This is a genomic window from Altericista sp. CCNU0014, from assembly GCF_044923475.1.
In the GTDB taxonomy this organism is placed as follows: domain Bacteria; phylum Cyanobacteriota; class Cyanobacteriia; order Thermosynechococcales; family Thermosynechococcaceae; genus JAAURS01.
On the sequence record NZ_CP137338.1, the window covers coordinates 281956 to 338503 of the forward strand.

At 51.3% G+C, this 56548-nt stretch carries 60 protein-coding genes (2 of these 60 running past the window's edge); 34 read left to right on the forward strand and 26 right to left on the reverse strand.

Features of this window, described 5'->3' with window-relative positions; translation table 11 throughout:
• Positions 1-168, forward strand: the end of a protein-coding gene (locus R6H26_RS01425) for a hypothetical protein (RefSeq protein WP_404787687.1). It extends 303 nt beyond the left edge of the window; the window shows 168 of its 471 coding nt (coding positions 304-471); the start codon falls outside the window, past its left edge; the stop codon is at positions 166-168.
• 66 nt (positions 169-234) lie between these two features.
• Here R6H26_RS01425 and R6H26_RS01430 read toward each other — a convergent pair whose 3' ends face one another.
• Entirely contained in the window at positions 235-792 is a 558-nt protein-coding gene (locus R6H26_RS01430; protein WP_404787689.1) for a tetratricopeptide repeat protein, read from the reverse strand.
• A 332-nt stretch (positions 793-1124) separates the two neighbouring features.
• Between R6H26_RS01430 and ahcY the strand changes: the two genes are divergently transcribed.
• Entirely contained in the window at positions 1125-2510 is a 1386-nt protein-coding gene (gene ahcY / locus R6H26_RS01435; RefSeq protein WP_404787690.1) for an adenosylhomocysteinase, read from the forward strand.
• Positions 2511-2811: 301 nt separating this feature from the next.
• Here ahcY and R6H26_RS01440 read toward each other — a convergent pair whose 3' ends face one another.
• A complete protein-coding gene (locus tag R6H26_RS01440; protein ID WP_404787692.1) occupies positions 2812-3234 on the reverse strand; it encodes a Fur family transcriptional regulator in 423 nt (140 codons plus the stop codon).
• A 220-nt stretch (positions 3235-3454) separates the two neighbouring features.
• Between R6H26_RS01440 and R6H26_RS01445 the strand changes: the two genes are divergently transcribed.
• From R6H26_RS01445 to R6H26_RS01475, 7 genes are all read left to right on the forward strand, one after another.
• Positions 3455-3985 carry a peroxiredoxin gene (locus R6H26_RS01445; RefSeq protein WP_404787694.1) on the forward strand — a complete coding sequence of 177 codons (531 nt, stop codon included), beginning with the start codon at positions 3455-3457 and terminating at the stop codon, positions 3983-3985.
• Positions 3986-4087: 102 nt separating this feature from the next.
• Positions 4088-5443 (forward strand): glutathione-disulfide reductase, encoded by a 1356-nt coding sequence (gene gor / locus R6H26_RS01450; RefSeq protein WP_404787696.1) that lies wholly within the window; start codon positions 4088-4090, stop codon positions 5441-5443.
• Between the two features lie 194 nt (positions 5444-5637).
• Entirely contained in the window at positions 5638-5970 is a 333-nt protein-coding gene (locus R6H26_RS01455) for a hypothetical protein (RefSeq protein ID WP_404787698.1), read from the forward strand.
• Positions 5907-6650 carry a serine protease gene (locus tag R6H26_RS01460; protein WP_404787700.1) on the forward strand — a complete coding sequence of 248 codons (744 nt, stop codon included), beginning with the start codon at positions 5907-5909 and terminating at the stop codon, positions 6648-6650. Before R6H26_RS01455 ends, R6H26_RS01460 begins: the two co-directional genes overlap by 64 nt.
• Before the next feature lie 111 nt (positions 6651-6761).
• Positions 6762-7013, forward strand: coding sequence for an AbrB/MazE/SpoVT family DNA-binding domain-containing protein (locus R6H26_RS01465; protein ID WP_404787702.1), 252 nt, complete (start codon positions 6762-6764; stop codon positions 7011-7013).
• Between the two features lie 19 nt (positions 7014-7032).
• On the forward strand, positions 7033-7371 hold the full coding sequence (locus R6H26_RS01470) for a type II toxin-antitoxin system PemK/MazF family toxin (protein ID WP_404787704.1): 339 nt from the start codon (positions 7033-7035) through the stop codon (positions 7369-7371).
• A gap of 239 nt (positions 7372-7610) precedes the next feature.
• Positions 7611-8333, forward strand: a complete 723-nt coding sequence (locus R6H26_RS01475) for a heme oxygenase (biliverdin-producing) (protein WP_404787706.1) — start codon at positions 7611-7613, stop codon at positions 8331-8333.
• Between the two features lie 284 nt (positions 8334-8617).
• On the opposite strand, the gene R6H26_RS01480 is transcribed toward R6H26_RS01475, so the two are convergent.
• Both R6H26_RS01480 and mscL read right to left on the reverse strand, forming a co-directional pair.
• Positions 8618-9616, reverse strand: a complete 999-nt coding sequence (locus tag R6H26_RS01480) for a class I SAM-dependent methyltransferase (RefSeq protein ID WP_404787707.1) — start codon at positions 9614-9616, stop codon at positions 8618-8620.
• Positions 9617-9966: 350 nt separating this feature from the next.
• A complete protein-coding gene (mscL, locus tag R6H26_RS01485) occupies positions 9967-10401 on the reverse strand; it encodes a large conductance mechanosensitive channel protein MscL (protein WP_404787709.1) in 435 nt (144 codons plus the stop codon).
• Between the two features lie 136 nt (positions 10402-10537).
• On the opposite strand from mscL, the gene rsmH reads away from it, so the two are divergent.
• The 5 genes from rsmH (at position 10538) to R6H26_RS01510 (ending at position 15340) form a co-directional block, all read left to right on the forward strand.
• Positions 10538-11410, forward strand: a complete 873-nt coding sequence (gene rsmH, locus R6H26_RS01490) for a 16S rRNA (cytosine(1402)-N(4))-methyltransferase RsmH (protein WP_404787711.1) — start codon at positions 10538-10540, stop codon at positions 11408-11410.
• Between the two features lie 281 nt (positions 11411-11691).
• Positions 11692-12183 (forward strand): hypothetical protein, encoded by a 492-nt coding sequence (locus tag R6H26_RS01495; RefSeq protein WP_404787713.1) that lies wholly within the window; start codon positions 11692-11694, stop codon positions 12181-12183.
• Between the two features lie 20 nt (positions 12184-12203).
• Entirely contained in the window at positions 12204-14012 is a 1809-nt protein-coding gene (locus R6H26_RS01500) for a peptidoglycan D,D-transpeptidase FtsI family protein (protein WP_404787715.1), read from the forward strand.
• A 448-nt stretch (positions 14013-14460) separates the two neighbouring features.
• Entirely contained in the window at positions 14461-14958 is a 498-nt protein-coding gene (locus R6H26_RS01505) for a DUF5673 domain-containing protein (RefSeq protein ID WP_404787717.1), read from the forward strand.
• Positions 14959-15130: 172 nt separating this feature from the next.
• A complete protein-coding gene (locus tag R6H26_RS01510; RefSeq protein WP_404787719.1) occupies positions 15131-15340 on the forward strand; it encodes a hypothetical protein in 210 nt (69 codons plus the stop codon).
• 43 nt (positions 15341-15383) lie between these two features.
• On the opposite strand, the gene R6H26_RS01515 is transcribed toward R6H26_RS01510, so the two are convergent.
• The 3 genes from R6H26_RS01515 to R6H26_RS01525 all read right to left on the reverse strand — a co-directional run bounded on the left by R6H26_RS01515 (position 15384) and on the right by R6H26_RS01525 (position 18264).
• Positions 15384-16835 (reverse strand): YdiU family protein, encoded by a 1452-nt coding sequence (locus R6H26_RS01515; protein ID WP_404787721.1) that lies wholly within the window; start codon positions 16833-16835, stop codon positions 15384-15386.
• An 89-nt stretch (positions 16836-16924) separates the two neighbouring features.
• Positions 16925-17146 carry a sulfur carrier protein ThiS gene (gene thiS / locus R6H26_RS01520; RefSeq protein WP_404787723.1) on the reverse strand — a complete coding sequence of 74 codons (222 nt, stop codon included), beginning with the start codon at positions 17144-17146 and terminating at the stop codon, positions 16925-16927.
• A gap of 65 nt (positions 17147-17211) precedes the next feature.
• On the reverse strand, positions 17212-18264 hold the full coding sequence (locus R6H26_RS01525) for a thiamine phosphate synthase (protein ID WP_404787725.1): 1053 nt from the start codon (positions 18262-18264) through the stop codon (positions 17212-17214).
• A 372-nt stretch (positions 18265-18636) separates the two neighbouring features.
• On the opposite strand from R6H26_RS01525, the gene R6H26_RS01530 reads away from it, so the two are divergent.
• From R6H26_RS01530 to ndhD1, 6 genes are all read left to right on the forward strand, one after another.
• Positions 18637-19839 (forward strand): DUF3747 domain-containing protein, encoded by a 1203-nt coding sequence (locus tag R6H26_RS01530; protein WP_404787727.1) that lies wholly within the window; start codon positions 18637-18639, stop codon positions 19837-19839.
• A gap of 214 nt (positions 19840-20053) precedes the next feature.
• Positions 20054-20857 (forward strand): YaaW family protein, encoded by an 804-nt coding sequence (locus R6H26_RS01535; RefSeq protein ID WP_404787729.1) that lies wholly within the window; start codon positions 20054-20056, stop codon positions 20855-20857.
• A gap of 36 nt (positions 20858-20893) precedes the next feature.
• The gene (locus R6H26_RS01540; protein WP_404787731.1) at positions 20894-21637 is read left to right on the forward strand and encodes an NnrU family protein; all 744 of its coding nucleotides are present in this window, start codon (positions 20894-20896) and stop codon (positions 21635-21637) included.
• Positions 21638-21684: 47 nt separating this feature from the next.
• On the forward strand, positions 21685-22065 hold the full coding sequence (locus tag R6H26_RS01545) for a thioredoxin family protein (RefSeq protein WP_404787733.1): 381 nt from the start codon (positions 21685-21687) through the stop codon (positions 22063-22065).
• A gap of 125 nt (positions 22066-22190) precedes the next feature.
• Positions 22191-24245: an NAD(P)H-quinone oxidoreductase subunit 5 gene (locus tag R6H26_RS01550; protein WP_404787735.1), complete on the forward strand. Its 2055-nt coding sequence runs from the start codon at positions 22191-22193 to the stop codon at positions 24243-24245.
• A gap of 104 nt (positions 24246-24349) precedes the next feature.
• The gene (ndhD1, locus tag R6H26_RS01555; protein WP_404787737.1) at positions 24350-25951 is read left to right on the forward strand and encodes a photosynthetic/respiratory NAD(P)H-quinone oxidoreductase subunit D1; all 1602 of its coding nucleotides are present in this window, start codon (positions 24350-24352) and stop codon (positions 25949-25951) included.
• Positions 25952-26002: 51 nt separating this feature from the next.
• On the opposite strand, the gene R6H26_RS01560 is transcribed toward ndhD1, so the two are convergent.
• Positions 26003-26647: a DUF1802 family protein gene (locus tag R6H26_RS01560; protein ID WP_404787738.1), complete on the reverse strand. Its 645-nt coding sequence runs from the start codon at positions 26645-26647 to the stop codon at positions 26003-26005.
• Positions 26619-28214, reverse strand: a complete 1596-nt coding sequence (locus R6H26_RS01565) for a pentapeptide repeat-containing protein (RefSeq protein ID WP_404787740.1) — start codon at positions 28212-28214, stop codon at positions 26619-26621. Before R6H26_RS01565 ends, R6H26_RS01560 begins: the two co-directional genes overlap by 29 nt.
• Positions 28215-28475: 261 nt before the next feature.
• On the opposite strand from R6H26_RS01565, the gene R6H26_RS01570 reads away from it, so the two are divergent.
• The gene (locus R6H26_RS01570) at positions 28476-28973 is read left to right on the forward strand and encodes a hypothetical protein (protein ID WP_404787742.1); all 498 of its coding nucleotides are present in this window, start codon (positions 28476-28478) and stop codon (positions 28971-28973) included.
• Positions 28974-29044: 71 nt separating this feature from the next.
• Here R6H26_RS01570 and R6H26_RS01575 read toward each other — a convergent pair whose 3' ends face one another.
• Complete coding sequence (locus tag R6H26_RS01575) at positions 29045-29164, reverse strand: photosystem II protein Y (RefSeq protein WP_404787743.1); 120 nt, start codon at positions 29162-29164, stop codon at positions 29045-29047.
• A gap of 155 nt (positions 29165-29319) precedes the next feature.
• On the reverse strand, positions 29320-29877 hold the full coding sequence (locus R6H26_RS01580) for a gamma carbonic anhydrase family protein (protein ID WP_404787745.1): 558 nt from the start codon (positions 29875-29877) through the stop codon (positions 29320-29322).
• Positions 29878-30053: 176 nt separating this feature from the next.
• Between R6H26_RS01580 and R6H26_RS01585 the strand changes: the two genes are divergently transcribed.
• Positions 30054-30566 (forward strand): TIGR02652 family protein, encoded by a 513-nt coding sequence (locus R6H26_RS01585; protein ID WP_404787747.1) that lies wholly within the window; start codon positions 30054-30056, stop codon positions 30564-30566.
• Positions 30567-30639: 73 nt separating this feature from the next.
• A complete protein-coding gene (locus R6H26_RS01590) occupies positions 30640-31110 on the forward strand; it encodes a VOC family protein (protein ID WP_404787749.1) in 471 nt (156 codons plus the stop codon).
• Here R6H26_RS01590 and R6H26_RS01595 read toward each other — a convergent pair.
• Positions 31107-31985 carry a M28 family peptidase gene (locus R6H26_RS01595; RefSeq protein WP_404787751.1) on the reverse strand — a complete coding sequence of 293 codons (879 nt, stop codon included), beginning with the start codon at positions 31983-31985 and terminating at the stop codon, positions 31107-31109. The genes R6H26_RS01590 and R6H26_RS01595 overlap by 4 nt on opposite strands.
• On the reverse strand, positions 31982-32536 hold the full coding sequence (locus R6H26_RS01600; RefSeq protein WP_404787752.1) for a hypothetical protein: 555 nt from the start codon (positions 32534-32536) through the stop codon (positions 31982-31984). Before R6H26_RS01600 ends, R6H26_RS01595 begins: the two co-directional genes overlap by 4 nt.
• 218 nt (positions 32537-32754) lie before the next feature.
• Here R6H26_RS01600 and R6H26_RS01605 point away from each other — a divergent pair, with 218 nt between their 5' ends.
• The 3 genes from R6H26_RS01605 (at position 32755) to R6H26_RS01615 (ending at position 35527) form a co-directional block, all read left to right on the forward strand.
• Positions 32755-33747, forward strand: coding sequence for a phosphotransferase (locus R6H26_RS01605; RefSeq protein ID WP_404787754.1), 993 nt, complete (start codon positions 32755-32757; stop codon positions 33745-33747).
• 185 nt (positions 33748-33932) lie between these two features.
• Positions 33933-34805 (forward strand): transglutaminase family protein, encoded by an 873-nt coding sequence (locus R6H26_RS01610; RefSeq protein ID WP_404787756.1) that lies wholly within the window; start codon positions 33933-33935, stop codon positions 34803-34805.
• Positions 34802-35527, forward strand: a complete 726-nt coding sequence (locus R6H26_RS01615; RefSeq protein ID WP_404787758.1) for a peptidase — start codon at positions 34802-34804, stop codon at positions 35525-35527. The genes R6H26_RS01610 and R6H26_RS01615 overlap by 4 nt, the downstream gene beginning before the upstream one ends.
• A 16-nt stretch (positions 35528-35543) precedes the next feature.
• On the opposite strand, the gene R6H26_RS01620 is transcribed toward R6H26_RS01615, so the two are convergent.
• Entirely contained in the window at positions 35544-36665 is a 1122-nt protein-coding gene (locus tag R6H26_RS01620) for a succinylglutamate desuccinylase/aspartoacylase family protein (protein WP_404787760.1), read from the reverse strand.
• Positions 36666-36819: 154 nt separating this feature from the next.
• On the opposite strand from R6H26_RS01620, the gene R6H26_RS01625 reads away from it, so the two are divergent.
• Entirely contained in the window at positions 36820-37896 is a 1077-nt protein-coding gene (locus R6H26_RS01625) for a Rieske 2Fe-2S domain-containing protein (RefSeq protein WP_404791175.1), read from the forward strand.
• Here the strand turns inward: R6H26_RS01625 and R6H26_RS01630 are convergent.
• A complete protein-coding gene (locus tag R6H26_RS01630; RefSeq protein WP_404787762.1) occupies positions 37886-38752 on the reverse strand; it encodes a fructosamine kinase family protein in 867 nt (288 codons plus the stop codon). The two genes, R6H26_RS01625 and R6H26_RS01630, sit on opposite strands and share 11 nt — an antisense overlap.
• Positions 38753-38892: 140 nt before the next feature.
• Positions 38893-39123 (reverse strand): Calvin cycle protein CP12, encoded by a 231-nt coding sequence (locus R6H26_RS01635; protein ID WP_404787764.1) that lies wholly within the window; start codon positions 39121-39123, stop codon positions 38893-38895.
• 819 nt (positions 39124-39942) lie between these two features.
• Between R6H26_RS01635 and R6H26_RS01640 the strand changes: the two genes are divergently transcribed.
• Together R6H26_RS01640 and R6H26_RS01645 are read left to right on the forward strand one after the other, a co-directional pair.
• The gene (locus tag R6H26_RS01640) at positions 39943-41046 is read left to right on the forward strand and encodes a glycosyltransferase family 4 protein (RefSeq protein ID WP_404787765.1); all 1104 of its coding nucleotides are present in this window, start codon (positions 39943-39945) and stop codon (positions 41044-41046) included.
• Positions 41043-42983, forward strand: coding sequence for an ABC-F family ATP-binding cassette domain-containing protein (locus R6H26_RS01645; protein ID WP_404787767.1), 1941 nt, complete (start codon positions 41043-41045; stop codon positions 42981-42983). Before R6H26_RS01640 ends, R6H26_RS01645 begins: the two co-directional genes overlap by 4 nt.
• Positions 42984-42993: 10 nt before the next feature.
• Here the strand turns inward: R6H26_RS01645 and creD are convergent, their stop codons facing one another.
• Positions 42994-44337, reverse strand: coding sequence for a cell envelope integrity protein CreD (gene creD, locus R6H26_RS01650; protein ID WP_404787769.1), 1344 nt, complete (start codon positions 44335-44337; stop codon positions 42994-42996).
• Between the two features lie 107 nt (positions 44338-44444).
• Here creD and R6H26_RS01655 point away from each other — a divergent pair, with 107 nt between their 5' ends.
• Complete coding sequence (locus R6H26_RS01655) at positions 44445-45203, forward strand: alpha/beta hydrolase (protein WP_404787771.1); 759 nt, start codon at positions 44445-44447, stop codon at positions 45201-45203.
• A 16-nt stretch (positions 45204-45219) separates the two neighbouring features.
• Positions 45220-45570 carry a GIY-YIG nuclease family protein gene (locus R6H26_RS01660; RefSeq protein WP_404787772.1) on the forward strand — a complete coding sequence of 117 codons (351 nt, stop codon included), beginning with the start codon at positions 45220-45222 and terminating at the stop codon, positions 45568-45570.
• A gap of 221 nt (positions 45571-45791) precedes the next feature.
• On the opposite strand, the gene R6H26_RS01665 is transcribed toward R6H26_RS01660, so the two are convergent.
• The gene (locus tag R6H26_RS01665) at positions 45792-47039 is read right to left on the reverse strand and encodes a cation:proton antiporter (protein ID WP_404787773.1); all 1248 of its coding nucleotides are present in this window, start codon (positions 47037-47039) and stop codon (positions 45792-45794) included.
• Positions 47040-47211: 172 nt separating this feature from the next.
• On the reverse strand, positions 47212-47382 hold the full coding sequence (locus R6H26_RS01670) for an NblA/ycf18 family protein (RefSeq protein ID WP_404787775.1): 171 nt from the start codon (positions 47380-47382) through the stop codon (positions 47212-47214).
• 259 nt (positions 47383-47641) lie between these two features.
• Between R6H26_RS01670 and R6H26_RS01675 the strand changes: the two genes are divergently transcribed.
• On the forward strand, positions 47642-48523 hold the full coding sequence (locus R6H26_RS01675; RefSeq protein ID WP_404787776.1) for a TIGR02587 family membrane protein: 882 nt from the start codon (positions 47642-47644) through the stop codon (positions 48521-48523).
• Between the two features lie 11 nt (positions 48524-48534).
• Entirely contained in the window at positions 48535-48951 is a 417-nt protein-coding gene (locus tag R6H26_RS01680; protein WP_404787778.1) for a TIGR02588 family protein, read from the forward strand.
• Positions 48952-49049: 98 nt separating this feature from the next.
• Here the strand turns inward: R6H26_RS01680 and R6H26_RS01685 are convergent, their stop codons facing one another.
• Positions 49050-49232, reverse strand: a complete 183-nt coding sequence (locus tag R6H26_RS01685; protein WP_404787779.1) for a CsbD family protein — start codon at positions 49230-49232, stop codon at positions 49050-49052.
• Between the two features lie 317 nt (positions 49233-49549).
• Between R6H26_RS01685 and R6H26_RS01690 the strand changes: the two genes are divergently transcribed.
• Positions 49550-50560: a YegS/Rv2252/BmrU family lipid kinase gene (locus R6H26_RS01690; protein WP_404787781.1), complete on the forward strand. Its 1011-nt coding sequence runs from the start codon at positions 49550-49552 to the stop codon at positions 50558-50560.
• 339 nt (positions 50561-50899) lie between these two features.
• Here R6H26_RS01690 and R6H26_RS01695 read toward each other — a convergent pair whose 3' ends face one another.
• The 6 genes from R6H26_RS01695 to R6H26_RS01720 form a co-directional block, all read right to left on the reverse strand.
• Positions 50900-54016: an MFS transporter gene (locus tag R6H26_RS01695; RefSeq protein WP_404787783.1), complete on the reverse strand. Its 3117-nt coding sequence runs from the start codon at positions 54014-54016 to the stop codon at positions 50900-50902.
• Between the two features lie 24 nt (positions 54017-54040).
• Positions 54041-54280: an acetyltransferase gene (locus tag R6H26_RS01700; protein WP_404787785.1), complete on the reverse strand. Its 240-nt coding sequence runs from the start codon at positions 54278-54280 to the stop codon at positions 54041-54043.
• Between the two features lie 63 nt (positions 54281-54343).
• Complete coding sequence (locus R6H26_RS01705) at positions 54344-54667, reverse strand: hypothetical protein (protein WP_404787786.1); 324 nt, start codon at positions 54665-54667, stop codon at positions 54344-54346.
• Positions 54668-54927: 260 nt separating this feature from the next.
• Positions 54928-55374: a hypothetical protein gene (locus R6H26_RS01710; RefSeq protein ID WP_404787788.1), complete on the reverse strand. Its 447-nt coding sequence runs from the start codon at positions 55372-55374 to the stop codon at positions 54928-54930.
• Between the two features lie 140 nt (positions 55375-55514).
• Positions 55515-56117, reverse strand: coding sequence for a YsnF/AvaK domain-containing protein (locus R6H26_RS01715; RefSeq protein WP_404787789.1), 603 nt, complete (start codon positions 56115-56117; stop codon positions 55515-55517).
• A 176-nt stretch (positions 56118-56293) separates the two neighbouring features.
• Positions 56294-56548: the 3' portion of a PRC and DUF2382 domain-containing protein gene (locus tag R6H26_RS01720; RefSeq protein WP_404787791.1), read on the reverse strand. The gene runs 663 nt beyond the window's last position; 255 of the gene's 918 nt are visible here — the last part of the coding sequence; the start codon falls outside the window, past its right edge; it ends in the stop codon at positions 56294-56296.

Consider the following 56548-nt stretch of genomic DNA (forward strand, 5'->3'; position numbering starts at 1 on the left):
TTGACCCTTTACACCGATCGCCTGCTGCCGCAAACCCTAGACTGGTGGTACGCTCGCCCTCGCCCCTCTATTCCGACTGTTCCGCCTGTCGATGCGCCCAAAGCTTTGTTATTGACCCCGCCATCGATGCAAATTGCCCTAGATCTAGGCATATCGATCGCGCCCTAGCTCGTCGGCGACCCAGACGAACTAGCGTTCTTTCCGTACGAACGACTTGCGTCCTGGCTGCCCTTTTTATTTGAGCAAGCGCAATTGAGTCTCGACCCTCTCCGCCCGTACCCGATCGCCCTGTCTTTTGTAAAGACTAGAAGCTTCCCTAAAATCTGCAGTAGCCAGATCTCGCTGCTTTTGGCTGGCGTAGGCTTCAGCACGTCTTAGAAAAGCCAAGGGCTGCTGAGGATCGATCTTAATCAGGGCCGTATAGTCTGCGATCGCCTTCTCCACTTGATTGTCTGCCTGATACGCCATGCCCCGGTAGAGATAGGAAAAAGTATTTTGAGGATCGAGCTGAATCGCTTTGGTGAGATCTGCAATCGCCTTTGGATAGTCTTTGAGTTTGCGGTATGCATTGCCTCGGTTGTAGTAGGCATACTCGTTGGTGTCGAAGAGCTCTAAAGCCTTCGTATAAGCTGCGATGGCCTCAGAATACTTGCCTTCGGCAAACGCACGATCCCCTTGGCGAACGTAGGCCGAAACTGCTGCCTTAGCATCAGGCGCTGGGGTAGCAGGCTGCACCTGACTGGAGGGCGCTGGCGCACTTAGAGACTGCCCGTAGGCGTTTTTTGCTGCCATTGTGCCTATAGCTAGGACGGCTAAAATCGTCAATAACCGAATCGTTTTCAAGCTCTCTCACCATAAAACTAGAATAAAATTGAGTTTCTTCAACCCTTGTTCGTACTTTGACCTCTCAGATTGCACTGAGTTCCGCAGCATAAATCTACGAATAGTGAAAGGTTTCTCTGGTTTTCGTATCAATTCTACATATTTTGCTAATATGAAGGGCGAACGATCGATCTTCAAGCAGTACTTACGACTACCTTTGAAACACTGTCCGCCTTTAACATGGTGTTATAAAGGATTTCATTAAACCTCGAACTCCATACTTAAACTAACTTAAGGAATCTATGCCGACACAAGTTTTAACCCAAGACTATAAAGTTGCCGATATCAGCTTGGCAGAGTGGGGTCGCAAAGAAATTGCGATCGCCGAAAGCGAAATGCCTGCGCTCATGAAAATCCGTGCGAAATATCGCGCCGAGAAGCCGTTGCTGGGGGCCAAAATCATCGGCTGCATCCACATGACCATTCAGACCGCCGTCCTGATCGAAACCCTCCAAGAACTCGGTGCAGACGTGCGCTGGTCCTCCTGCAACATTTTCTCCACCCAAGATCACGCCGCTGCTGCCATTGCCGCAGCAGGTACCCCCGTCTACGCCTGGAAAGGCGAGACCGAAGAAGAATACATGTGGTGTATCGAGCAAACCTGCCGCACCCCCGAAGGCAAACTGTGGGATGCCAACATGATTCTGGATGACGGCGGCGACCTGACCGGGTACATCCACGAAACCTACCCCCAAATGCTTTCCACGATCCATGGCGTCACCGAAGAAACCACCACCGGGGTTCATCGTCTCCTCGAAATGCTGGAAAAAGGCGAACTCAAAATCCCCGCCGTCAACGTCAACGATGCCGTCACCAAAGCCAAAAACGACAACAAATATGGTTGCCGTCACAGCCTCAACGACGCCATCAAGCGCGGTACCGACCACCTCATGGCCGGAAAGAAAGCCCTCGTGATCGGCTACGGCGATGTGGGCAAAGGCTCGGCTGCCTCCCTGCGTCAAGAAGGGATGATCGTGAAAGTCTCAGAAATCGACCCCATTTGCGCCATGCAAGCCTGCATGGACGGTTTCGAGCTCGTGTCGCCCTATATCAACGGCATCAACGATGGCACCCCCAACTCCATCAACACAGATTTACTGTCTAAGACCGATCTCTTAGTCACCACCACCGGGAATAAAAACGTTTGTGACGCCAACATGCTCAAGGCCATCAAAGCCGGAGCGGTCGTGTGCAACATCGGTCACTTCGACAACGAAATCGACACGGCCTTCATGCGTCGGGAATGGCGCTGGGATGAAGTGAAGCCCCAAGTGCACCAAGTCTATCGCAGCAACGATCCGCAAGACTTCCTGATTCTGCTATCAGAAGGGCGTCTGGTGAACCTCGGCAATGCAACGGGTCACCCCTCGCGGATTATGGATGGTTCTTTTGCGAATCAGGTTTTGGCTCAGATGTTCTTGTTCGATCGCAAATTTGCTGACTTGCCTGAATCGGAAAAAGCGGCAGCCGTGACGGTTGAGGTGCTTCCGAAGAAGCTGGATGAAGAGGTGGCGCGCTATATGGTTGAGGGATTTGGGGGTGTCATCACTCAACTCTCTGCAACTCAGGCAGAATACATCAACGTGCCTGTGGAAGGCCCCTACAAGGCTGAAAGCTACAAGTATTAATTTGCGTTAACGGACTTCTGTTCCATTGATGCAATTGTGTAGGAGCGCGAGGCATCACGCTCTTGCAACGGCAAGATGCGCGGTTGTCAAATTCCAGTCAGGTTGATTTTCCTGACCCTTAAGGCAATTTCTAGAAAAGAGAATACCAGTCGTAGGGGTGTAAGGCTTTGTGCCTCTACAGAATGGTTGGTAGTTTCTATTTCGGAAATAGCCAAAAAAGAGGATGCTGTATCAAACAGCATCCTCTTTTTTGCTCTGTTGTTTGTAGCTCTGTTGAGATTTCAATCGACACACATTTGCCCTAAGATTGACACCGCTCGCAGATTCCGCGCACGGTCACTTCATAACCTTCAGCTTTTAAGCCAGGTCGCAATCCTTCCAAGCTCAGGGGTGACAGAGCCGACCAATCGATATCTTCAATCGAACCACAGGATCCGCAGCGGAAATGGTGGTGGGGCATCACGTTGGCATCGTAACGGGATACTCCCTCATCTAGCAAAACTTCTCGCACCAAACCTGCGTCCTGCAGTGCCTGCAACGAGCTATAAACCGTAGCTTGAGAGGAAATGGGAAAAGATTGATTTAAGTCTCGCAAGAGCTGTTCCACCGTCGGGTGATCGGTGCGGCTGAGTAAGTTGGCATAGACCGCACATCGCTGAGGCGTTACGCGCAAGCCCTTGACCTTAAGCCTTTCAACAACGGTATTAATTGAAGCGTCAGACATGATGTGTCAGGGGCGATTGCACCCGTAGAACCAACGGTATGGCCCAGAGAAGGGCGCTAAATAGAAAACGCCACAGTGGGATTAACCTAATTATAATCAATCTTTGTTCGGAGCTGCTATGTCTTCAAGTAAGTTATTATAAATGAGTAGTTCTAACTGTTGATTTATTCTTAAATCAGAATTATTCTGGTTTATAGCCGTAAGCAAAGGACAAAACATTATGGTTGTTATCGAAAGAGTGCCTCAGGTCGTTTTTAAGACCCGCGTTCGCGATGAGTCTGTGGGTGGGCCAAATCCCTTCCGTTGGCAAGATGTAACGAGCCAAGAAATCTTTGACGGCAAGCGAATTATCGTGTTTTCTTTGCCCGGTGCGTTCACTCCAACTTGTTCTTCGACGCACTTGCCTCGCTATGAAGAGCTGTATGATGAGTTTAAGGCGCTCGGCATTGATGAAATTTACTGCATTTCTGTCAACGACGCTTTTGTGATGTTCCAATGGGGCAAGAATTTAGGCGCGCAAAAGGTGAAACTCCTGCCCGATGGTAATGGCGAGTTTACTCGAAAGATGGGGATGTTGGTGGATAAGTCCAACTTAGGTTTCGGTCAGCGATCGTGGCGTTACTCGATGGTGGTTAACGACGGCAAAATCGAGAAGGTGTTTTCCGAGCCCGGTTATGCAGATAACTGCGAAACTGACCCGTTTGAGGTGTCCGATGCGGATACGATGCTAGCTTACTTAAAGGGCTCGTAATAATTTAGAGCTGGTAATTTAGAGCTTCAGTACGAAATCCTAGAGCCTCGCGATGCTGGGCGATCGCCCAGCATCGCGAGGTCATCGAGCAGAAGGTAGGACATGAGCTACGACTTTGACTTATTTGTGATCGGAGCTGGTTCTGGTGGCATTGCTTCAGCGCGACGAGCTGCTGAGTATGGCGCAAAGGTCGGCATTGTAGAATCGGGTCGGCTGGGCGGCACCTGCGTGAATCGCGGCTGCGTCCCAAAGAAGCTGATGGTGTACGCCTCTCACTTTCCCGCTCTGTTTGAGGAAGCTCGAGGGTACGGCTGGAGCCCGGTCGAAAGCACGCTTGATTGGCCCCATATGATTGCGGCAGTCAATGCTGAAGTAACGCGACTCAATGGCATCTACCAGCGCATGTTGGATGGCTCCAAGGTGGAGGTTTTTCGGGGACACGGGCGTTTGATCGATCCTCACACGATTGCCATTGGCGAGCAAACGGTGACGGCAGACAAGGTCTTGATTGCAGTGGGCGGAAAGCCCGTGAAGCCAGACTTCCCAGGGGCCGAGCACACAATTTCCTCTGACGACATTTTTCACTTGCCCGAGCAGCCTAAGCATTTGGTGGTGCTAGGTGGTGGATACATTGGCGTTGAATTTGCTTGCATCCTGAAGGGTATGGGCAGTCAGGTGACGCAAATTTTGCGATACACTCACATCCTGCGCGGTTTTGATGAAGATATCCGCACCGAAATTCAGGATGCAATGGAGCGCCACGGGATTCGGGTCGTGCCAAACATGCGACACATCGCGATCGCCAAAACCGACGCGGGTCTAGAGATTGCGGTCAAAACCGCAGACGGAGAAGAAGATCTCATCCTGGCCGACGCCGTGAGTTTAGCTGCCATTGGCCGGAAGCCCTTGCTGGACGATCTGGGGCTTGATAATACTAAGGTTGAGATTGCGAACGGAGCGATCGCCGTAGACCATCACAGCCAGACCGCCGAGGCAAATATCTATGCCATCGGTGACTGTACGGATCGGATCAACCTCACCCCTGTTGCCATCAACGAAGGTCGCGCTTTTTCCGATACTCACTTTGGCAACAAGCCTCGCCAAATGAATTACGAAAACATTGCTACTGCTGTGTTTTCCAATCCTGAGGCTGCTACCGTCGGCCTCACCGAAGAAGAAGCGCGCGCTCAGTATGGAGATGACGCCATCAAGATCTACCGCAGCAAGTTCCGGCCCATGTACTACGTCTTGCCGGGGAAGGAAGAAAAAACGCTGATGAAGCTTGTCGTGCATCAGGAGACCGATCGCGTTTTGGGTGCCCACATGGTGGGGGATCACGCTGCTGAGATCATTCAAGGCGTGGCGATCGCCGTCAAGATGGGAGCTACGAAGGCCCAGTTTGACGCCACCGTCGGCATTCACCCTAGCTCCGCCGAAGAATTTGTCACCATGCGCTGAAGATGAGGTTAAATCTGTCCTTCTAGCCTGATTTCTGAGTCCTTAAATTTGAGGTGTCGCTCGAAGCGCTATCATCCCATTATGGGATGTCTTTTTTGACGCCTTGTCAACGCAAGCCTGACCTAAAGCAATGGCTCAAACGCCTCAAGTGTTTGAGTCTTGGGTGATTCGTGCGCTGGGAGAGACTCATATCTATGCGTCAAAATCGAGTGTTTCAAGTTTCTCTACTGCTCTGCTGCGTGCTTCAGCAAGCTTATGGCATTGGCGCAGCGGCGGCACCGCTTCCCCCTGTGGCCGAAGCCGATGAAAAGATGGTTGCAAACTGTCAGTTTCTGGGGACGGTTAGCGGTGCCTCAGGCTGGGCGGCTTGGGCCGGAGGGAGAAGCAAGGCAATGAAGAGCGCGCTGAAAAAAGCGCAACTCACATCGTTTGGGGAACCGTTGGGGCAGATTACTTATCTCAGGTGGCCACTGGAAAAGCCTATCAATGCGGTCAAGTTGGTGCGGCGAATGCTCAACCTAACGTAGATTTCGCCGCATCTCAATCAGCCAATCCTTCTGCGAATTCAAGCGCTACGCCGCAGAAACAGAATGTTTATAAGACCGCAAGAGAAATTACGGTCTTGATTGAGGGGGACGGCAATGCTTCTGGTGTCACGATCGCAAAGGTCGATCGCACCTACTATGTCCTTACTTCGAAGCATGCGGTCAAAAAGAACGAGACTTACACCGTCATTGCTGGGGATGGGAAAAAGTATTCGGTTGCGTATCCTCAGATTAAGCAACTGGCCGATCTGGATTTGGCCATCCTTCCGTTTAGCAGCGATCGATCCTATGCGATCGCCAACTTAGGCAACTCCGATCGGGTCGGTCAAGGAGACAATGTTTATGTCTCCGGCTGGCCGGGGACAGAACAGGCCATTACCCAACGTACGCACCTCGTCACAGACGGGCGAATTGTGGGGTTGCAAAAGGGCGATGGCGATGGCTACGAGCTAATGTACGGCAACGCTACTGCGCCAGGCATGAGCGGAGGCCCAGTTTTAGACGGGAGCGGTCGAGTGGTGGGTATCCACGGTCGGGCAGCGGGGAACCAAGTCAGCGGGAAGGTGGGCATTAATCTCGGTATTCCCATCAACCTCTTTTTGCAAAAAGCGCCCCAAGCGGGCTTAAGCTTACAAAAGCTTGGACTGAAAAGCGGGATCTAGGACAATGCCTCTTGAAATTCTCTCCGAGGCGGGGAATCTTAGGGCAGTCCCATTCAATAGGACTGTCTCCATAGGCTATTATACATAGTATAATTTCGGCTTGCACGATCTATGGACATCCAACTCAAAAAATGGGGCAATAGCTTAGGGCTGCGGATTCCCCACCAACTTGCCGTCAGCCTAGACATAGATGAAACATCAACCCTAGAACTCCTCGAAGTCGATAACACCCTGATCCTCCGTAAAAAGCAAGCGCCAATTACTCTAGACGCACTGCTAGCGAGTATTCCCAAAGACTTTCAATATCCCAGCGATGTTCAAGACTTCGTTGACAGCCCAGCAATGGGTCAAGAATTGCTCTAGCGAACAGAACGGGAAAATCATGAATATCCAGCGCGGGGAAATTATCCGCATCAACTTAAACCCTACCACTGGCAGAGAGCAAACCGGAGAAGCCCGCCCTTGCTTAGTTTTAAGCCATACTCGGTTTAACCAATCCAGAAACGGCCTCGTCATTGTTTCCCCCATCACCAGCACCGTAAAGCCCGAAATCAAAACACTGATTCCCATTCCAGAAGGCTTTCAAGTACATGGCTCCGTCATTGCAGAACAGATTCGCACCTTAGATCTCAGTCAACGCTGGTGGAAAAGTACGGGAGCGCATCTACCCAAAGAATTCATAGATGCTGTAGTTGCCACATTGAATCTTCTGATTGCTTAGTCTCAAGGGCTTTTGTCTTAATTGGGGATCGGACAGTTTTTAAGGCGATCGCAGGGCGACGACCCCATTTCATTCGCGTCCCCATTGGGGAAGTATTTTAAGAGGGAGCGATCGCGGCGGGCTTCAGAATTTGTAATAAAACCGGGGGTCCAAAAGCTCTAACCTAATAAGTTAGGTGACTTTTTATCATTTAAGCATCTTTGACAAAAACCGCTTAGTCCTAGGATTGGAAGTTTAGAATGAGTAGCAATTTAGCCGTCAAGCTGCGTGAGGGAACCAAAAAATCCCACACGATGGCCGAAAACGTTGGGTTTATTAAATGCTTTCTCAAAGGAACCGTTGAGAAAAACTCTTATCGAAAGCTGGTCGCCAACCTCTACTTTGTCTACTCGGCGATTGAAGAAGAAATGGAGCGCAATAAAACGCATCCTATTGTCTCCCAATTTTACTTTTCCGAACTCAATCGCAAGCAAAGCCTGGAATCTGATTTAGCGTACTATTATGGTTCTGACTGGCGAGATCGGGTCGCACCTTCAGCCGCCGCCCAAACCTATGTCAAGCGCATCCATGAAATTGGAGAAACTGCTCCAGAACTCTTGGCCGCCCATTCCTATACCCGCTACCTAGGGGATCTCTCCGGCGGTCAAATCTTAAAGGGAATTGCCGTGCGAGGGATGAACCTCAATGAAGGAGAAGGAACGGCGTTCTACACCTTCGATCGCATTCCTGATGAGAAGGCATTCAAGGCAAAATATCGTCAGACCATGAACGAACTCAACCTCGACGAAGCGACGCAAGATCGGATTGTCGAGGAGGCCAACGATGCGTTTGGTCTCAACATGAAAATGTTTATGGAACTAGAAGGCAGTCTCATCAAAGCGATCGGTCAGATGGTTTTCAACGCACTGACCCGTCGTCGCGTGCGTGGCAGTACCGACGAACTTGCAACTGCCAAGTCGTAACCCCTCCATTCGGTAGGGACGTGAGACCGCGCCCCTAAGGCTTTCCTGGAAATCACCTAAAGTGATTTCCAGGAAAGGTCATACCCTCCGATACCCTCAGAGAACAGTCTCTAGCTGGCTGAGCGGAGTCTCTAGCTGGCTGAGCGGAGTCTCTAGCTGGCTGAGCGGAGTCGAAGCCAGCGATAAGCTTTTTCCTGGAAATGGCTTTAAATCTCGAGCGAGAAACCCCAGGTTCGTTACGCAGTAATGGTCTGGGGTTTCTTGGTTTTTGTGAGGAGGGTGTGCTAATTGACTTTGGCAGGTCTTTTGAAAAAAAGATACATTTCGCTTCCCGCTCGGTCTGTTTTTCTTCGATCCCATTCCTCCAGAGCTTTGCGTTTCAGGTAAGTATCGGCTGGTTTGCTGAATAGGTATAAAGGCAAGCCCAGCACTAAAAGAAGGTAGTTGCGCGGCGTTTTTTTGCGTTTGCTCAGGCTCTGATCGACGACTACAGCTGGAATTCTGAGCGTCCACAGCAGAAATAACTTATAGCGCCACTGCCTCAGACTTTTTTGGGCCTCTGGACTGACCGCATAAGCGGGATCGGTTAACTGCAGAATAAAACTAGGCCAAGATCTTGTAAACCAGTCGATACAGGCGTGGTACTGGTGGCTGTAATATTCCTTCGCTAAGCTGAAGCCCTTGGCAGCGCAAAGCCCTGAGAGCTGAGCCGTATCCAGTCTTCTGATATGTCCTTCTTCTTCAAAGAAAAAGCGATTTTCGATGCTTCGATCTACGCCATCTTGGCGCAGCAGGCAAATGTCATGCTCTAGGCTACCTTCATTTCCGCAAGGCAAAATATGCAGTATGGACGACTCCTCCTTGAGGCACGCGTCTATTTCATCTAGAATCTGCGGTAGGTCGTACACGTGCTCTAGAACGTGATGGCTGAACAAAAAATCGAATTTTTTGTAGGTAAAGTTTCGATCGCCTGCAACCAGAAACGTGCATTCTGGATAGCGTTCCGAGGCATTGGCGATCGCATTGGCGCTGATGTCGCTGCCGTAAACGTTCCAGCCGCTCGGTAGGGCCTGTCGTAGGACGTCCGTCAGCACGCCATTTCCGCAGCCAAAATCCAGCGCTTCTCCCGTGCTCGGTAATTCAAGGCTGCGGATTACTTCAAAAATTCTCTGTTTTCGCTCCGCGGGCCACTCATCGATATAGCCGTTGGCATAACGCTCTTGATAAAACTCAACTGCATTACCTTTATCGTGTAAATCTATTTTTTCTTTTTGGAGTGGCATGACCGTGTATTAAAAAATGAGGCAGATAGACAAACAAAAATTCCATGAGCGCTAGTCTCCTGGATCCTCTCGAAAAACGCTAAGGTTTTTCCCTAGCCAGCAGCGAGCTTGGTAGAAACCTTTTGTCTTGCCTCAACCCTCTGAGGAAGCCCTTACACTGCGCTGCCCCGCTTTTCTACTCCTTCATAGCAGTTCAATTCAACATCCGCAAGACAGATTAATTCAACGTTAGATTGGAAATTTATTATTTTCTAAAAAGCTGTGCAGGAGGCTCTCTTGAGTCAGATGGGATGACACCCCCCGCAGGTCATCCAATGCATCTCCATTGCGTTGTAGCAACCGACGCGGCTTTAGCGGGTCTGAGATTCTACGGCACGAGTCAAACGATCTAGGGAAGCAATTAGGTTCTCTTGAGCGACTACTGCAGGATCGGGCGCGGTTTCAGCCAAGGCTTCTTGGCGCTGCGTTTTACGCTTTGCAGCTTCAACCGATTTGATTAAAACAAAAATAACAAATGCAATAATTACAAAGTTCAACACCGCTGCCAGGAAAGAACCATACTTAATTCCGTTGTAAGAAAGACTTGCTAAGTCCTTGGCTCCAGCAGCTTCCATTGCGGGATTGAGCAAGGCAGGCGCGATCACGTCTTCGAGAAGCGAGGTTACAATTTTGCCAAATGCCGCGCCAATCACGACTGCAACCGCCAGATCGAGCACGTTACCCTTCATAATGAAATCTTTGAAGTCGCTCAGAAATCCTCGAGCTTGACCAAATCCGTTTGCCATAACACACCTCTCATTGAATTGGGGAAAGCAGAATTTTAACATTGTGCCGTGCGTTGTACAGCTAGAGGGCGATAATGGGCGTTAAGAACGTAAATTTAGTTATTTATTCATTAAGAAGATAATCAGGTCCCGATTCATGGGTGAGCGTTACCATCACGTTTCTGTTTTGTCCCGCGAGCTCGTGGAGGGGTTGGCGCTTCAGGAGGGCGGACTTTATCTGGATGCTACGGTGGGCGGGGGCGGTCATAGCGAGTTAGTGTTGGCGTTTCCTCAGACTCGGGCGATCGCGATCGATCGCGATGGGCAGGCGTTGATCGCAGCTCAAGCTCGGTTGCAGGAACGTTACGGCGATCGCATCCAGTTTTGGCAGGGCAATTTTGCCGACTACGAGCCTGGCGAGCTAAAATTCCACGGTATTTTTGCAGATTTAGGGGTAAGTTCCGCCCAGCTCGACCAGCCCGAACGCGGGTTTAGCTTTCGCCACGAAGCAGCTTTGGATATGCGAATGGATCGAACCTACCCTCGAACCGCCGCCGATCTGGTGAATCGATCGAAAGAAAAAGAACTGGCCGATATTTTTTACTACTACGGCGAAGAAAGACATTCGCGGCGCATCGCCAAACATATTGTGAATTGCCGCCCCTTCGAGACCACCACCCAGCTTGCCAATGCGATCGCCGCCGTTCTCCCGCGCCATCAAACCGGTCGGACGCGAGGCACCCCCATTCATCCGGCCACGCGCGTATTCCAAGCGCTGCGCATTGCCGTCAATGAGGAACTCACTTCCATCGAGACTTTTTTGGCAAAAGCACCTCTCTGGCTGCATCCAGGCGGGCGACTGGCCATTATCAGCTTCCACAGCCTAGAAGATCGCATTGTCAAACATACCCTTCGCGCTACGGAATCTCTGAAAGTTCTGACCCGCAAACCCATTCAGGCTCAACCTGACGAACTGCGAGAAAACCCGAGATCGCGCTCTGCTAAACTCCGCATTGCCGAGCATTTGTAAGGATTTGCAAGATCTAGGTCTGACGCTAGCCGTATGACTTGCTGAAGAACGCCAGTACAACCCGTGAAGATCCCCAAAAAACTTTACAGAAAATCTTAAAAAGCCCTTGCATAAAGGCAAAAGTCGGGTCAGGATATGAACCAACGATCTGAAAAAAAGACAAACCTTTTCAATCCCTGTCTAAATTCATGCATTGATGGTGCAGTGTAGCTTGGCTACACGGCCCAGTTGTAGCTGGTCTTGACATCGTGCGACCTGTACCAGATTTGAGGAGTGAAGTTATGCCTACTGCCGTCCAACCCGAGCGTCGAGCCAAGTCTGCTAGCCGCCCTAGAACAGCAACGCGGGAAAATCGCGGCGATCGTTCTACGGCCTACCTTCCCGCCCCACTCCAGCTCGTCCCGCAAATGCAGCCATCGCGAAAGTTAGCGCTGCTGATATACCTCCGCCGCATTTCTACACCTGTTGCCCTAGTGATGATCCTGGGGATTTTGCCGATCTATGGCTGGAGCGTCTCTACCCAGTTATCTTGGGGGAAACGCTACCAGCATCTAGACAAGCTCCGGCGGGACGAGCGCGAGTACAAAACGGTGACAGAGACGCTCAAGTACGACCTGACCCAAAAGGCGATGCAAAATCCCGTGGGCTTAGTTCCTCAAGGTCCTAGCAACAGCATGTTTATCCCGGCAATGCCACCTCGATCTCGGGTTCCCGCTGCAACAAGCGTTCCCGTCCAGGTCGATCCCGCTGTTAGCGCTCCGCTGGCTTACTGATTTATCGAGTTTCTAAACGAATGAGTGTTTCTGCTGCTAAAAACGTCAAATCTCGCCGAGCCGAAATTGAAGATAGGCTTCGCAAGACTAAACCCATCAACCTTCCCGGCTACCATCAGCGGCTGGTCTGGGTCTGGCTGCTCTTATTTCTCGGTCAGTTTGGGTTGATCGGTCGGCTGATCTGGTTGCAGGCTAACCAAGGTTCGCAACTCCAACAAAAGGCACGGGCGCAGCGGACGCTCAAATTAGCGCCTAAAATGGCGCGACACCCCATTGTAGACCGCAATGGCAACCTTTTAGCGAAGGACGAGCCGACCTTCCGCCTTTTCGTCCATCCCGTGATGTTCAAAAAAACGAATCGGGAGATGGCAGCGGCACTGGCACCCATTGTCAAACTGTCTGAGGACGCTCTCATGAAGCTTTTCGAGAGCGGCAAGAGCGGTATTCCAGTTGCAAGCAACATTTCTGAAGCGCAAGCAGGCGAACTGCGAAAGTTGAATTTGGATGGTTTCGACTTAGACCAAGAATGGCACCGCGCCTATCCCCAAAAAGATTTGATGTCTTCAATTGTGGGCTATGTCGATGCCGAGCACAAAGGACAGGCCGGTCTTGAGTACAGCCTCCAGTCGTGGTTACAGGCTCAACCTTCTCTGGCTCCGGTTTCTGAAGATGGCAACGGCTATCTGTTGCCCGATCGGTTTCCGCTGCGCCCCCTTAATGCAGAGGAACTCAGTCTAAAGCTCACGCTAGATACGCGATTGCAGTGGTCCGCTACGACGGCGCTTCATAAAAAACTGAAGCAGTACAATGCGTTGCGCGGCGCTGTGATGGTGATGGATGTTAAGGATGGATCGCTGTTAGCGCTGGTATCCGAACCGTCCTTCGACCCTGCAACTTTTTACAAGGCGGATCCGGCATTGTTCAGGAATTGGGCGATCGCCGATCTTTACGAACCCGGCTCTACGTTTAAGCCCATTAACGTGGCGATCGCTCTAGAGGCAGGTGCGATCCAGCCCGATACAGTTGTGTACGACGAAGGCCACATTTCTGTAGGCGGTTGGCCGATTCAAAATAACGACGGCTCTGCCCACGGTGCCATTAGCATTACCAAGGTGCTGGAAGTTTCCAGCAATATTGGGATGGTTCACATTATGGAACGCGTGAAGCGGTCCACCTACTTCGATTTCCTCAAAAAGATCGGAATCGGCGAGCTGACGGGGACCGATATGCCCTTTGAAACGGCGGGCAGTATGAAGGACCGGGCGCAGTTTATCGATTATCCCATCGAGGCTGCCACCAATTCCTTCGGGCAAGGATTCTCGGTCACGCCCATTCAGATGGTGCAACTTCACGCGGCGATCGCCAATGGCGGCAAAATGGTGACGCCTCACGTCACCCAAGGGTTATTCGATCCGAACGGGAAACTAACATCCAAAACCGAACTGACCGCACCTCGCCGCGTCTTTTCAGAAGCGACCACGGCCAGCGTGCGGAAGATGATGGCCAGCGTTGTGGAGCATGGAACGGGACAGCCCGCCAAAATTCCGGGCTATCGCCTAGGAGGTAAAACCGGAACTGCGCAAAAGGCGGGCGGCGGTACCTATCGCAACGCTCGCATTACTAGCTTTGTAGCAACGTTCCCTGCGGAGTCGCCGCAGTACGTCGTGTTTGCTGTCGTGGACGAACCGAAGGGAGATGACGCTTTTGGTTCTACGGTGGCAGCGCCCATTGTCAAGTCTGTTATTGAGACCCTCATCAGCATTGAGGGAATTCCCCCCAGCCATCCCAACGAGCTTGGCAGACCTGCGGCAAGTTCAAAGCCTCAATAGGAAGGCCAAACAACTGTTTGTGCGGCTAAAGAGTAGTGTTGATGAATCGTTAAGAAACTACCCGTTTCAGCCCAATATTAAACAGACTTAATCCTAATCTTCTGTAATGAAGTGCGATTCTAAAATCCTCTCAGAATTGCACTTCAATATGAATATTTAGGAAATAAGATATCTCTTTTTAGTTAAGTAGATTTATGACGCAGAATGCCGTGGAGAAAATGCGATGATTGAGGTTTTGGTCCTCCTAATCTTCTCTTTAGTCATAATTCTGGGGATAAGTTATGTGATGACAGCAGATCGGATGGGTCATGAAGTTGCTAAAAGAGCAATGCGAGATGCCCTTATTTTGTTTTTATTATTGGTTCCTGTTTCTATTTTAACCCATTTACTAGGGAGATATGGTTGAATTGGTCCTCAAACTCTTTGTACTGCAATCATTCTTGTTTGGTTGCTGAGTTGGATTTTTCAGAAACAAGAGGCTGGTCTTTTACTTCTTGATATTGGTAGACTTGAAGAAGAAGGGATGTCCTATGTGGGCTTGGGTTTATTTTTTGCAGCGTTTGCCGGTTACAGTACTTGGCTATCCTTCTGGAAAACTTCAAGGGGATTTCTCCAATATGCCAGTTTGGGTACAGAAATATATGAACTGACTTTTTTATGGTCTATGGCTATTATTTGGATATCGCTGGGATTGAGTAGAATTGAATTTAGGGATAATGGTATCTGTATCTTATTCAGATTCATTTCATGGCAAAGGATCAAATCCTATAATTGGGAGCCATCCAAGCCTAATATTTTAACTATTCTCTATAAGCCGAATTTTCTTTTGCCGCCAATTTTCCCTTTATTTCCAACGTGGACGAGTTTGATTATTCCTCCACGCTATCGAGAGGCGGTCAATTGCATTCTCGACGAACGATTGCAAGATAAGCGCCTACTGCTTTGAGCGTGTAAGCGCTGCAAATACTTCGATACAACGGAACGCACTCAAGCAATAACCACTTATTCGTGCGAAATGATGCGCGGTAATGATGATTATCCGTCAATCTGCCGCTCAAAACCTGCCACACGGTAGAGAACGGATAAAACGCTGCCCACTACTGTGTAGGAGCAGTGTATTGGACCTTGAAGTGATTCCTTTTCTTCCCAACAAACAAGCGATCTACACGCCTCCAGAGCCAACGCCCTTGCCAAGTCCACCGATGCCAGAACCGCCGTTCCCGGAACCCAACCCGATGCCAGAGCCGCCGATGCCAGAGCCGCCGATGCCAGAACCACCGATGCCAGACCCTACTCCAATGCCGCAACCGCCAGTCACGATCGCCTGATGCCAGGAACGGTGGCTGTCCGACCCCGTAGATCTTGATGCCTTCAGGTTGGGAATTGCGCGAGCAAGTCGTAGAAAGGTTGCCAGTTGTCAGCAGTGGCGATCGCCTCCCATACCCGCTCGATTTCAGGTCGCACGGGGACCGTCAGCGGATTGTGCTGGCAGAGCCGTTCCGCGATTTCTGGCGTTTCTGATTCGGGATATTGCAAGAGCGCGCGATGGTAAAGCTGCCGCCAAGCGTCCAGCCGTTCGGCCCACTCCGGCTTCGCCAAATACTCCACCTCGCTGAGAATATGTCCCGCATCGGCATACCACAACCCTGAAAAGTTCTGGCGTAGGGCTGCAAAAAAATCGTGGTAGCCTACTTGAGACGCCTGTAAAAATTCCAGAGTATTGACCAATAGCGCCTCTGCTTCGGGCGTGTCGGCTTGCCCAAACCCTAGCTTTTGCATCATTCGCTGGCGGTAGGTGCTGTAGTAAGCCGCCTCAAACTGTTGCAGCCCCGCCTCCAGATCGGCGGCATCCATGACCATTCCCAAAGGTTTTTGGAGCATTTCTAAATTCCAGCGGCAGATGCTGGGCTGATTGCCGTAGCTGTAGCGACCGTAATAGTCAAAATAAGCCGCTGCAAACTTGAGGTCGTAGGTTTGGATGAAGGCAAACGGCCCGTAGTCAAAACTTTCTCCGGTAATCGACATATTGTCCGTATTGAGCACCGCATGGCAGAATCCCACAGACATCCACTGCGCCACCAACTCTGCCGTGCGCCGCACGAGTTCGGCATAGAACTGAGCGTAGCGATCGGGGTTGCTGGATAGATGGCTGTAGTAAGTGTCAATGACGTGATCTAATAGCTTGCGAATGAGATCGGGTCGCTGGACTGCATGAAGCCGCTCGAACGTGCCAAATCGGATGTGGGAGCGACTGAAGCGTACCATCGTCGAAGATCGAGTAGGCGAAGGTTCGTCTCCCCGCCAGAGCTGTTCTCCCGTTTCAATGAGGCTCAAACATCGAGAAGTTCGCACGCCGTAATGATGTAGCGCCTCAGACGCAATGACCTCGCGTACCCCGCCCTTGAGGGTAAGCCGCCCATCGCCGCCGCGAGAGTAGGGAGTAGTGCCGGAACCTTTGGTCCCAAAGTCGTATAACTCGCCGTCCAGACCCCGCACTTGACCGTACAAGAATCCGCGTCCATCTCCCAATCTGGGGTTGTACTCCCCAAACTGGTAGCCGTGATACCGCATTGCCAAAAGCGGGCTGCGGCCCCGAAACTGCCCGAAAGCTTCGATAAAGTCCTGGTCGGCAACCTGTGCGGGGTCTACGCCAATCTTTTGCAAAACATCTTCATTGCGAAACCGAAGAATATGCTGCGGAAATTCGGCTCCGACCACCGGATCTGCGTAGTCGTCCCCCAAGGATTCGAAGGCGGGCTCGTATTGCAGCGACCAGAGCGAGCTGGGTTGCTGTTGCACATCGACGTCGTTTGCAGCAGACATGGGCGGGGAGGTTTCGATAAACTACGATCGCTACTCTACAAGATCTGCGAGCCGGAGGTACTCCCACTAGAGGCGACTTCGGTCTCTCCCTAGCCGCCCCCGACGATCGTGACGATTTCGAGGCGATCGCCTTCTCGGACGGGGGTCTCGTCCCAAAACTGACGATGCAGAATTTCGCCGTTGTACTCGATCGCGATGAGTTTGGGGTTCAGGTCGAGCTGTAGGAGTAAGCTCGGTAAGTATTGGGCCTTAGGGCAGGTATGTGGATTCCCATTGACTTGAATCGCGACTGTATCCGATTGCGCCATCATGATCGATTTGGCCTAAGTTAACGTTTGGATTGCGGATAAAGCCATCCTGAAAATAGTTTAGTTCCTCAGGCAACGTCCGGTGTGGGATGCATTAGCGGCGCGCCTTCGAGTTGAGCGATTATCTGTCGAGCCGCCTGGGCCGGATCTGCCGCTTTCATGATGGCGCGGACGACTGCAACTCGTTCCGCCCCTGCGGCCATAACCTCAGACAAATTCTGCCCGTCAATGCCGCCAATTGCAAACCAGGGCAGCGTGGAATGGGCGGCGGCATATCGCACGTAGTCCAGCCCTGCCACGGCTTTATCCGGTTTGGTGGGTGTGGCGCAGACGGGTCCCACGCCAACGTAATCCACCCCTTCCTGCATCGCGCGCGCCAGTTCCTCTGGATTGGTGGTCGAGCGCCCAATGATGCGATCGCTTCCCAGTAAGCGGCGTGCCGCCGCAACGGGTAAATCCTGTTGGCCCAGATGCACGCCATCTGCTTCTACAGCTAAAGCCAGATCCACGCGGTCGTTCACGATGAATAGGGCTTGGTATTGATGGCACAGCGATCGCAGCATTTTCGCCCGTTCGAACCGGATGGGGTCATCCGAATCCTTGTCGCGGTATTGCACCAACCTCACGCCGCCTTCTAATGCCGCTGCGACGGTTTCGTTTAGCGCGTCGATCTCCATCGTCACCAGGCAAAGTTTCGCCTGCTGAAGTTTGTGTCGTCGATTGGAAAGTAGGAGCTTGCTTTCTAAAGTGTAGGTTTGATAGCGCATGCGTTTGCAGGCTGTTCCCATCGCCGGGTCGCAAACCTTGCCGTACTCTTCCAGCACCCGCAGCGCCTCTTGAACGCGACAGAGATTGGCTTGCAGCACTGCTGGAATATCTGCCCGCACTTGCTCGCGGGCGTGGGTTAAATCTGTCCCCACATCTCCGGGCGTATCCCGTGCCGCTCGAAACTCGCTGCGATGCCAGCGGCCCAACTCCTGGCGCAACTGTTTGCACAGCGCGGCCAAGGCCGGGTCGTCCAAGCCAAACCGACACCACTCCTCAACCACCCTCAGGCCCTCGCGCGCCCGATCCAAATTGGCATCTAAAATTCGAAAGAGCGGGACATTTGGCATCGTCATGCCATCCAATTACCCCAAATTACGCAGATCTAAAGCCTGTTTCATATCCTAACAGCGAGTGTATTGATAGCTCAGGCAGGACCGCTGGGCATCCTAACTGCAAGAGACCTGCCGCCACCCTCGGCACCGACTCGAGACAGTGCGTCAAACGTACTTCAACCTATTGACAAAAAGCTTGAGTAAGTTAATCATTTCATGACGTAGAATCACATCATTTACGGTAATATCTTCGGTGCCTTTGGTATATTGCTTCGCAACCGTATTGTTCCAGATCGGCTTAGGGCTGCGTATCGATTCCTGAAATCCATTTGTCGCACCGCCCTCAGCGCAAATATCTCGTTTTCTACCTTACCCCCAGGAGTGCGATCGCCCATGAAGCCCTCATCCGTCGTCTATACTACAGCCCTGCTCTGGAGCGTTGGCTTTGCCATGTCTCATGCGGTGTCGCCTGCCGCTGCCGCTGCTACGTTCGATCAAAAAGACATGGAGCAAGAGCGCGTCATTGCAGTTGCGGTTCCCCTGGCTCAAGGCGCTCGCTACAACCTGTTAATCCTAGAACAGCTTTCTAATGCAAAACAGTGCTGGCAGGCAAATCCCGGCAATCCTGGCACCATCGATCCCCTCCTGTTAAAGTTCGACTTCACGAATATTTGCGGGCGCAGCACCGATAGCAATGGCTATTCCGTTCGCATTGCCGGACAGGACAAGGGGATGGACTATCGCCTTTCTATTGCAAAAGAAAACGACCGCCTGGTTCTATTAGCAGTTCCCTCTCGCAATTCCCAAGAACCTACCCTAGAGATTGCTCGCTCGGAAAACCTCGCAGCAGGTTTTTTAAAACTTCAGCTCAACCCAGAGTGGCGATTTACCAAGCGCGCCTACAGCGGTAAGACCCTCGGTCACATTTATTTAACCCGCGATTCTTCCACCGGTGGAAACTACATAGCAGCCAGACCAGGAACATCTGCAAGCCGCTCTGCCAGCAATTCGCAATCGCTTGGGGTGTCTCCCTCCAGATCCAGCCTGCAAACTCAACCGCAGCGCAAAACCATCTTCAGCGGGGGCTTAGCGCCTATTACAGCTCCCATCCAAATTCCCGTCCCCGCGCCCACTGGCTCTCAACGCCTACGTCAGCCTCCCATTTTTACCGCTAGGGCGGTGAGTACTGCTCCTTTAGAGAACGATCGGAACGGCCTTCCCAACCTGTCGGCAGGGGTATTGCCCGTGCCCACCTCAAATATCCCCATGGGTAATGCTGGCCACGAATCCGACATCATTACTGCAAGTACCCCCAGCCTCAACCTCAATGCAATGGCACCCGGAATGGCAGGCGGCGGTGCTGCAGGCGCTCCCTTTCAAATGGCGATGGTCAATCCAAAATATCGCGTCTTCGTCAACGCGACCGATCGAAACCAACAGAAAATGGTCAAAACATTGGTCCCTGATTCGTTTCGATCGTCCTATCAGGGTCGACCCATGCTCCAAGTCGGTGCGTTTCAAGATCGCGCCCAAGCCAATGAAGTCATCGATCTGCTGAACCGCAACGGCATTAACAGCATCCTTGCGGGTGAATAGTCAAATTGAAGGGCCATAGCCGCCAAGCTAAAGTTAGCGATAGAATGCTGACTAGCTTGGCTGTTGTAGGCTGGGTAAAATATACTTCTCTCATCTCGCGCGAACCGAATTAACGGTTCAGCCGCCAGACTTTTATTTCAAAACCTTTGCATCATAAGCTTTTTAACTCAATTTTTCAAAATAAAGTTGATTATCTACGATTCGGTAAAAATGAATGGACGAACTACGGGTTGTGCTTGAGCTGGCGACGGAAGACGAGCTGCAAGACCTGACCGAAATCCTGTTTCGGCGTAAATTTAATCCTTTAGACTACCTACAAGGTCTCGATCCGATTCACGTTGCCAGGCGAAACCGAGCTCAGTGGCTAGATGCAATTGAAGATCGCTTTCGGTTTTTGGCAGCCGATGGATTTACGGTATTGAAAGGGGGTTCCCATGCGGTGACCTATCGACAGGTTTTAGTCAGGGTTTGCCGTCACCTCAAGCTGAAGTTTTCTCCATTGCTCTCTACGACAGATATAGAAGCTGAAATTTTTCTGCACTTGATGGAGCGCGCTTGGAAAAATATTCCTGCCAAGGATCGACGCGATCTGGTGCAGCGGATTGGCGAAGCGCTTCAGCAGTCGACGTCAGAACCCCTGCCGCTGACCTGTAACTCGGAGCCGCTCCGCTTGATGGTCGAAGGTGGTAGCGCTCTAGCCTTCAGCTCTGTCATGCGCCCGATCGTATTGCGTCAGATCGCCCGACAGTTTGCCCTTTATTTTTCGACCTATCAGTCTGCGGCTCATTTATCCGGTTCTTTACTGGTTCAAGCGGCTCGTCAAGGAGCTGCTTCTACTGCTTTGCGCTATGCCACCACGCGCAGCTTATTTGCAGCCCTCAGCAGCGCCTTGTGGATTGGTTTTGCTGTCGATTTGGGCTGGCGGGCGATCGCCACCAATTATGGCCGCATCATCCCTATTATTTTTACTCTGGCTCAGATCCGCCTGACGCGCTCAGAGTGGGCTTATGCCACCTAAGGCGATTGGCTTCAAGTTCCCTCAACGCGCGCGACAATGCCTTTAGCTTTCACCGATCCCCTTCTCGATCCCCACAGTTGGTTGGCTGTTTCCCATTTCGTCATGCTTGGACTCATTGGCGGATTTGCCTTGGCCCATAGCGGGCTGGCGTCGCTTCGCCTAGAGGCCGAAAAGCGAATAGGGCCGCGTCCCTACCGCGTTATATTTGCCCTGGTCAGTATTGGTCTTGCTGTAACGCTGCTTGTTTATTTTTTGAACCATCGCTACGATGGCGTCCAACTCTGGCAGGTCCAGGGTCAACCCTGGGTGAAGCCATTTGTATGGGGGCTATCTGCTATCTCTTTTATCTTTTTGTACCCTTCTACCTTTAACTTGCTCGAGATTGCCGCAATTCAGCAGCCAAAAGTGCATCTTTACGATACCGGGATCGTTCGCATCGCGCGGCACCCTCAGATGGTGGGGCAGGTCATCTGGTGTATTGCTCATACGCTGTGGATTGGGACCACCTTTACCCTGGCAACCTCCTTAGGGCTGATCGGCTATCACCTCTTTGCCGTTTGGCACGGGGATCGGCGGCTCTCGATTCGCTATGGAGAGGCCTTTGAAAAAATTAAAGCGCAGACTTCGATCGTTCCCTTTAGAGCCGTCTTGCAAGGGCAGCAAACCCTCAAGTTTCAGGAGTTTGTCCGGCCTGCCTATTTGGGGATCGCTGCCTTTATTGGATTATTTTGGTGGGCTCATCCTTGGGCGATCCGTGCAGCGGGGAGCATTCACTGGTAGCATGATCCCTAAAGGTTTAATAACATCTTTTGGACTAAAAGGGTCCTATGATTGCATCCATCGGTGAAAAAGCGTTTAAAGAAGCAGTTTTAAGCTCTCCAGTCCCGGTTTTTGTGAATTTTTGGGCACCCTGGTGCGGGCCTTGCAAGATGGTCGAACCCCTCGTGCTCCAGCTTCAGGATACAGCGGAAAAGCCTGTAAAGGTCTTTCGGGTCAATGCGGACGAAAATTTTTGGCTGGCTAAAAACTTTAAATTGACCAATATTCCGACAGTGCTCTTGTTTTATAAAGGAAAAGTGGTCCATCGTTTAGAGCACGTGAAAGGCCGCGAAGAGGTCTTGCAGACGCTAGGGGCGGCTCTGGAGTCGATCGACCTTCAAGAGGATTCGGCACAGGCGAGCCAGTCGCTTCAGTCGCTGCCGGCTTGACCGATTGACTGAATTTTGCTCGGGATTCTCCATCTTAAATTACAGTTGCCTTGTGAAAGAGTGTGTCACAATGGGACTGTTTTCTGCTTGGAAACCTACGAATTGATGTTTCAGCAGCGTAAGTGATGGAAGCTTTATATGAATATGCCTGGCTCATCCCAGTCTTCCCGCTCCTGGGCGCGATGCTGGTGGGTTTGGGCTTAATCTCGTTTAACCGCGCGACGAACGCACTGCGGCAAATCAATGCAGTGTTGATTATCTCGTTCCTCGGCGCGGCGATGTCAATGTCCTATGCGTTGTTGTGGAGTCAGATCCACGGTCACGAAGTTTTTCTGAGTACGTTTGAGTGGGCGGCGGCAGGAACGTTTCGCCTCACGATGGGGTATACCATCGATCACCTGACAGCCATGATGCTAGTGGTAGTGACGACCGTTGCGTTTCTGGTCATGATCTACACCGATGGCTATATGGCTCACGATTCGGGTTACGTCCGATTTTATGCCTATTTGAGCCTGTTCAGCTCTTCCATGTTGGGCTTGGTCATCAGCCCCAATCTGGTCCAGATCTACATTTTCTGGGAACTGGTGGGGATGTGCTCTTACCTCCTCGTTGGGTTTTGGTACGATCGCAAGGCGGCGGCAGATGCGGCCCAAAAGGCGTTTGTAACCAACCGCGTGGGCGACTTCGGCCTTCTGTTAGGGATTTTAGGGCTGTTCTGGACTACGGGCAGCTTTGACTTTCAGACGATTGGCGATCGCCTCCAGGATCTCGTCGCCAGCGGTCAGCTCAGCATCGTCGTCGCCAGCATCTTTGCCATCCTGGTGTTTTTAGGACCCGTGGCCAAGTCGGCCCAGTTTCCTCTCCACGTCTGGCTTCCAGACGCCATGGAAGGTCCGACGCCCATCTCGGCCTTAATTCACGCCGCAACGATGGTGGCGGCTGGCGTGTTCTTGATCGCGCGGATGTATCCCGTGTTTGAGGGATTGCCGGGTGTCATGAGCTTGATTGCCTGGACCGGGGCCGTCACCGCCTTTATGGGCGCGACCATCGCTATTACCCAAAACGACATTAAAAAGGGGTTGGCCTACTCCACTATTTCCCAATTGGGCTATATGGTGATGGCCATGGGCATCGGGGCCTACTCTGCTGGCCTCTTCCACCTCATGACCCATGCTTTCTTCAAGGCCATGCTGTTCTTGGGGTCTGGGTCGGTGATTCACGGTATGGAGAGCGCGGTGGGTCACAACCCGGCTTTGGCTCAAGACATGCGGATGATGGGGGGGCTGCGCAAGTACATGCCCCTGACGGCTTCCACCTTTTTAGTGGGCTGTCTTGCCATTTCTGGAATCCCGCCTTTTGCCGGATTTTGGTCAAAAGATGAGATTTTAGGGCAAGCCTTTGCCGCAAATCCAGCCCTCTGGTTGGTGGGATGGTTGACGGCTGGAATTACGGCTTTCTACATGTTTCGCATGTATTTCACTACCTTTGAAGGCTCTTTTAGAGGTGGAAATACCAAAATTCAGGAGGCGCTCTTGGAAGGCAGCCCGTCCGTTCCCGCTCTGGCCTTTGGCCCTGGTGCTATGGATCCGAAGGAGTTGGAGGGCGGCCACGATGACGGCCACGGTCACTCCGGTTTGCCCCACGAGTCGCCCCTCACCATGACGCTGCCGCTGCTGGTTTTGGCAGTCCCTTCTCTTCTGATCGGGTTGCTGGGAACGCCGTTTAATAACTACTTTGAAGCCTTTGTTTACGCCCCTTCCGAGACTGCTGCCGAGGCGCTCAAAGCCGCAACGGAAGCTGACTTGCCGGAATTCTTAGTCATGGCGGGCAATTCGGTCGGGATCTCTCTGATCGGCATTACCTTAGCTTCGCTCATGTATTTGCGACACAAGGTCGATCCGGCGGCGATCGCCGCTAAGTTCCCGTCCCTGTACGAGTTCTCCCTCAATAAATGGTACTTCGACGACGTCTACGAGTCGGTCTTTGTGCGCGGCACCCGTCGCTTAGCCAGACAGGTGTTGGAGGTAGACTATAACGTCGTCGATGGTGCGGTTAACTTCACGGGCTTTCTGGCCGTCATTACGGGTGAAGGGCTGAAGTACTTTGAAAACGGTCGGGCGCAGTTTTACGCCCTTATTGTTTTCCTTGCGGTTTTGGGCATCGTCATTGTGGCGGCTTAGGGCCGCATACGCTGGGTGCGGAACGACGCGCTTCTCACCCAGCGCTAGATTTGATTTGAAGATTAATATCCCTACTGTTTTGTGAGTGTAACGGGCTTTTTCCTATGACGCTTACCCAGTTTCCTTGGCTGACGACCGTTATTTTTCTGCCCATTGTGGCCTGTATTGCCATTCCTTTTATCCCGGATGAAGCGGGTAAGGGTAGACCGATCCGGTGGTACGCCCTTGTTGTGGGGTTGGTCGATTTTGCGCTGATCGTGACGGCCTTTTACACCCAGTACGACTTTTCAAATCCGGGGATGCAGTTGGTCGAGAGCTACGACTGGATCCCGCAGATTGGCCTGAAGTGGTCCGTCGGGGCCGATGGCGTGTCCATGCCGCTAATTTTGCTGACGGGGTTCATCACGACTTTGGCGATTTTGGCAGCGTGGCCCGTCACCATGAAGCCCCGCCTGTTTTACTTCTTGGTGCTGGCCATGTACGGCGGGCAGATCGCGGTCTTTGCCGTGCAGGACATGCTGGTGTTCTTCCTGGTTTGGGAACTGGAGCTGATTCCCGTTTACCTGTTGCTGTCCATCTGGGGCGGCTACAAGCGGCTCTACGCTGCGACCAAGTTTATTCTGTACACCGCAGGCAGCTCCCTTTTTATCTTGGTGGCAGCCCTGGCGATGGCCTTCTACGGCGATACCGTCACCTTCGACATGCACGCCCTGGGACTCAAGGAATACGGTCTCACCTTCCAGCTTTTGGTCTACGGCGGTCTGCTCGTGGCCTACGCTGTCAAGTTGCCGATCGTGCCGCTCCACACCTGGCTGCCGGATGCCCATGGAGAGGCAACCGCTCCCGTTCACATGCTGCTGGCCGGAATTTTGCTGAAGATGGGCGGTTACGCGCTGATTCGCATGAATGTGGAGATGCTGCCCGCTGCCCACGCCTACTTCGCGCCCGCTCTAGTGGTGCTGGGCGTGGTCAATATTATCTATGCGGCGCTGACCTCCTTCGCCCAGCGCAACCTGAAGCGCAAGATTGCCTATTCCTCGATTTCTCACATGGGCTTCGTCTTGATCGGGATTGCCTCCTACACTGACTTAGGGCTGAGCGGGGCGGTCTTGCAGATGGTCTCCCATGGGTTGATTGGAGCCAGCCTGTTTTTCTTGGTGGGGGCCACCTATGACCGCACCCACACGCTGATTCTAGAAGAGATGGGCGGCGTCGGCAAAAAGATGCCCAAAATCTTTGCCATGTTTACGGCTTGCTCCATGGCCTCCCTGGCCTTGCCTGGGATGAGCGGATTTGTGGCAGAGCTAATGGTTTTCGTAGGCTTTTTTACCAGCGATGCCTACAGCGTCACGTTCCGCCTCATCGTGGTCTTCTTGGCCGCAGTTGGGGTCATTTTGACGCCCATTTACCTGCTCTCTATGCTGCGGGAAATCTTCTTTGGCGCTGAGAACAAAGAGTTGGTCGAGCACGAGGTTTTGACCGATGCGGAACCGCGCGAGGTATTTATCATTGCCTGTCTGCTGGTTCCGATTATTGGGATTGGACTGTACCCGAAAATTATTACCCAAATCTACGACTCTAAAACCCTAGCGCTGACAGACCGCATGCGAGCTTCCGTACCTTCCTTGGTGAAGGTTGCAGCTGCTAATGGGGCGATCGCCCCAAAAGTAAGCGTACTTCCCGCGCAGGCTCCCATTCTCAAGTAGATACTTTCCCGGTCCCCAAAAAGCGCCATCGTTCAACAGCGATGGCGCTTTTTATGGCAGTTTGCAGGATTCGAGCTTAAAATCGCCTTTGACCGCTTGCATGGCCCGCTCGATCGCCTCAAGACGGACTCGATACTCTGGATCGGATAGCGCGGCAATGGAGTGCTGCGTAGAAATGGCTGGTTTTAGGTCGATCCACGATCGGCATCCGGCTTGCAGGGGCGATCGCTCTAAATCAATGGCTGCGGGCAGTCGATAGGTGCGCAGGAGAAGGGCTTGGATGGGCTGCGACGATCGCCACTTGAGCCGCTCTATGACAAAATCTACCGTCCAAATGTGAAACGGCATCAGCGCTGCAATTTCGACCTCAGCGCCCAACTCAAATCCGTGAGTGATGCGCGCCCAAGTATCGATCTGAAGGGTTGGCTGAAGGGTTGGGGCGGCATCCGGCGGCACCAGCCGATCGGGCTGCTTGAGATGGCGAGCCACCTGATGTTCGTAGGTCGGAAACAATGCAGCCCTTTGAGGGAGCGTGGCAAACGGACGAATGGGATCTCGGATTCCGCCCTTGCGCAGCAGCAGCACCATTTCCCCAGAGCGAAGGGCTGAAATGGCGATCGCCCATTCCTTCAGCGCTCGGTCCAGGAAGTTGTCCTGTCCGCGAGACCTACCAAAGCCCTCTGCCGCGTTTGCCATTGGGTAAAATTGTCATCCAATTGATATGCGCCAAACTGAGTTGCGAAAGATTCAACGTCGCGCCCGTCAAATTTGCGCCGCACAAATTTGCGCCCCTCAAGTTCGCGTTGCTGAGGTAGGCGCTGCTCAAATCGGCGCCGCGCAAATCGGCCCCCTCTAAATCGGCATAGCTGAGATAGGCATCTTGTAAATTGGTATGGCGTAGATTGGCATTGACCAAACTTGCCTTGCCTAAATTTGCGCCGTTGAGATCGGCTCCGCGCAGGTCGGAATTTTGAAGCTGCGCCTCATGAAAGATAGCGCTTGGAAGCTGAAATCGAGACAGGGACAAATTGCTGAGGTCGTGGCCGCTAAAGTCTCGCTTCCCTTGACCGTAGGCTTGCTGTAGCCCTTGAGGGCTGAGCTTGATAACGCTTTTGCGGCCACCGGATCCGGTTTGATCCGTCGCGCCCGCACTGGGCGCGCGCGAAACGGACTTGCGCGGCGCAATTTTAGAGAACGAGCCAGCCATCGGATCCTGCGCGCCCGCACGAGCTGCAGAGGGTTGGGAGGTACGCCCGCCCAAGCCGCTGCCTGCCGTAGTGGAGCGCTGGGTCGGACGTTGAGGTGCGTAAGTGGAGGTGCCGCTAGGTGAAGGGGGAGGCGGTGCTGCTGGCGCATTGGCAGCAGCTTGTAGTTCGTCTAGCGCTTGGGAGACCTCTCTAGCATTTTGGTAGCGATCGCGCAGAGAGACCTCTAGCATCTTCTCTAGAAGCCTCTGGAACCGAGGGCTGATCTGCACTCGGTTTTGCCATTCCAGTTCTCCAGTGGCTTGATTGTAGTTCAAATCCTTAGGAGACTTGCCCGTTAGAAGATAAATGCAGGTGATACCCAAACTGTAAACATCGCTGGCGTAGACCGGTCGCATGGCCATCTGTTCCGGCGGTGCAAAGCCAGGAGTGCCTACCGCAAAGGCGGTGAGGGTGGTGTGGTCGGGATTGTTGGCTGCGGCCTGACTGACTTGATCCTTGACCGCGCCAAAGTCGATCAGCACGAGCTTGCGATCGATGCTGCGGCGGATGATGTTGGCGGGTTTGATGTCTCGATGGATCACCTGTTGCTGGTGGAGATAGTCCAAAATAGGCAGTACTTCTCGCAGCACTTCCTTCGTCATTGGCTCGTCAAAGGGTCCAGAGCGGCGCACTTCTTGTTGGAGGGTGGCCCCGCTGACGTATTCTTGAATCAGGTAAAAATCTTGACCCAACTCGAAATAGTCGAGCAGTCGCGGGAGCTGCGGGTGGTTGCCAATCTTGCCCAGGGTTGCCGCTTCTCGCTGGAACAGCTCCCGCGACATTTCTAGGATGTGAGCGGCATTGAGCACGGGGCGGAGTTGCTTGATTACGCAGGTGGGTAAACCGGGCAAGCCTTCATCTACTGCTAAAAAAGTGGTTGCAAAGCCCCCGCGCCCCAAAATGCGGCTAGATCGATAGCGATCGCGCAGTAGCAGCGTTGCTCCACAGGTCTGACAGGCAGTAGCTGTGGGGGCATTGTTGGGGTTGTTACAGTCGGGATTCAGACAGTAGCTCATTCAGCATTGCTCGAGTAAGTGAGGCAAAAGTAGCGATTCTGTCGGCTGTAAACAAGGCGACATGGATCCCAGTCAAGTTGGCTTTTTGAGGGTCCCGATTAACTCAGCAGAACGAAACAGCACGGACTAACAAGCTGCCGTAATAAATTATTCCCTATTTACTACTGTAAATGAACCATTTCCCTTTACGAGGTTCATACTAAATTCATTCAGCATCGTTCGTCTGACATTCTGCTGCATCTGCGAGTGAAATCGTTTGCCATGAAGGTACTCCAACATACTGCCATTCATTTGACCATCCAGGAACGCTTGCTCGGTTTAGAGCTACTGAGCGTTGCGACAGGTTTCACGGGCATTTTTATGTTTTTCCTGTTCGAACCTCCCGTCGATTGGATTGGGGCTTTTTGCATTGCCCTCAGCAGTATCTTTATGGCGCTCGTGCCTGCAGAGACCCTCACCTTCGATAAGGTTCAAAAAACGCTAACTATTCGCAAGCGCCATTTATTGCGTCAAAAAATGACGCGATACCCGATCTTGGACGTAGCGGCAGTAGAGATCGATACGCTAGACGTCCTCGGAACGCGCTTCTATCGCATTCAACTTAAAACGATTTCCGGGCAGCAACTTGCAGTCTCGCGTACCGCCAGTACTGACTGGCAGCAGCAGCAGAAAATTGCCCGGCACATTCGGAGATTTCTAAACCCACCTGCCAATCGCGGCCCGATGGACGCGCTTCCGTCCACCAAGCTGACCGCATAAAAAAACGCCTGGCCCGCTCCAGGGTGCCAGGCGGTGTCTGTAGGAAATGGAGCCGATTAGGAATTACGGATTTACTTATTCAACATGCCGTTGAGCTGCCTGAGCGCGTAGGGCAAAATATTGCGCCCAGCCCAACCAGCCGCCAACAGTAAAGGCAAAAGTACGATCAAAATCCGAAAGTCAAAATCCATTGCGGTAGACCTCACGTAAAGCTTTTTTCAGAATTCTCTCTCTATTTTCCTACACTCGGATGGTTTTAGAGCGGCGACTTGTGCCGTTTTGCGACAAAAGGTCAGAGGTATTGAGGCGAGACAACCAGATCTCGATCGAAAATTTGGCACGGCTATCAGGCGGATGCGAACCCGAGGTCAGTCCCGCGACCGCTGTGAACGAGGGCCAGCTTTTCATACCGTTGAGCGTGGTCTATTAACTCGCGGGCTTCTGCTTCTTCAACCTCCCGCAACGGCTTCGCGGGCACCCCAACCCACAAACTGCGCGGCGGTACCGATTTAGAGACGACAGCTCCCGCCCCAATAATGCTGCCCGCCCCAACCCGCACCCCGTTTAGGATGACCGCCCCCATGCCGATCGAACTCCCGCGCTCGATATAGGCAGAATGAATTACGGCGCGATGGCCTACGGTTACGTAGTCTTCTAAAACAGTTGGCTGTCCCAGATCGCCGTGCAGTACGGCTCCGTCCTGAACGTTACTGTGCGCGCCAATTTCAATGCGCTCCACATCCCCGCGCAGAACTGCTCCGTACCAGATACTGCATCCCTCTCCCAACGCGACTCGTCCGACAATCGTCGCATTTGCTGCGACAAATGCAGCTTTGGAGAGATCCGGTGCGGTCCAGGGGTGAGGACTCTCCTGAAGGGATTGGTGCGATACGGGTTCGATCATAGAAGCGCTAGAAAAGTTCTACATGTATATTGAGGGTAGAGCTATAGATATCGTATCGAAGATTTTAACAGCTCTAGAGATCGCCGCTATCATTGCATCCCCCCTGTCCTGCAAGAACCTGGTTATAATAGGGCCAACCTCGACGATGGGCAACCTTTTATTTAGATTAGCCCTCCATGATGCACGCCGTCCTGCAATACCCCATCTTTGGGCCGGAAATTCAGTGTCCGCATTGCCGTCAGTCCTTACCTGCGTTGATGCTGACAGACACTTATCTGTGCCATCGACATGGCGCGTTTGAAGCAAACCCCGAAACCGCAGAGCTGGTCCATTTACAGTCGGGTCGTCACTGGCGTCAGTGGGAAGGAGAATGGTATCGCCAGCACACGCATCCCGATGGGATTCGCTTTGAAATTCACGAGGCCCTCGATCGCCTCTATGGCGAAGGGTTTCGCGCGACTCGCGTGGTCATCGCCCAACGCTATCGCGATCTCATTAGTGCCTATTTAGAACGTGCAGTTCCCGTGGCCAAAAACAACGAGCGGGCTGGATTGTTGCGTCTGTACGGTTTGCCCGTCGAGTTCGGACCGGATCCAGACGAGTCGCCGCAGTGGAAAGTCGTTAATTTTTTGCTCGATAAAGAGCCTGGATTGCCGACCCATTCGCCTTATTCTCGTTTTTTTGATTAGTCGGGGTGCAAGGTATGCGCGCCCCTACAATGCGGTAACTTTTTTTCTGGAAATCGCTCTATGCGTTGACTTTATGCGCGGACATCACATGTCGATTCGCACCTCGGACATTCATCGGGCGATCGCCTTCTACGAAACCCTCGGTTTTGCGGTGCGGGAACGATTTACAACGGGCTACACCCTTGCTTGCTGGATGGAGGGCAAGGCCGGACGGTTGGAGCTTATCGAGATTCCTCAGCCCCAGCCCGCCCCCGATGCCTTTGGGAACGAACGTTATGTGGGTTACTATCACCTGTCGTTTGACCTGACGGCGGATCTCGAAGTGCGAACTCCCGGTGCGACGCTTTCCCTGGAAGACTGGCTGAATCGATGGCGATCGCAACTCCTCGAAAAATCGCTCCCCTTCGTCGTTTTACTGCTGCCCCAAGTCCAGACCATTGGCGAGACCACCTATCGCGTTGCCTTTGCAGCAGACCCCGATGGTTTGCCCCTTGAGTTTTTGCATCAGATCGATCCGGCCCTCGCAAGTTCCGAACGGGGCTAAAGCTGGCGCAATCCGACAGCCAATCCCTCGCAGATACTCGCCATTTTATTGAAGTTCAGCGTTTCGATGCGATCGCTCGGTTTGTGATAGTTGGGGTTGCGCAAAAAAGCCGTATCTGTGATCATCATGGCGCGATAGCCGCGATCCCAGAAGGGCGAGTGATCGCTAAAACGCGTTACTTTTACGAACTTTCCCCCATCGATCGCGGGGAGCCACTGACAGGGTACCCCCGCGCTGCGGAAACGGCGACTGAAAGACAGCAGGTCGGGAAGGGCGGTCAGGTTGCCCACTAAGGCAATGAAGTCCCCGGTTGAGGGATAAAAATACCGGAGTCCGGGCGGGTAAAGTTGAGAATGAGGTTCCGTGCAAAAGTAGCCCAGCATTTCGAGGGAAATCATCAGCCGAATCGGTTCGCGATCTCGCCAAACCTGGGCTGAATAAGCATAGCTGCCTTTGCGATCGTATTCTTCAAGGTCAAAGGCCACGAGGCGAATCGGGCGGCGAGCGGGCTGCTCCGCAAACAGGCGGGCTAGCTCTAGCAAAACCGCTACGCCGCTGGCATTGTCATCGGCTCCAGGCGTTCCGGGGACGGCATCGTAGTGGGCACCCACTAAGATCGTGCCCCGATGGGCGGGATGGTTCGAGGTGCCGGGAAGGTTGAGGACGAGATTGTGATGCAGCCGCCCGCTCGCCTGAAGCGTAAAGTCATGGCGCTCTACAGTCCCCCATTGCCCGAATTGGGTTCGAATGTAGTCCTGCACGAAAAAGTGACCTGCGGTGGCAAAGTAGGGGTCTCGTTCCCTTGCCAATTGGTGCAAGCGATCTTGCAAGCGAGCCACCAAGGCCTCATCGGGTGATGGGGCGACTGTTTTCACGGTGCCGTTGCCGCTACTGCCGGGAAGACCGAGCGCAACTGGTGGGCGATCGCCTCCTGTTGCTCCGAGTCATACCCCCATCGCTTCAGAAACGCTGCGTAGGGACCGATATTGGCCGCAATTCCCTGCCACAGACCTTCAGCATCGGTTTTGAAATAGTCAAACCCCAACTGCTCCATCAAAGCCGCCGTCCGTCGCTGCACTCGGGCAGATTGCGCGGCTTGCTCTGGATTGTTGTTACGGCGATGGGCGATCTCCATCGCCGCAGACATCGCGAGATTTTTGACCAACAGCTCGCTGACTGCGGCTGGAGCGGTCTGGAGCGCCGGAAGAACCGCAGGCACGAGTGCCTCAACCAAAGCCCGCGCATCCGTTAGGTACGCTACAAAAAAGCCCCGCGCTCCATTGTGCGTTGCTAGGAGTTTCGCGACCGCAGTCTCCACCTCAGCAGGGTCTGGCGTTGCTTGCTCCGCGCGATCGAGGAGGGTTTGCGTGAGGGCAATAGCCGCTTCAAAGGTAACGGAGTCAGGGACTTCAAGCGAATTAGGCACGAGCGACCGCTCCGCAGAACGACTGTACTATTTGCACTTTAGCCGATCGCAACAGAGAACAGACACCATCCCCTGCTGGATCTGCGCTCAAAAAAATCCCCATCCGCCCTCGCATTTGCTGATTACGATACAATTTCGCAACTGACCTCCCCGTAAGCTAGAAATTACGTTGGGCAAATCGCGTCTTACATCAGCAAAAGGGAAGGTTATCAAAGGCTGTGCTGACTCAAACTATCTTTCCTGTCACGTACTCGACTCTGGCCTGCGAAGCCCTCCAGCGCCAAATTTTGCCTTTGTTTGGGGTAGGTCCGGTGGTGCAGTGTCACTTCTGGAATCGGGGACTGAGCGATATTTACCTCGTAGAAACGCTGACAGCGCGGTACGTGCTGCGGATTTCCCACACCCACTGGCGCACCAAGTCCGAAACGGAGTTCGAGCTAGAACTGCTGAATTATCTCAAACGTTGCGGCGTTCCGGTTTCGGCTCCGCTCCACGCAACCGATGGCAATCTATTTGTCGAGATTCGCGCGCCCGAGGGATTTCGCTATGCCGCACTCTTTCCCTACGCACCAGGGCGGATCCCGATTGGGGATTTGAGCGTCAAGCAAGGATATAAGCTTGGGGAGGCCGTCGCACACTTGCACGAGGCGGCGGCTGAGTTTTACAGCTGCGCCCATCGCCAGCCGCTTTCCCTCGAGTACTTGTTGGACGAGTCCTTTGGCGTCATTGAGCCGTACCTGCGCTTTCGCTCTGAAGACTTAGCTTACCTGAGAAGCACGATCGACCAAATTAAAAATCGGCTTTGCGATCTGCCGCAACGTTCCCCTTACTGGACGATCTGTTGGGGCGATCCGCACAGCGGTAACGTCCACTTCACTGCCGACAACCAGCTCACGCTGTTTGACTTCGACCAATGCGGCTATGGTTGGCGAGCCTTTGAAATGGCAAAATTTTTACAAGTTTCGATTCGGACCGGGATTGCCCGTAAAGTCCGGGATGCGTTTTTCCAAGGCTACCAATCTCGACAAGTTCTAACTCCCTTAGAGTTGGAGACACTTCAACCATTTACGCAGGCGGCCCATCTATGGAATTGGTGCATCGCGCTAGAAGCCTCTAAGATTCACAGTTGCAGTCGCCTAGACGAGTACTTTTTTATGAGCCGCCTCCAGCAGCTTAAAATGCTGCAAACTCCGGAGTGGCAGTTATTCTAGCCTTTGAATAGCTCTTGAAGGCAAGTCGGTCGGAGTGCGGGCAATATCCGTCTTAAAGCAGAACGACTCGAGCAGAAGATGCTTCGAGCCCGATCTCGGAAGTATTCCTTGAGGCTGACAAGGCGAAGCTGGGAGGATTGCTAAAATCGGCTGCGCGTTAAGAAGCAGTTAAAGCTGCTGTAGCTATGCAGATCCAGATCGGGTACGAGATTGTTTTCAATTCCCCTATTCCCATCCCAATGCTTTTAAAGCTGCACGTGCATCCTTCAGTTGCGGGCAGCATCTTAGAACCCGAGCAGCTTCAAACTTTTCCCCCCATTCCAGTACGGGAATTTTGCGACAGCTTTGGAAACCGATGCGTTCGGATTGTCGCGCCCGAGGGCGAGTTGCGACTTTGGAACAATGCAATTGTCGAAGTTGACGGACGGCCCGACCCGATAGACTGGAACGCTCGACAGGTTCCCGTGTCCGAGCTTCCCGAAGAAACGCTCCAGTACTTGCTGAGCAGTCGATACTGCGAAGTCGAGTTGCTGTCTCAAGCGGCTTGGACGCTGTTTGGCAACATTGCCCCCGGATGGCCCAAAGTCCAAGCCATCTGCGATTGGGTTCATTCCAACATTCGTTATGGGTACGAACACACTCATATTGGTAAGACCGCTTGCGGGGTTTATACTGAGCGTACGGGCGTGTGCCGCGATTTCGCGCATTTGGCGATCGCCTTTTGTCGTTCCCTTCATATTCCCGCACGGTATGCTATGGGATACTTGGGCGACATTGGCATCCCCGCACAGCCCATCCCGATGGACTTTCATGCGTGGTTTGAGGTCTTCTTAGGTGGCCAGTGGCATACCTTCGATGCCCGTCATAACACCCCTAGAATCGGACGAATCTTAATGGCCCGGGGCAGAGATGCCACCGATGCGGCCCTTACTACGTCCTTTGGGGCCGCCCAACTCGTAGGATTCAAAGTTTGGGCCGATGAAATACCTCTAGCCCCGGTAGATCCGCTGTCATTGGAAAGGCTGTCCCTAGATGCATCTTCGCTGATTTCGGTATGACTTACTGTCTTGGCATAACGACAAGCTCTGGCCTCATTATGGCAGCGGATTCTCGGACCCATGCAGGGGTTGATAAAATCTCTTCATTTCAAAAGCTATTTGACTTTTCTGTTCCGAAAGAGCGCGTTATTTTGATGTGTAATTCGGGCAGCTTATCCTTAACGCAAAGCGTTTTAACCATTTTTCGCCGAGATATTAAAGTCCGGGCCGAGATGAACCTACACGCTGGCTCGACGCTGTACGATGTTGCTTGCTACATGGGCAATACCATCCGTAAAATGCACCAGCAAGATGGGGCGTGGCTCAAGCAAGACGGGATTGACTTTAGCTGCCGGTTCATTCTAGGCGGCCAAATACTAGGAGAACCTCCAGAACTTTATCTGATCTATAACGAAGGCAACTTCATCCAAGCGACCCAGGCAACCCCTTTCTTCCAGATCGGAGAGACCAAGTACGGCAAGCCAATTTTAGACCGCACGCTCAGTTACGAAACGCCATTGGAGACCGCCGCCAAATGCGCGCTTTTGTCCATCGACTCGACGATGAAGTCCAATCTTTCCGTCGGCCCGCCGATCGATCTCGTGATGTATGAAGCCAATTCTTTTATCGTCCGGCACCAGTTAAAGCTCGCTGCGGATAATCCGTACTTGGTCAAAATGAGTGCGATCTGGCAAAGCGCGCTCAAGCAAGCGTCCGAGCAGATGCCTGAAATTGAATGGTAGTCCGAGGCGTTTGGCCTTAGAAGGTCGCTAAAACATATTCGCCCGTATTGACGGCCTGATTGGAGGCGAGGTCGTAAACAATGCCATCTCGTTCTGCTACGACCTCAATCTGGGTCGGGCAGTAGGACTGCTTGTTAAAAATCAGCAGTTGATAAAGAACTTGCCCTTGCTGGACGGATGTCCCTAACGCGACTTTTGGATAGACCATGCCTCCGTAAGGTGAGTAATATTTTTTGACCTGGCTGGTACGGGTCAGATACATCTGCTGTTTTGAGATGGGTTGGGGTAAAACGACGCCTTGTACGATCTTTTTCTGGATCAGATAGTTTTGAAGCCCCAAAACGCCTCGATGGACTGAAATCGGATTCATCTGCATGCCCGCTCCTAACTCTAGCGTCCAGGCTTCTAAGTCAAATCGAAACTCGCGCCCGAGTTGCGCGAAGCACCGCTCTAGGGCCAACCAAGGCTTTATAAACGCTTCATCGAAGGCATCGCCGTCATAGCGATCGAGCAAAATACCGGAATCCAATCCAAAGAGCTTTGCGCTATCTTCCCGCCCAGAGAAATAATAAAGGTAATCCAACCCTTGATTGGAAGTGCTGTGCAGGTCGATTAAATAGTTGGCATCCAAGCACAACGACTGGAGGTGAAAGCGGTAATGCTCCGACAGCGGAGCGCTAGCTGGCGATCGCAGTTTATCCCTCAGTCGGTCAAACTGGGTTTGGATCCGTGCGCGATAGTGCCGCTGCACGGTTTCCGCATCCAGATGGAGGTGAGATCGAGCGAAGTCGAGCAGATCCTCTGTTTCTTTTTCGTAGTCCCAGAAAATCCGATTCCAGTCTTTGCCGTCATAGGGATTGAAGCGCCCCGTCGAAAAATAGTGCGATCGCTGGTTGGTGGCCAGTGGATTACAGGCTGGAACGATCCAGATTTCCCCGTTCAGTTGGTGGGGTTCCAGGGGTGTAAGCCATTTTAAGAGCTGGTGAATGACGGCATTTCCGACAATTTCTGCCCCGTGCAGGTTCGCTTGCAGGTAGACTTTAGGTCCGGTTCCACCTTGAAAACGGTAGACCTGGAGGGATAACACATCTCCCGAGGCAAGCTGAAGAATGGGGATTGAGGTAATATTAGGCTGCATTAGGTTCTAAACGCGCATAAACTCGATCCTGACACTTCATAGGGTTCCTGCAAACCATGAGATCTCAATTGCAGGCAATTTTGCCTTTATCGTAAAGAAAGGCGGCAATTCTTCTACAGTCATACGTTTACAGTTATACGTTGGACGAACCGTGATGGAGCTGGCAACTACTTTAACAACCCAGACCGTTCGTAATGCGATTCGAGAGGTGGGGATCGATCCCAACCATTGGTATGCCGTGGGATGGTCGGACTCGCTGAAGCCAGGACGGGTTGCGCCCGTGGTCTTGTGGAATCAGGCGATCGCCCTCTACCGCGCGACCGACGGTCAACTCCACGCCCTAGAGGATGTTTGCCCCCATCGCGGCATTGCACTGCACAAAGGCAAAGTCCGGGGATGCACCTTGGCCTGTGCTTACCACGGCTGGGAATTTGACGGTACCGGGGCGTGCGTCGGTATTCCATACCTGCCCCCAGATCAAAAGCTACCGCCTGCCCGAGCCCGCAGCTATCCAGTTCGGGAAAAATACGGGGTGATGTGGCTGTTTCCTGGAGATGGAGAACTGGCCGCGACAACCCCGCTCCTAGACATACCGGAGTACGGTCAGGCCAATTTGCTCATGATTCCCATCACGGGTCACTTCAAGGCCCATTTTTCGATCTGCAACGAAAATGCCATGGATGTGTTTCACGGGTTCCTGCACCAAGAGCTTCAAGGTTGGTTCGATCCCGTGTTGATCCACCTTAAAGAAACTGAAGATGCGGTGGTGGCCGCATACAACGTGTCCTATAAAGGCCGGATGGCGAAGTTTTTAGGGCTCAGCCAAGATGCCCGTGCCGTTACGACCCTGCCCATTTCCATCGAATATCGCTACCCTAACTACTTCACCTCCCTCCAGGGGATTTCATCGCTGTATCTCCTGCGATCGCCCGTTGGCTTGCAAGAAAGCCGCTCCTTCGCGCTGTTCTTTTTTAGAGTAAAGCTGCCGCAGTGGTTGCTCGATCTGGTGCGACCGATGTTGGTACCAGTGTTGCAACGGTTTTTCCTCCAGCGGTTTCTAGCCCAAGATGTAGAAATGATGGAGAGCGAGCAGCGCACCTATACACAGGATCCAACTCGCCGCTACTTAGAAATCAACCCTGCCATTATTGCGCTCCAGCGCTTTACCGTCCGCCAGTACGAGAAATACCGCGCGCAAACTGCAAAATCAGGCCGATCCACTAACGGATGATCTGCTGTATCATTTGCTCGGCCTGGAGGCGGTAGCCGCCCCCAAATAAATTGAAGTGATTGAGGATGTGATAGAGGTTGTAAACCACTTTGCGCTCTGCATATCCCGGCTCGAGCGGCCAAACCTCCCGGTAGCCTTCGTAAAATCCGTAGGGGAACCCTCCAAACAGCTCGGTCATGGCTAGATCGACCTCGCGATCGCCCCAATAGACAGCCGGGTCAAAAATGATAGGCTCCCCTAGGACGCTAAACCCCACATTGCCAGACCATAGGTCGCCGTGCACTAGCGAAGCCGCCGGAGCGTGTCCCAATAATTTAGGGAGTGCGGCAAAGAGCCTTTTTAATTGTGGAAAATGGGTTCCTCGCTCCCGAGCCAACTGGAGTTGATAGTCAATTCTGTGTTCTGTAAAAAACGCAGCCCAATCCCGAGTCCAAGGGTTGGGCTGCGGCGTACTGCCAATGGTGTTGTTGCGATCCCAACCAAAGCCTTTCGCGCTCGTCGTGCGGTGCTGTAGGGCCAATTGGCGACCCAAATTCATCCACCCCGAAGCGCTGCCGCGCCCCGACTCGATCCATTCCAGCACGATATAGCTGCTGCCCTCAGCCGCACCCCAGCAAACAACTTGAGGAATGCGGACGCTGCGAGCCTCAGCCAACTCCTGAAGGCCCAACGCTTCAGCCTCAAACATGTCGACCTGACTGGCCTGATTCAGCTTTACAAAATACTGCTGCCTGCTATCCTTGTCGTCGATGCAAAACGCCTGATTGATGCTCCCGCCGCCCACCGAACGGCGACCTCCCAGGCGAAAAGGAACCCCGCCCGCGCGCTGAATGTGTCGTTCGATCTCCTCCCACATCGTCCGGCCTTATTGCAGACATCTTTTAACAATTGCATCATTGCATCAAAAAAGCCGTGGGGGAAATCGCATCGCCCCCACAGCCTCAACCTTGAAATTCAACCTCTAGCCATGGAAGAGATAGCGGTCTCAGACCGACCTTAGTCTTCGTATAGACGGCACTCTGCTGCATCTGGATTGTCGTCGCAGTATTGCTGCAAAGATGTTTTGTGTCCTTCATCCGTCTTAGCGCGTTGGTGGGATGCCTCTGCAGACAGTTCTTCGAGTTCGTCGTACGCTACCGCACAGGCACTGGAGTCCGAACCTTCCGTGGCGCAGACCTCGCGAGCTTGCAACCTTGCCTCTTCAATTTTTGTCTGGATATCGCTCATATGTTTGATTCTCAACAACTGTCGCCAACCTGAACTTAAGCTAACTAAGCTAACACTGGTACTGGAGTCTAGCTTAAATCTGAGCTAAACGGTTTTAACTTCTTCCTAGTCTAGCTCGACATCGGTATCACCGCAGAAGGACGGGCGACAGCATCTTCAAAATTAATGTTGTAAAGGGAAAATCGACTGTTTTAAGCGCGATCTTGCACCCTTTGGCCCTGGAGCTACGCCATAAATTGGGCAATCGTTCCAGAAAAATCCACAAATCTTTAAAAAGTATCGACGTTTCCTAAAAACTCGGACTACATTGTAAATGGGAATACCGTTCCCGATAGAGGGGGGTGCTTATACTTTTGTCTATCAACCAGGACGGAAAAACAAATGTCTAAAATTTGCGACGATATCAATCAAACCGATCAAATTCGTTTTTGGGTTAGCGAGTTGACTGCGCTGTCTCCAAAACAGGTCGATTCAGTGATAGAAGTGCTGAAAACCCGGCAGGTCAGAACTTTGGAACGAATGGCGTCTTGAGCACCACCGCTCTTCTAGTGTGTTCTCCTTCTTCTTTTTTTTTGAAATTTTTGGAATTATTGATAGAGAAACAACATTCGATGGTTGATCAATTAGTTTTTGTTATCTGAAGATTCAGGATTTTTAATCGCGCAGTTTTGCAAAGAAAAACTTTTGTAGCAACCGATACTAAATTCATCCATTGTGTAAAAATTTAATATTTCTGAAAGACTCGGGTGCGAGCCCGTTCGAGGAGAGACCTTGAAACTCTGTTAGACTGCGGAAAGAGTTTCAAGGTTTCTCTCCGTTTTGGGTAAGACGATTTTACAGAAGCCGATTCGGCTTCTGTTTGTATCTACTTCGGTAGGTCCCTTAGGGTCTGGTGAAGGAGGCGGGGTAGAGCTAACGCTCCTGAACACCGCAAGGCTGATGGTAGATCGGGGGCACTCTTTAGAGATTGTTGCGCCTAGGGGATCTGAGTTGGCTGGTTTTAGGCTGACGGAAATAGATGGCGCGCTTCAGGTTCCGGCTCAAACCTTATCTCGCGACCTCCCGATTGCGATGCCCAAAAACTCAGTCCTGGAGAACATGTGGGCCTACGTGCGGCAGGTGCAGGGGCAGTTCGATCTCATCGTCAATTTTGCCTATGACTGGCTCCCGTTTTATCTCACGCCATTTCTAACGACGCCTGTCGCGCACCTTGCGAGCATGGGGTCTTTGACCGATGCAATGGACGCTGCGATCGAGCGCGTAGCGGCTCGGTATCCTCACGCGGTTGGGGTTTATACTCGCACCCAGGCTGAGACCTTTGTTTTTGCAGATCGCTGCACGATGTTGGGGAGCGGATTGGATCTGTCGCTGTACGACTATTGCGAGGTGCCAGACAATGCACTGTGCTGGTTGGGCAGAATTTCGCCGGAAAAAGGTTTGGAGGATGCGGTTGCTGCGGTGCAAACCACGGGAATTCCGCTCAAGGTCATGGGACGGGTTCAAGATCGGGGCTACTTCGATCGCATTTATCGAGATTTTCCCCACGCACCCTTCGAGTATTTGGGATTTTTCGATACAGCCGGGATGCAGCAGATCGTGCGGCAGTGTCGCGGGTTGCTGGTGACGTCCCGTTGGGTGGAGGCCTTTGGCAACGTTTTAATTGAGGCGCTAGCCTGCGGCGTGCCCGTTATTGCCTATCGTCGCGGCGGGCCGACGGAAATCGTCAAAGATGGTAAGACGGGCTGGTTGGTCGAGCCGGATAGTGTAGGGGGTTTGATCGCGGCAATTGCAGCGCTGGATCGAATCGATCGCAAAGCCTGCCGCCTGCAGGCGGAGCGAGAGTTTTCTCTGGGTGCTTTGGGCGATCGCACAGAAGCTTGGTTTGATGCTGTGTTGAAATCTTGGCCGAGGGGAGACGAATGAGCGTTATCACACTGCGATCGCTCCAAAAGGACTTTGGCATTAAGGAAATTTTGCGGGATGCCAGCTTTAGTCTGGAGCCGACGGATAAGGTGGGGGTGATTGGCACCAACGGATCGGGTAAATCCACGCTGCTGAAAATGATGGCGGGTCTGGAGCCAATTGACGGTGGGGAGATTTGGGTCAATCCGAGTGTCAAAATCGTGTATCTGCCCCAGCAGCCCGATCTAGAAGACGATCGCACAGTGCTCGATCAGGTGTTTGCGGACAGCGGCGAACAGGCCGACCTCGTGCGCGAGTACGAAACCCTATCGGACAAGCTGGCCCACGGTCAAGGCGATCTCGATCGAATGATGGCGCGGCTCTCGGACGTAACGCACCGGATGGATGTGACCGGAGCTTGGGAGCTGGAAACGAATGCCAAAATTATTTTGACGAAACTGGGAATTGAAGACTTTGAGGCAAAGGTGGGCAGTCTGTCGGGCGGCTATCGCAAGCGGATTGCTTTAGCGACGGCGCTGCTATCCGACCCCGACGTGCTGCTGATGGACGAGCCGACCAACCATCTAGATGCGCTTTCGGTGGAATGGTTGCAAAGCTATCTGAAGCGCTTCCGGGGGGCGCTGCTGCTGATCACCCACGATCGCTATTTCCTCGACCAAGTGACCAATGGCATTGTGGAAATCGATCGAGCCGATCTCTACACCTACACCGGGAACTATTCCTACTACCTAGAGAAAAAAGCCTTAGCAGAAGAATCCGTTGCGAGCACGCAGCGCAAGCACGCGGGCGTTTTGCGACGAGAATTAGAATGGCTCAAGCGGGGTCCCAAGGCCCGCAGTACCAAGCAAAAGGCGCGGATCGATCGCATCCGCGACATGCAAAACCAATCCTTTAAGCAGGGGCAGGGCAAGGTCGAGATTTCGACCCTGGGGCGGCGCATTGGCAAGAAGGTCATCGCGCTCGACGGGATCGGGAAAGGATTTGAGGGGCGATCGCTCATCCGCAACTTCACCTATGAATTTAGCCCTGAAGACCGCATCGGCATCATTGGCCCCAACGGAGCGGGCAAATCCACCCTGATGAACATCATTACGGGACGGCTCGAGCCAGATGAAGGCACGGTCGAAATTGGCACGACCATTGAGTTTGGCTACTTCGACCAGCACTCCGACGATTTGAGTCTGAATCCGGACCAGCGGGTTATCGATTACCTCAAAGACATTGCGGAACTGATTACCACCTCCGATGGCTCGGTCATTACGGCCTCGCAAATGCTAGAGCGCTTTTTGTTTACCCCCAACCAGCAGTACGCGCCGATCCAGATGCTCTCCGGGGGCGAAAAGCGGCGGCTGTTTTTGCTGAAAGTGTTGATGGCCGCGCCCAACGTGCTGATTCTGGACGAGCCTACCAATGACTTAGACGTGCAGACCTTAGCGGTCCTGGAAGATTACCTCGAAGACTTCAACGGTGCGGTCATCGTCGTATCCCACGATCGCTATTTTCTCGATCGGACGGTAGATACGATTTTTGCATTTCAGTCCGACGGGACCCTCAAGCAATATCCTGGCAACTACTCGATTTATCTGGACTTCAAGAAGGCAGAAGACGATGCCGCTGCGGTTCGAGAAAAGGCGACAGCTGTCCCTAAAGAACCCGCAATCGCTGAATCTGCTCAAGCCAAGGTTTCCGAACCTCAAGCGCCGCCCGCTCGCCCATCTCGTAAGATGTCCTACAAAGAAAAGCGAGAGTTAGAGCAGTTAGAGGTTCGGATTCCCGAAATGGAGGCAGAAAAGGCCGCCCTTGAGAAAACGCTGTATGACAATCCGCCCTCTGGCTTTACAGAGGTCGAGCAGCTCTCGAAGCGGTTGGCGGAATTGGACGGGGCGATCGAATCCTCGACGGAGCGCTGGATGGAGCTGTCAGAATTAGCATCCTAGCTCCTGAGGTTTAAGGCAACGTTGGGGGCGTGCCGGAACGATTGACATTAAACCAATCAACCCGGCGCGTCAGATACATCACGACTGCTAAAAAGCCAAACAGACCGATGGAGCCAATCAATAACGAATAATCTTGGTTTGCCAGCACGACGTAGAGATAGCTGTAGAGGGCAACTTGCATCGCGCCGATCGTACTAGCCCGCTGCTTTGCCCGCAGAACTGCCACCGAGTAGGCGCTAATCGTAACCACAACTGCCGCGCTGGCAATTAGGTAGGCAATATTGAACCCTAAATGCTCCGATAGCGCGAGCTGAAGTAAATAAAACAAGCTCATCGCAACCCCCACCAACAAATATTGAAGGGGATGCACGCGTAGCTGCACGATGACTTCAAACAACCAGAAGGTGGCAAAGGTGAGGACTAAGAATAAGAAATTGTACTGAATGCTACGCGAAGCCATTCGGTAGTTGTCCACGGGCGAAATCAAATCGACGCCGAAGACAGAAGCCTGAATCGTCTCTGGCCGCACGGGATTGTCTTGGTTCCACTGTTGAGCGTAGTTCCGGCCCAAAGATGGAATGTTCCAGGTCGCCTCAAATCCTTTATCCGTGACAGAGCGCCGATTGGGGAGCCAAAGTCCTTGAAAGCTCGGGTCGCGCCAGTTGGATTTTAGGCTGACTTGAGTGACTTCGCCGAAGGGTGCAAAGGAAAGGCGTTCGCTGCCGTTCAATTTCAAAGGCACTTCAAACTGAAAGGTATTTCCGGTCATTTGATTCTTGAGACTGGCGTGGATGCCTGGATTGCTACCGCCTTTTCCTTGCCCCGGCGCAAACGCAATCTGCTGTTGATTCCACGTCAGTTTGGCTTGATTTTGAATGGCATGGGCGTCGGAAATTTGCAGGTTCAGCTCGGCGCGATCCCAGAGGATATCTTCTGGACGAACGCCCCAGTTCGATAAATCCGGGCGCTGAAACCGACCGCGGAGGGTGACGTCGGTTTTGTAAACCGGAACTTCAAAAATGCCGCGATAGCGGGTTTCGCTGTCCATGACGCCAGAAACATCGAGCGTCTGGGGCAAGAAAATCCCCAGTTTGACCTCCGAGCGCCTGCTATTGCCCGACTGAACTTGTCTAGTGTAAGGCACGACCAGTTGCGGGCCAATTATTTTTTGCTGAGCGCCCCACTTAGTGGTGATGCTGCTAATGGCCTCTTGGCGAAGATTTTGGCGATCGCCCACTAACCCCTGCATCATGGCCGTGGGAATTTGCAGCATCAATATGAGAAAGGAAACGAGCAAAATCCTGACGAACTGAGAATTCTTGATTTGCTCGAAAATCTTTAGCAGGGCTTCCATGAATGTTTGCAATTGTAAGGTTGAAGGAATGTCATCCGCCTTTAGACGCAGCTTTGGGTTAAAAGTTACGGTACGGTAAAGATCTGTATCCGCAATACCGTACGGGAATGCTAGAAAACAAACCTTTTTTACTCCCAGGAAGTTCGACCCACGCCTGTTTGCTCTTGCACGGCCTCGGAGGAGGAGCCTACGAGATGCAGTGGCTCGGCCAACACCTGAATACCCTTGGGTTGACGGTCCAAAGCGTTTTGTATCCGGGACACGATCGCCCCGCCAAGAAAATGCCGCGATCGTGCTGGCAGGACTGGTACGCCCACATCCTAGAAAATTACCTGACCCTCAGCCAAAACTACGAGCGGGTGTCTCTGGTTGGGTTTTCGACGGGGTGCTTGCTGGGGCTAAACCTCGCCATGCATTACCCTACCTTTAAGCTGGTGATGATGGCGCCCTATTTGGGTTTGAAGTACGAATGGTACTACGGGTTGCCCCTAGAAACCTATATCAACACGCTGGGCTACTTGATTCGGGACGTTCCTCGGCTGCGCCTGCCGATTTCTGACCCTGCCATCGAAAAACTGGCGCGGAAAGCCGTATTTTTTAGCACCTTCAATCTAGATGCAGTCCGCAGCGCGATCGAGCTGATGGGTCAGGTGCAGCCCAAGCTATCTACGTTGCACAACCCCCTGCTGATCGTGCAGTCGCGCAAAGATACGGTAGTGGATCCGAACAGTGCGTCTTTGCTGTACCAGCAGATTGGCTCGACGGATAAGCAGATTCTCTGGCTGAAAGACTCCGACCACATTATTCCCCTCGACCGGGAACGGAATGAGGTATTTCGAGCGGTAGGCGAGTTTCTAGTGCGATAGGGGTTCTGACTTGGAAGTGTCTGTTTCAGGAAGAGAGGTTCGTCAAATCGCCATGGACGATGGGCCGCCGACAGAACTGCATTACGTCTACATGGCCCGGTGTACCAACGGCGCGCTCTACACGGGATACAGCAAAAACGTCGAACGGCGCATTGCCGCTCACAATGCCGGACGGGGAGGGCGATATACGAGGGCGAATCGACCGATAGAGTTGTTGGCTTTCTGGTCGTTTCAAACGAAAACCGAGGCATTACAGGTAGAGTATGCCATCAAACAGCTGCCCCGGCCCAAAAAGCTTTTGCTCTTAAACGACCCTCCGATTCTCCTCCTGCCCGTCTCATCCCGTCCTGCGATTGAGGAGCCATAGGCGGTAAGCGGTCTATCGGGAGGGCGATCGCCCAGGGAGAAAGGAGCGTCCCGCTACCGGCCAACCCTAACTTAATTGCGTCGCGTCGCATCGTGTCAGTGCTATAGATGCTATTTTAGGATTTTTCAACTGTTTGAGAGCTTTACATTTTTTGACAACTCTGTCTTTCAGAAAAGGCCCTTTGTCGCATGACAGCACTTGCTAAAAACAAACTTTAAGGCCTATTCCCGAGTTGAAAAAATCCTCTTTTTCAGTCTCAGCATTTTCTGCTCGTACCAAGTCATCAGAGGCGTCGCGCTGATTCCATGGAGAACGATCGAAATAGCGACCGTAAAGTAAACAACCCAGCCCACTTCTTCTCCAACCTCTCCAGACAAGCCTTTCCCAAAAGCGTAGGACAAATAGTATATAGATCCGAGTCCTCTGATCCCCAACCAGCCGTACAGCCAACGTCTGGTTGGCTGCAACGAGCTACCGACGGTACTGACCCAAGTTCCAACAGGTCGTATGACAAAAATGAGCAGTACTGCAACGAGAAAAATTTCGCCAGAAAATCGAATCATAGGTTCGACTCGCAGGGAAGAGCCGAGCACTAGAATGATGCCCACTTCCATCAACTTTTCAATTTGTTCGGAGAAGTCGAGTTGAGAATGATAGGTTTCAGGGGTAACTTGATTTCGCTGTACGACCATCCCCGCGACGAATACAGCTACAAATCCATAGCCGTTGACCATTTCTGTCAAAGCATAGGTAATCATGACCATGCTAAGCGCGATGAAGTCTTCCATGAGTGCATTTGCTGACTTCAACCGCCGTAATTTTCGATGAATCAAAGTAACCAATTGCGCTACAAGAATTCCCATTACAATGCCAGCAGCGATCGCCCAAAATATATCGACTAAAACCCATTGTCGGAACCAGTTCTGCCATTGAGGATCTTCTATTAAATAAATTCCAAAATATACGAAAGGAAAGGCCAACGCATCGTTTAAACCGCCCTCAGAGGTCAACCCAAAGCGAAGCTCGTCGTGGTCTTCAGCATCTGACAACTGAATTTCTGAAGCGAGTACCGGATCCGTTGGCGCTAAAATTGCGCTCAGAAGAATTGCTGCTCCCCAAGGTAGTCCTAAAAAAACGCGCCCCACAATTGCCAGCGCAAGAATGCAGATCGGCATCAGAAGACCGATCAGCCGGATAGTAGAATTCCATGCCCTAAACTGGAGCGGGCGGCTCATCTTAAGACCGCAACTAAATAAAGAAATTAAGACGGTAAACTCTGCAAACCTTTCTATAACCTCAGCTTGAGGTCGCACGTTGACTACGTGAATACCATAAGGACCGAGCAGGACGCCAACGATTAAATAAATTAACGCGTAGGAAAAAGGTAACCCACTAATCCACCCCGAACCTAAGGTTACAAACAATAACAGTAAACCCACGATGAGGAAGCTGATAATATACGTATCCATACAAAATTTTGTTCGCTTGTTGAATACTGTTGTTCTAGGAAAGAAATTGATGGGTTTGAAATGTAGGCAAAGATGATTGCATTTTTTGTCCGACAAAGTTGATTTGCGATGATATCAAAAAAAGCTGGGCTTTTGGGATGCCCAGCATTGGTTTGATTAAAATTGGTTTGACTTAGAAAGAATGTTTAAGCATTTGCTTGAATAAATTATCCTTTACCATAGATTGACGGAGAACCTCAAGCAAATAATCCTGTGTCTCTTGCAAGCTAAGGTGTTTAATTTGTTCTCCATAGACTACTAAGTTGAACTCTTGCTCGAAGCTCAGTCCGCTATCACTTTCCATAATTTTTCTCCAGACTCTATTCTAAATAAAAGGTAAGCCAAGATTCGCTGCTAAAAAATGCTCGCTATTTCGCAAAACTAATTTGTATAGATGTAACTTATTTCTAAATTTAGCTTGTAAATTATTTTTTTGAATCCATCTATAGTTTATATTGTTTTAACTTTACATCCTCCCATGGATGTATACCTAATCTTATAAGGAGTCCCTTAAGATTAGATCTCTAGTCAGTTTGTTAGGTTGATTTTTGGCCTATAAGTTTATGCCAATCGACAAACAGCGCCGTCAAAATTTGTGGCGAAACGAATTGAGCGATCTGGTGAGAGGTATTTCGGGAGGGTTTCTGTTTGGAATACCCCTGCTTTATACGATGGAAGTTTGGTGGGTTGGGTCTTCAGCAGAACCCCCGCGTTTGTCGATCGCGATTGCCTTAACCTTTAGCATTGTCTTTTTATTGAACCAAACCACTGGATTTCGCAATACCGTTGATGTACGGGTCAGAGATACTTTTATGGACAGCGTTGAAACGCTCGCCCTCGGTTTGCTCTGCACGACTTGCGTCTTAGTCTTGTTTCAGGAAATTACTCTTAGCACGCCCCTTGGCGAAGCACTGGGAAAACTGATTTATGAGAGCGTTCCTTTTTCCTTAGGTGTGGCGCTCTCCAACCAATTTCTCAGCGACAAATCGGGCGACAAGCAAGATTCGCAAGAAGATCGGTCGAAGCCCAACAAGCGCAAACAGGAACTCAATGGTACGGTTGCGGACATAGGTGCTACGGCGATCGGAGGAATCATCGTTGCGTTTAGCATTGCCCCTACGGATGAGGTTCCGATGTTGGCGGCGTCAACCTCAGGTCCGTGGCTGCTGGCTTTAACAATTGCTTCGCTTTTAATCTCTTATGCAATTGTTTTTGCTGCAAACTTCTCTAATCAGTCAAAACGACGACAACAGCAAGGTGTTTTTCAGGACCCCTTCAGCGAGACGGTAGTTTCTTACCTTGTTTCGCTAGTAGTCGCAGCAGCAATGCTGTGGTTTTTTGACACGGTAAGCTTAGACGATCCGTGGTCTACTTGGCTCAGTCACACGCTGATTTTAGGTTTGCCGGCGACCGTTGGCGGTGCAGCTGGTAGGTTGGCAATATGAGGTTAATAGAAATGAATAGATCTTCGGAATTAACTCAGGATCGGTCCCGATCTGGGCGATCGCCAGCGGAATGGTTTACCTTTAGCGTTGCCACTGCAATTTTATCGACAGTTATTGGGCTCGTGCTTTACGTATGGTTGGGAAAACAAAGCCAACCTCCGATCCTATCGGTTACTCTTAATAAACCCGTTCGAGCAGCGAACGGACAGTTTTACGTTCCGTTTGTGCTTGAGAATAAAGGAGGCGAAACAGTGGAATCGGTGCGCGTTAACGCTGAGTTGAAAATTGCTAGTAATGCAGCTGAATTGGGCGAGCAAGAATTTGATTTTCTATCGAGTGGGGAAACAAAAGAGGGTGCTTTTATCTTTAGTCAAAATCCTAATAGCGGGATTGTATCCCTACGGGTTACGAGCTACAAACTTCCATAAAGGTAAAAAGCGTGTCAATAAAAACTGACCCATGCATCTCAATTAAAATTCCCGGCCAGCCTGAACTCAGGCTGGCCGGGAATTTTAGATGTTAAGAATTAGTTAACAGCTTTCTTTACTTCGTCTTTGATATCTTCAGCTCCGTGACGGACCTGACTTTCAGCCTGCTTGGCTTTGCCTTCAGCTTGATGTTCGGGATCTCCCGTTACGTTGCCGAATGCTTCTTGAGCTTTGCCTTCAACGTTTTTTGCAGTAGCCTTTGCTCTATCTTCTAAAGACATAACGTTTTCTCCAATTTTGTAATAGAAAAACAAATTACAGAGGTTCGTTCTTCTATCATTGTGTTTTTACTACTTAACTGTAGCGAACAATACCTGCCAACGGTCTCTATCCATAGTGCGATCGATTGCAGTCATAGGTATAGTTTACGATAGAATAATATAGGCTTCGATCGGGAAAGACTGAATGGCAAAAAATACAAATACACCTAAACTTAAAGTACTATATGGCTGATGATTTTTTCGTGGATAAGATTTATCTCTATTAGCGCCTCAATCGTTTTCTAACTCTATCTTTTGGGATTTGACAAGGGATTTTTATGCAAGACCTTCCACAAAACCCCGAACTTCGCTCTGCATGCTTGATTTTTAATCCTGTGGCAGGTCAGAGCGACCCAGATCGAGATTTGGCTCAAATTCGAGCTATTTTGGAGCCTGGAATTGACCTCGATATTTGTCTGACGACGAAAGAAGTAGGAGCAGATTCACTAGCTCGGGCAGCGGTCGAGCGGGGCGTAGAGGCTATTATTGCCTCGGGCGGTGATGGGACGCTTTCAGCGGCTGCCGCAGCAGTTGTAGGGACTGAAATTCCTTTAGGTATCATTTCGCGAGGGACTGCTAATGCATTTGCTACTGCCTTGGGAATTCCCGATACGATTGAGGCCGCTTGTCAGACCATTTTGCAGGGTGTGACGCGAAAAGTAGATGCTGCTTATTGCAACGGCCAACCGATGGTTTTGCTGGCCGGGGTGGGGTTTGAAGCTGAGACAGTCGAGCTGGCCGATCGCGAAGCGAAGAATCGCTTTGGGATGCTGGCTTACGTGTTTGCAGGTCTCCAGCAACTTCAAAATTTGGAGCCGTTCGAAGTCAGTATTGAAACAGAAGAAAAAGTTATAACGGTTTCAGCTGCAGCAGTTACGGTTGCCAATGCAGCGCCACCTACTTCGATCTTAGCGCAAGGTTCCGCAGGTATTGAGGTCGATGATGGATTGTTAGATGTTACGATTGTTGCCCCAGCCACTAAGACGGGAGCAGTTGCCGCAGCCTATCATCTGTTTCAGTCAGCTTCTAGCGGCACCGCAACCGAACGGGATGACATTGGCTATCTCAGAGCGAATCGCTTTAAAATTATCGCTACTCCACCTCAAAAGGTCGTCTTAGATGGTGAGATGGCAGGGACTACGCCGATCGATGTTGCATGCGTGCCAAGGGGCTTGACGATTTTCGTTCCATCGCTTCCAGAAGTCGAGCCGATTGAAAAGCTGGAGGGATTACCCGATTTAGTCGTCGAATTTAAAGATTCATCTGGGTTTGACGAACTTCAGGTTTGACGGCGTTTAAGGCAATACTGTTCGGATAAGAGGCAAAAACCTTACACCAGCCCACGTTCGGCTGAGCGCGGTTCGGCTGAGCTCACCGTCGAAGCCTCACGTCGAAGCCTAAATCCCCCAATTCTGGGGGACTTTGAGTTCTGAACCCCCAAAATTGGGGGGCTGGGGGGCTGAGTGCAATGATGGATAGAACTTAACCGAACAGTATTGGATAGGACTTAACCGAACAGCATTGGCCTTTAAGGGAGAATGCTTCTCCGATAAACCTGTATGAAAATCAGTGCGTGAAAAAGCCCCTTTTTTAAGGGGCTTTTTCGCAAGCTTTAACGCTTTAAGTGTTTAACCGATAAAAGAACTCAGAACCCTCGCGCCAGAGACGCCTAGCGTTCCTGCTAAAGCTGATGCAATTAAAGAAGTTAGTGCAGTACCAAAAAGCCACCATGCTGCCGTGGCAGCTGCTTTCTGCGTTTCTTGAGCTTGCCGTTGGGCCTGCTCTTTTGCTTTCCTAAAGCGTCTTTGCACTTCCTGCTGAATCTGCTCTCCTTGACGCAGTACGTTGTTTCGCGTCTCTTCAATTTTGTCTAAAATCCGATTTGCATCTGCCTCAGAGATATCCTCGCGGGAACTCAACACTGCAACTAAAGTGCCCCGGTCGAACTGGCCCAGACGGTTCCTTAAGGCTTCGAATCCAGCTTGCGGGTCGTCGAATAGCGTGCGGAAATCCTCTTGAATGCTGTCATAGTTCAGTTCGGGACGCTCTAACGAATTGAGATAGTCGCGAATCTTAGCAAGCACGCTATCAATTGCAGATTGAATCGTTCTCTGGATATTCTGGACTTGTTCGACGAGCGATCGATAGGTAGATTCTATTTGATCTGCAATCCGATTGGCCTCTTCTTCCGTGATGTCTTGGCGTTGAGACAGCAATGCAACAAAGGTCGCGCGATCGAAATGCGAAACGCGATCGCCTAAGCTGCTAAGTCCCGCGCGGGGGTGCTGCAGGAGGAGTTGCAGGTCGCGTTTGATTCCTTCTGGATTGAGCTCTTCTTTGTCAGTATTGCGCAGGTAGCTTTCCAAATTCTCCTCGAAGGTAATGGCTCGCGCCTGTGCCCGACGCGCTAGGCGGCGCGGCGCTTTAATGATATCGCGAATGGCAGATTGGAGCCGATCGATGGTCTGGTTGACTTGTTCTTCCGTGAGGTCGCCTCGCTGGCTCAAAAGCTTGACCAAGGTTTCGCGGTCGACCTGAGAAAGGCGATCGCGGAGGGCAAAAGCACCCGCCTTCGGGTCGTCGAGCAGGGTTGTTAGATCGCGCTTGATACCTTCTGGGTCGAGCTCTTCGAGGTTTGTATCGCGCAGATAGTTGGCGATCGCCGTAGTGGTTTGAACGTACTGCTCTTTCGCTTTATCTGCCGCTTTGCGAGGTGCGTGCAATATGCTGTCTCGGACTGCTTCGACTTGATCCAAGACTTGATTGACCTGCTCCTCGCTCAAATCTTCCCGCTGACTGAGCAACTGCACTAACGTGTCGCGGTCAAACTGGGAAAGCCGAAATCTCAGCGCACTCAGCCCCCCTTGAGGATCGTTGAGTAAGATGTGCAGATCGCGTCGAATTCCTTCCGGGTTTAGCTCGTCTTTGTGAGTATTGCGCAGGTAGTTTTCGACTTTACCGCGCAGCTCTAGAGCGCTAGCTTTTGCTCGTTCTTGAAGATTTCCCGCTTCAAGCAAAACGCGGTCGCGCGTTGTTTCGAGCTGGCCTACAATCTGGTTAGTTTCTTCAGGGGTCATGTCCTGACGCTGCTGGAGTATTTGCTCTAAAGTCACTCGGTCGAATTGGTTGAGTCGATCGCGCAGCACGTCCGAGCTTTCCTCTGAATCGCTTAGAAGCATCCCAAACTCTCGCTCGATCGACTCGGGGTTGAATTCTTCCTTTCGAGTTGACCTCAAGTAGTTCTCAACGCGGCGTCGGAGATCTTGCGATCGACCTGCTGCCTCTGACATTTGTGCCACATTAAAAATTTCTTTCCTCGCTTCCTCAAGACGGTCGGCGAGTGCCTGAATCCTCTCTGGATTGAGATCGTTTCGCAAAGAAAGCGTATCGACAAAATAGTTACGACTGACTGACTCTAGTTCTTGGCGGATAGCCCCTGGATCGGCTTGAGGGTCGTAAATCACCTCTTTAAAGTGCTGCTTCACCGCTTCCTGGTTTAGTTCCCAAGCAGGGGTAAACAGAAGATAATGTTCGAGGTCTGTTTGAATGACACTGAAAGGCTTAGAACTTACGTCTAACGTTTGTTTGCCTGCCGGGCGCTCTCCTCCCAATACAGCGCCTTTTATTTTTTGAAGCTGACCTGAAACTTTTTCGACGTCTAAGTCAGAAAGATTGGCATTGCCCAACACTTGACCCAAAACCGCACTCAATCCAAATTGAAAGGCTTGACTGGTGAGGCTCGGATCCTCCTGGGAACCCTGGCGTACGAGCTGTCTCAATCGACTGACCAAGTCATCAGATTTTAAATCTTCTGACGTAACGGATTTGAGCAAACCAGTCAACTGACTGCGGAAGTCTTTTTTTCCACCTTTACCTGCAGTCTGTTTCCAGGTTGCATCGAGTTTGTCTGCAATTTGATTAATTTCTTTCTTAGACAGATCGGTTCGATCTTTGAGTAAATCTACAAAACTTTGTCGGTCTATAGACTGAAGCAGGCTGCTGTCACTCACATTTCTAAGTTCTGACTCGTCGATCAGCCGCTCAAACTGACGCCCAATCTTGTCGAGATCGAGATTGGGCACTGATAAGTTACTCAGAGAATTTTGCAGTGTTCTTCGAATGGTAGTGGGATCGAGCCCTGAGGTGAGCTCCCGACGAACGGCAGCAGCAATATCTTCCGCCGTAGAAACTGCCTGATTTTTTGCGATGTTGGCGCCCAATGCTGCCGTAGTCGTCCCAATAAGGCTCTGGAACCCTGAAGTTGCTGCGTTTATTACCGATCCGATTAAAGATCCTACAGCTGATGAGCCGAGCCATACGAGCAAGGAAAAATAGGTGGACCAGATAACAATTCCAATAATTGCTCCTAACAAGGTACTGGTGACTAAACTCAGTTTTACAGCTAGAAAGCAGGCGATGGAGAGCGCAATTGTAATCGTTACAAGCATCCACAGCCCTACTTTGGTCTCAATCGATCGAACTGTAGAACCAAAGCTTTCGGAGTCATCGTCTTTATCCGAACTCGAGCTTCCTCTTGGAAAAGTTATAAATGCTATGGACAAATTAGTCAGTAACAATTGAAACCCAAAGGTCATCATCAACCCTGAAATGAGAGCCACTAGAAACTGTGGGCCAGAGAAAACAGCTATACCTCCCCCAGCGGGAGCGCCAAGTTCGGGAGCGATCTGAGCGACGTACGGCAATCGATCGCTCAGATCGAGCAGCAATCTTAAATCGTGAAACATAGTATTCTCCTAATGTATATAGACCTATGTCTTTTGGTAGTTAGCGTCAAGCCAACAACGCGGCAAACGCTCTCCTGAAGGAAAAATCAAGCTTTGCTTCGGCACCGACTCAGGATCTTGCTCTTCTTCACCTGCTTGTACTCGAACCATTACTTGGCTCTGATTGGGACTGATTACCTCTAAAATGTCTAGTATTTCGACTAGGGTTCCATTGTCTTCTTTCTGTAGCAGCATTTTCTCTCTCAAACTTTGGAAATTTAACATTAAAGATTCAACAGACTTATCTGTGAATCTTTAAGTAGATTTAGATTGCAAACTTAGTTGAATTTACTTGTGTTTCCCGATCCATTTTGCGGCAATTGCGCCTAGAGCAGCTCCAATTAAAGGATTGCTAAAAAACTTTACTAAAGCAGGTTGATCTGCTAAAACTTCTTGAAAAACATCTGGATGGTTGTGATATAAAAAACCTGCTAATTTGCTGACATCGTCGGCTGTCATGTGGCGAGTATTATGAGTAGATAGTCCGAGCTGTTGTTCTAAGTCGCGCTCTTTTATCCCTCTCTTCTTGAAACGATCCAAAAATTCTTTGGCAACGTCGTCTCTTTCGTTTGGTTTGATTTGTGCGATCGCCCTTTGCAATTCTGGTTCCATTTGATTTGAAGGAACGCGATCGGGATGGAACGAGTTTTTGAAGAGTTGATGGCGCTCGTCCCGAGACGAGCGCTGTGCAAAATCGTCAAAGGTTTGATAGCTCGATGAAGAGCTGGTATCATCATCCAGGCTTTCTGAATTTCCCCCTGCTAAGTCTTTCATGACTTGACGTTTATAATCATCGCTACTAGACATTTTTGACAGACTCCTAAACTTGAATTTAATATGAGTTAGGTTGGAGAGGTTTGGAAAGACTCGAGCTAACCGTTCCCTTGAAACTCGACCCGATTAGATTGAGCATCGTAAAGCGTAGTTAGAATTAATTTCTTATCGGGCGCGTACATCAGTACGGTTAGATCTTGATTCGGGAAATTTTTGTGAAATCCTTGAGCGAGCGATTTTGCTAGATCTTTCACTTCGTTGGGGCGAACTTGAGGCGAGATAACGACGCCTAATTTGTTATTGTCGCGGACAAAAGCATCCTTAATGAGACCTTTGCTCGCATCTACGACCCAGTCACCAAAACTTTGTTCTTTGGCAGAATTTCCTCTTGCCAGTTGCTGGTATCTAGAAAGCGCAGTTATAGAAGATGGAATTTGTGCTTGAGGCTTAGAGGGTGAAACAGCTGAGCAGGCAGTGGTAAACACCAGTACTAAAACAAGCACAAAGCTAACCAAACCTTTTTGATAACTTTGAAAAGCGTTCATCTTTTTATTCCTTAATGTCTTGAACCTTTTTAAGAGATAAACTTGTTTGAATGTGTCTAGATCGAGAGATTCTACTTGTTACTTGTCTTGATTGTAGAAATCCCTTATCATTCAAATGAGTATTTCATAGGATTGACGAGCTATTGCGTTGAACCTCGCAAAGCAATCTCAATGCAGAATGTCTCGCAGTTAGTATGATGAGAAGCAGAAATCGCATCTAGAAAGTCGCGAGCATCTTGTACGGAGTTAAACTCGCCTTTAACTAATTCTGGAAGGCTTGAAGTTCTATTTAAAGCTGAAGATCTTGTCTCGTTGATGTTGATAGAACTTAGTTTTAAGTTTTCACTTGCTATCGTGCTCTCCTGTAAATCTTCTCGTACGAGCGTAAAATCCTCTAAGTCTATTTCTGCAATCATTTTGTACTCTGGCACGATCTGCTCTACTATTAGCTTTTCGCGTCTGACAGGTACTTTAATCTCGATCGTTCGCGTTTCTACTTCTTTGCGCACGACGACTTCGCCTGATTTGCGTCTAGTAAAGTTAACCATCAAGCGCTCTTCTAACAAAGGAAAAACTTTTGGAGTTAATGTATTTGAATCTACAGGTGCACGAACTTTTGGGTCAAAATCACGTTCCCGTAGTATATTGTGAGATTCGTCAGATGCCATTGTTTTACCTAAGACTGCTTTTGATAATGCAGTTCGCGCTTTGATTCCAGGTTTTTTTTGATAGGTTGCAGGCAATATTAAAAAAAATACTTAACATTGCCTGTATCAGCTAGAAAAGGCGATTCCACTCTGACAAAATGAGTTTTATAACGTACTGCCTGAGAAATTTTAGGAGTTCTGGACTGCCTTCAGTGATTCTCTAAGAAGACGCAAATCCAAGTCGATCGCCTTACGTAACGTTACTAAAAAGCCTATACGTTGTCCTGTGCGACAGAACGATCTTGAATGTCCATGTCCAGCTCTTCGCGGCGTAAAGTTTCCTCAGTCGTAGCGGTATCTCGATCTACAACCTTACTGACTTGGACTTCTTCACGTACGAATGCTTCCTTGTGAAATTCAGGCACTTCCTCGTAAACATCAATGCGAGCGACTTCTCCCTCTTGAAAACTAGCTTCACTGGCAGGAATTACAGTTCCTCCGCTGGCAGGAACGCGCTCGACTACAAC

Coding starts and splice junctions, on each gene's coding strand:
- R6H26_RS01495 (WP_404787713.1), top strand. CDS start 11,692: ATGCCTACTGCCGTCCAACCCGAGCGTCGAGCCAAGTCTGCTAGCCGC.
- R6H26_RS01670 (WP_404787775.1), bottom strand. CDS start 47,382: ATGGAAAGTGATAGCGGACTGAGCTTCGAGCAAGAGTTCAACTTAGTA.
- gor (WP_404787696.1), top strand. CDS start 4,088: ATGAGCTACGACTTTGACTTATTTGTGATCGGAGCTGGTTCTGGTGGC.
- R6H26_RS01540 (WP_404787731.1), top strand. CDS start 20,894: ATGCCTTTAGCTTTCACCGATCCCCTTCTCGATCCCCACAGTTGGTTG.
- R6H26_RS01525 (WP_404787725.1), bottom strand. CDS start 18,264: ATGACGATGCCAAATGTCCCGCTCTTTCGAATTTTAGATGCCAATTTG.
- R6H26_RS01690 (WP_404787781.1), top strand. CDS start 49,550: ATGCAAGACCTTCCACAAAACCCCGAACTTCGCTCTGCATGCTTGATT.
- R6H26_RS01610 (WP_404787756.1), top strand. CDS start 33,933: ATGCAGATCCAGATCGGGTACGAGATTGTTTTCAATTCCCCTATTCCC.
- R6H26_RS01655 (WP_404787771.1), top strand. CDS start 44,445: ATGCTAGAAAACAAACCTTTTTTACTCCCAGGAAGTTCGACCCACGCC.
- R6H26_RS01585 (WP_404787747.1), top strand. CDS start 30,054: ATGATGCACGCCGTCCTGCAATACCCCATCTTTGGGCCGGAAATTCAG.
- R6H26_RS01625 (WP_404791175.1), top strand. CDS start 36,820: ATGGAGCTGGCAACTACTTTAACAACCCAGACCGTTCGTAATGCGATT.
- R6H26_RS01455 (WP_404787698.1), top strand. CDS start 5,638: ATGCGTCAAAATCGAGTGTTTCAAGTTTCTCTACTGCTCTGCTGCGTG.
- R6H26_RS01535 (WP_404787729.1), top strand. CDS start 20,054: ATGGACGAACTACGGGTTGTGCTTGAGCTGGCGACGGAAGACGAGCTG.
- thiS (WP_404787723.1), bottom strand. CDS start 17,146: ATGATGGCGCAATCGGATACAGTCGCGATTCAAGTCAATGGGAATCCA.
- R6H26_RS01560 (WP_404787738.1), bottom strand. CDS start 26,647: ATGGCAAACGCGGCAGAGGGCTTTGGTAGGTCTCGCGGACAGGACAAC.
- R6H26_RS01590 (WP_404787749.1), top strand. CDS start 30,640: ATGCGCGGACATCACATGTCGATTCGCACCTCGGACATTCATCGGGCG.
- R6H26_RS01580 (WP_404787745.1), bottom strand. CDS start 29,877: ATGATCGAACCCGTATCGCACCAATCCCTTCAGGAGAGTCCTCACCCC.
- ndhD1 (WP_404787737.1), top strand. CDS start 24,350: ATGACGCTTACCCAGTTTCCTTGGCTGACGACCGTTATTTTTCTGCCC.
- R6H26_RS01665 (WP_404787773.1), bottom strand. CDS start 47,039: ATGGATACGTATATTATCAGCTTCCTCATCGTGGGTTTACTGTTATTG.
- mscL (WP_404787709.1), bottom strand. CDS start 10,401: ATGGCAAACGGATTTGGTCAAGCTCGAGGATTTCTGAGCGACTTCAAA.
- R6H26_RS01565 (WP_404787740.1), bottom strand. CDS start 28,214: ATGAGCTACTGTCTGAATCCCGACTGTAACAACCCCAACAATGCCCCC.
- R6H26_RS01680 (WP_404787778.1), top strand. CDS start 48,535: ATGAATAGATCTTCGGAATTAACTCAGGATCGGTCCCGATCTGGGCGA.
- R6H26_RS01480 (WP_404787707.1), bottom strand. CDS start 9,616: ATGCCACTCCAAAAAGAAAAAATAGATTTACACGATAAAGGTAATGCA.
- ahcY (WP_404787690.1), top strand. CDS start 1,125: ATGCCGACACAAGTTTTAACCCAAGACTATAAAGTTGCCGATATCAGC.
- R6H26_RS01515 (WP_404787721.1), bottom strand. CDS start 16,835: ATGTCTGCTGCAAACGACGTCGATGTGCAACAGCAACCCAGCTCGCTC.
- R6H26_RS01695 (WP_404787783.1), bottom strand. CDS start 54,016: ATGTTTCACGATTTAAGATTGCTGCTCGATCTGAGCGATCGATTGCCG.
- R6H26_RS01550 (WP_404787735.1), top strand. CDS start 22,191: ATGGAAGCTTTATATGAATATGCCTGGCTCATCCCAGTCTTCCCGCTC.
- R6H26_RS01575 (WP_404787743.1), bottom strand. CDS start 29,164: ATGGATTTTGACTTTCGGATTTTGATCGTACTTTTGCCTTTACTGTTG.
- R6H26_RS01465 (WP_404787702.1), top strand. CDS start 6,762: ATGGACATCCAACTCAAAAAATGGGGCAATAGCTTAGGGCTGCGGATT.
- rsmH (WP_404787711.1), top strand. CDS start 10,538: ATGGGTGAGCGTTACCATCACGTTTCTGTTTTGTCCCGCGAGCTCGTG.
- R6H26_RS01630 (WP_404787762.1), bottom strand. CDS start 38,752: ATGTGGGAGGAGATCGAACGACACATTCAGCGCGCGGGCGGGGTTCCT.
- R6H26_RS01545 (WP_404787733.1), top strand. CDS start 21,685: ATGATTGCATCCATCGGTGAAAAAGCGTTTAAAGAAGCAGTTTTAAGC.
- R6H26_RS01615 (WP_404787758.1), top strand. CDS start 34,802: ATGACTTACTGTCTTGGCATAACGACAAGCTCTGGCCTCATTATGGCA.
- R6H26_RS01530 (WP_404787727.1), top strand. CDS start 18,637: ATGAAGCCCTCATCCGTCGTCTATACTACAGCCCTGCTCTGGAGCGTT.
- R6H26_RS01705 (WP_404787786.1), bottom strand. CDS start 54,667: ATGGAACCAGAATTGCAAAGGGCGATCGCACAAATCAAACCAAACGAA.
- R6H26_RS01470 (WP_404787704.1), top strand. CDS start 7,033: ATGAATATCCAGCGCGGGGAAATTATCCGCATCAACTTAAACCCTACC.
- R6H26_RS01645 (WP_404787767.1), top strand. CDS start 41,043: ATGAGCGTTATCACACTGCGATCGCTCCAAAAGGACTTTGGCATTAAG.
- R6H26_RS01475 (WP_404787706.1), top strand. CDS start 7,611: ATGAGTAGCAATTTAGCCGTCAAGCTGCGTGAGGGAACCAAAAAATCC.
- R6H26_RS01700 (WP_404787785.1), bottom strand. CDS start 54,280: ATGTTAAATTTCCAAAGTTTGAGAGAGAAAATGCTGCTACAGAAAGAA.
- R6H26_RS01620 (WP_404787760.1), bottom strand. CDS start 36,665: ATGCAGCCTAATATTACCTCAATCCCCATTCTTCAGCTTGCCTCGGGA.
- R6H26_RS01445 (WP_404787694.1), top strand. CDS start 3,455: ATGGTTGTTATCGAAAGAGTGCCTCAGGTCGTTTTTAAGACCCGCGTT.
- R6H26_RS01440 (WP_404787692.1), bottom strand. CDS start 3,234: ATGTCTGACGCTTCAATTAATACCGTTGTTGAAAGGCTTAAGGTCAAG.
- R6H26_RS01500 (WP_404787715.1), top strand. CDS start 12,204: ATGAGTGTTTCTGCTGCTAAAAACGTCAAATCTCGCCGAGCCGAAATT.
- R6H26_RS01675 (WP_404787776.1), top strand. CDS start 47,642: ATGCCAATCGACAAACAGCGCCGTCAAAATTTGTGGCGAAACGAATTG.
- R6H26_RS01430 (WP_404787689.1), bottom strand. CDS start 792: ATGGCAGCAAAAAACGCCTACGGGCAGTCTCTAAGTGCGCCAGCGCCC.
- R6H26_RS01685 (WP_404787779.1), bottom strand. CDS start 49,232: ATGTCTTTAGAAGATAGAGCAAAGGCTACTGCAAAAAACGTTGAAGGC.
- creD (WP_404787769.1), bottom strand. CDS start 44,337: ATGGAAGCCCTGCTAAAGATTTTCGAGCAAATCAAGAATTCTCAGTTC.
- R6H26_RS01710 (WP_404787788.1), bottom strand. CDS start 55,374: ATGAACGCTTTTCAAAGTTATCAAAAAGGTTTGGTTAGCTTTGTGCTT.
- R6H26_RS01635 (WP_404787764.1), bottom strand. CDS start 39,123: ATGAGCGATATCCAGACAAAAATTGAAGAGGCAAGGTTGCAAGCTCGC.
- R6H26_RS01570 (WP_404787742.1), top strand. CDS start 28,476: ATGAAGGTACTCCAACATACTGCCATTCATTTGACCATCCAGGAACGC.